At 66.3% G+C, this 56,238-nt stretch carries 54 protein-coding genes and 3 pseudogenes (2 of these 57 only partly in view); 25 read left to right on the top strand and 32 right to left on the bottom strand.

The window, feature by feature from the left end; genetic code table 11:
* The 10 genes from QM693_RS01885 to QM693_RS01840 form a co-directional block, all read right to left on the bottom strand.
* Window positions 1-587 carry the start of a GNAT family N-acetyltransferase gene (locus tag QM693_RS01885; protein WP_283351171.1) on the bottom strand. It extends 904 nt beyond the left edge of the window, so 587 of the gene's 1,491 nt are visible here — the first part of the coding sequence; the start codon lies at window positions 585-587; the stop codon falls past the left edge of the window.
* Entirely contained in the window at window positions 584-1,156 is a 573-nt protein-coding gene (locus QM693_RS01880) for a hypothetical protein (RefSeq protein ID WP_283351170.1), read from the bottom strand. Before QM693_RS01880 ends, QM693_RS01885 begins: the two co-directional genes overlap by 4 nt.
* A complete protein-coding gene (locus QM693_RS01875) occupies window positions 1,135-1,905 on the bottom strand; it encodes a hypothetical protein (RefSeq protein WP_283351169.1) in 771 nt (256 codons plus the stop codon). Before QM693_RS01875 ends, QM693_RS01880 begins: the two co-directional genes overlap by 22 nt.
* Window positions 1,902-2,912, bottom strand: coding sequence for an AurF N-oxygenase family protein (locus QM693_RS01870; RefSeq protein ID WP_283351168.1), 1,011 nt, complete (start codon window positions 2,910-2,912; stop codon window positions 1,902-1,904). Before QM693_RS01870 ends, QM693_RS01875 begins: the two co-directional genes overlap by 4 nt.
* Window positions 2,909-3,661: a TauD/TfdA family dioxygenase gene (locus QM693_RS01865; RefSeq protein WP_349307478.1), complete on the bottom strand. Its 753-nt coding sequence runs from the start codon at window positions 3,659-3,661 to the stop codon at window positions 2,909-2,911. Before QM693_RS01865 ends, QM693_RS01870 begins: the two co-directional genes overlap by 4 nt.
* A 137-nt stretch (window positions 3,662-3,798) precedes the next feature.
* A complete protein-coding gene (locus QM693_RS01860; RefSeq protein ID WP_283332263.1) occupies window positions 3,799-4,710 on the bottom strand; it encodes an acyl-CoA thioesterase domain-containing protein in 912 nt (303 codons plus the stop codon).
* Between the two features lies 1 nt (window position 4,711).
* Window positions 4,712-5,806: a CaiB/BaiF CoA transferase family protein gene (locus QM693_RS01855; protein WP_283351167.1), complete on the bottom strand. Its 1,095-nt coding sequence runs from the start codon at window positions 5,804-5,806 to the stop codon at window positions 4,712-4,714.
* A gap of 50 nt (window positions 5,807-5,856) precedes the next feature.
* Window positions 5,857-7,026 (bottom strand): acyl-CoA dehydrogenase family protein, encoded by a 1,170-nt coding sequence (locus QM693_RS01850; RefSeq protein WP_283351166.1) that lies wholly within the window; start codon window positions 7,024-7,026, stop codon window positions 5,857-5,859.
* 45 nt (window positions 7,027-7,071) lie between these two features.
* Window positions 7,072-8,229 (bottom strand): acyl-CoA dehydrogenase family protein, encoded by a 1,158-nt coding sequence (locus tag QM693_RS01845; RefSeq protein WP_283351165.1) that lies wholly within the window; start codon window positions 8,227-8,229, stop codon window positions 7,072-7,074.
* 55 nt (window positions 8,230-8,284) lie between these two features.
* Window positions 8,285-9,604: an MFS transporter gene (locus QM693_RS01840; RefSeq protein ID WP_502942574.1), complete on the bottom strand. Its 1,320-nt coding sequence runs from the start codon at window positions 9,602-9,604 to the stop codon at window positions 8,285-8,287.
* Window positions 9,605-9,873: 269 nt separating this feature from the next.
* Here QM693_RS01840 and QM693_RS01835 point away from each other — a divergent pair, with 269 nt between their 5' ends.
* Genes QM693_RS01835 through QM693_RS01810 form a run of 6 tightly spaced genes read left to right on the top strand, consistent with a single transcriptional unit; the run spans window position 9,874 to window position 15,516 of the window.
* The gene (locus QM693_RS01835; RefSeq protein WP_283332267.1) at window positions 9,874-11,061 is read left to right on the top strand and encodes a lipid-transfer protein; all 1,188 of its coding nucleotides are present in this window, start codon (window positions 9,874-9,876) and stop codon (window positions 11,059-11,061) included.
* A gap of 1 nt (window position 11,062) precedes the next feature.
* Window positions 11,063-11,518, top strand: coding sequence for a MaoC family dehydratase N-terminal domain-containing protein (locus QM693_RS01830; protein WP_283351164.1), 456 nt, complete (start codon window positions 11,063-11,065; stop codon window positions 11,516-11,518).
* On the top strand, window positions 11,515-11,895 hold the full coding sequence (locus QM693_RS01825) for a MaoC/PaaZ C-terminal domain-containing protein (protein WP_005254397.1): 381 nt from the start codon (window positions 11,515-11,517) through the stop codon (window positions 11,893-11,895). The genes QM693_RS01830 and QM693_RS01825 overlap by 4 nt, the downstream gene beginning before the upstream one ends.
* 33 nt (window positions 11,896-11,928) lie before the next feature.
* On the top strand, window positions 11,929-12,732 hold the full coding sequence (locus QM693_RS01820) for an SDR family NAD(P)-dependent oxidoreductase (RefSeq protein ID WP_283351163.1): 804 nt from the start codon (window positions 11,929-11,931) through the stop codon (window positions 12,730-12,732).
* A 24-nt stretch (window positions 12,733-12,756) separates the two neighbouring features.
* Complete coding sequence (locus QM693_RS01815) at window positions 12,757-14,304, top strand: acyl-CoA synthetase (protein WP_283351162.1); 1,548 nt, start codon at window positions 12,757-12,759, stop codon at window positions 14,302-14,304.
* Window positions 14,305-14,319: 15 nt separating this feature from the next.
* Window positions 14,320-15,516 (top strand): TetR/AcrR family transcriptional regulator, encoded by a 1,197-nt coding sequence (locus tag QM693_RS01810; protein ID WP_283351161.1) that lies wholly within the window; start codon window positions 14,320-14,322, stop codon window positions 15,514-15,516.
* Here the strand turns inward: QM693_RS01810 and QM693_RS01805 are convergent, their stop codons facing one another.
* The 9 genes from QM693_RS01805 to QM693_RS01765 form a co-directional block, all read right to left on the bottom strand.
* Window positions 15,517-17,124 (bottom strand): SLC13 family permease, encoded by a 1,608-nt coding sequence (locus QM693_RS01805; protein WP_283351160.1) that lies wholly within the window; start codon window positions 17,122-17,124, stop codon window positions 15,517-15,519.
* Window positions 17,125-17,226: 102 nt separating this feature from the next.
* A complete protein-coding gene (locus QM693_RS01800) occupies window positions 17,227-18,117 on the bottom strand; it encodes a universal stress protein (RefSeq protein ID WP_283351159.1) in 891 nt (296 codons plus the stop codon).
* Complete coding sequence (locus QM693_RS01795) at window positions 18,114-19,937, bottom strand: amino acid permease (protein ID WP_280779731.1); 1,824 nt, start codon at window positions 19,935-19,937, stop codon at window positions 18,114-18,116. The genes QM693_RS01800 and QM693_RS01795 overlap by 4 nt, the downstream gene beginning before the upstream one ends.
* A gap of 208 nt (window positions 19,938-20,145) precedes the next feature.
* Window positions 20,146-20,817 (bottom strand): GntR family transcriptional regulator, encoded by a 672-nt coding sequence (locus QM693_RS01790; protein ID WP_283351158.1) that lies wholly within the window; start codon window positions 20,815-20,817, stop codon window positions 20,146-20,148.
* A gap of 127 nt (window positions 20,818-20,944) precedes the next feature.
* Window positions 20,945-21,988: an LLM class flavin-dependent oxidoreductase gene (locus QM693_RS01785; RefSeq protein WP_242322573.1), complete on the bottom strand. Its 1,044-nt coding sequence runs from the start codon at window positions 21,986-21,988 to the stop codon at window positions 20,945-20,947.
* A gap of 88 nt (window positions 21,989-22,076) precedes the next feature.
* On the bottom strand, window positions 22,077-23,567 hold the full coding sequence (locus tag QM693_RS01780; RefSeq protein WP_283351157.1) for an aldehyde dehydrogenase: 1,491 nt from the start codon (window positions 23,565-23,567) through the stop codon (window positions 22,077-22,079).
* The gene (locus tag QM693_RS01775; RefSeq protein WP_265146496.1) at window positions 23,560-24,291 is read right to left on the bottom strand and encodes an alpha/beta fold hydrolase; all 732 of its coding nucleotides are present in this window, start codon (window positions 24,289-24,291) and stop codon (window positions 23,560-23,562) included. Before QM693_RS01775 ends, QM693_RS01780 begins: the two co-directional genes overlap by 8 nt.
* 12 nt (window positions 24,292-24,303) lie before the next feature.
* Window positions 24,304-24,855, bottom strand: a complete 552-nt coding sequence (locus QM693_RS01770; RefSeq protein ID WP_242322572.1) for an amino acid synthesis family protein — start codon at window positions 24,853-24,855, stop codon at window positions 24,304-24,306.
* A complete protein-coding gene (locus tag QM693_RS01765) occupies window positions 24,852-25,481 on the bottom strand; it encodes an amino acid synthesis family protein (protein WP_280779729.1) in 630 nt (209 codons plus the stop codon). The genes QM693_RS01770 and QM693_RS01765 overlap by 4 nt, the downstream gene beginning before the upstream one ends.
* Window positions 25,482-25,681: 200 nt before the next feature.
* On the opposite strand from QM693_RS01765, the gene QM693_RS01760 reads away from it, so the two are divergent.
* Genes QM693_RS01760 through QM693_RS01750 form a run of 3 tightly spaced genes read left to right on the top strand, consistent with a single transcriptional unit; the run spans window position 25,682 to window position 28,303 of the window.
* Entirely contained in the window at window positions 25,682-27,352 is a 1,671-nt protein-coding gene (locus QM693_RS01760) for a BCCT family transporter (protein WP_283351156.1), read from the top strand.
* On the top strand, window positions 27,349-27,774 hold the full coding sequence (locus QM693_RS01755; protein ID WP_283351155.1) for an ester cyclase: 426 nt from the start codon (window positions 27,349-27,351) through the stop codon (window positions 27,772-27,774). The genes QM693_RS01760 and QM693_RS01755 overlap by 4 nt, the downstream gene beginning before the upstream one ends.
* 25 nt (window positions 27,775-27,799) lie before the next feature.
* Window positions 27,800-28,303, top strand: a complete 504-nt coding sequence (locus QM693_RS01750) for a flavin reductase family protein (RefSeq protein ID WP_280779726.1) — start codon at window positions 27,800-27,802, stop codon at window positions 28,301-28,303.
* A gap of 89 nt (window positions 28,304-28,392) precedes the next feature.
* Here QM693_RS01750 and QM693_RS01745 read toward each other — a convergent pair whose 3' ends face one another.
* The gene (locus tag QM693_RS01745) at window positions 28,393-29,079 is read right to left on the bottom strand and encodes a GntR family transcriptional regulator (RefSeq protein WP_280779725.1); all 687 of its coding nucleotides are present in this window, start codon (window positions 29,077-29,079) and stop codon (window positions 28,393-28,395) included.
* 253 nt (window positions 29,080-29,332) lie between these two features.
* Here QM693_RS01745 and QM693_RS01740 point away from each other — a divergent pair, with 253 nt between their 5' ends.
* The 5 genes from QM693_RS01740 (at window position 29,333) to QM693_RS01720 (ending at window position 34,337) form a co-directional block, all read left to right on the top strand.
* Complete coding sequence (locus QM693_RS01740) at window positions 29,333-30,802, top strand: purine-cytosine permease family protein (RefSeq protein WP_283351154.1); 1,470 nt, start codon at window positions 29,333-29,335, stop codon at window positions 30,800-30,802.
* Window positions 30,802-32,067 carry a bifunctional 3,4-dihydroxy-2-butanone-4-phosphate synthase/GTP cyclohydrolase II gene (locus QM693_RS01735; RefSeq protein WP_283351153.1) on the top strand — a complete coding sequence of 422 codons (1,266 nt, stop codon included), beginning with the start codon at window positions 30,802-30,804 and terminating at the stop codon, window positions 32,065-32,067. The genes QM693_RS01740 and QM693_RS01735 overlap by 1 nt, the downstream gene beginning before the upstream one ends.
* A gap of 19 nt (window positions 32,068-32,086) precedes the next feature.
* Window positions 32,087-32,362: a hypothetical protein gene (locus tag QM693_RS01730; protein ID WP_280779723.1), complete on the top strand. Its 276-nt coding sequence runs from the start codon at window positions 32,087-32,089 to the stop codon at window positions 32,360-32,362.
* A 54-nt stretch (window positions 32,363-32,416) separates the two neighbouring features.
* Entirely contained in the window at window positions 32,417-33,871 is a 1,455-nt protein-coding gene (locus tag QM693_RS01725; RefSeq protein ID WP_283351152.1) for an NAD-dependent succinate-semialdehyde dehydrogenase, read from the top strand.
* Between the two features lie 208 nt (window positions 33,872-34,079).
* A complete protein-coding gene (locus QM693_RS01720) occupies window positions 34,080-34,337 on the top strand; it encodes a hypothetical protein (RefSeq protein WP_283351151.1) in 258 nt (85 codons plus the stop codon).
* Window positions 34,338-34,403: 66 nt separating this feature from the next.
* On the opposite strand, the pseudogene QM693_RS01715 reads toward QM693_RS01720, so the two are convergent.
* Window positions 34,404-35,651 (bottom strand): annotated as a pseudogene (locus tag QM693_RS01715) (tetratricopeptide repeat protein); the annotation flags it as partial.
* A 585-nt stretch (window positions 35,652-36,236) separates the two neighbouring features.
* Here QM693_RS01715 and QM693_RS01710 point away from each other — a divergent pair.
* Both QM693_RS01710 and QM693_RS01705 read left to right on the top strand, forming a co-directional pair.
* Window positions 36,237-36,665 (top strand): MarR family winged helix-turn-helix transcriptional regulator, encoded by a 429-nt coding sequence (locus QM693_RS01710; RefSeq protein ID WP_283351150.1) that lies wholly within the window; start codon window positions 36,237-36,239, stop codon window positions 36,663-36,665.
* Window positions 36,649-38,085, top strand: coding sequence for an MFS transporter (locus QM693_RS01705; RefSeq protein WP_283351149.1), 1,437 nt, complete (start codon window positions 36,649-36,651; stop codon window positions 38,083-38,085). Before QM693_RS01710 ends, QM693_RS01705 begins: the two co-directional genes overlap by 17 nt.
* A 160-nt stretch (window positions 38,086-38,245) precedes the next feature.
* Here the strand turns inward: QM693_RS01705 and QM693_RS01700 are convergent, their stop codons facing one another.
* Genes QM693_RS01700 through QM693_RS01685 form a run of 4 tightly spaced genes read right to left on the bottom strand, consistent with a single transcriptional unit; the run spans window position 38,246 to window position 42,352 of the window.
* A complete protein-coding gene (locus tag QM693_RS01700) occupies window positions 38,246-39,442 on the bottom strand; it encodes an acetyl-CoA C-acetyltransferase (protein WP_283351148.1) in 1,197 nt (398 codons plus the stop codon).
* Window positions 39,443-39,455: 13 nt separating this feature from the next.
* The gene (locus tag QM693_RS01695) at window positions 39,456-39,908 is read right to left on the bottom strand and encodes a MaoC family dehydratase (protein ID WP_283351147.1); all 453 of its coding nucleotides are present in this window, start codon (window positions 39,906-39,908) and stop codon (window positions 39,456-39,458) included.
* A 46-nt stretch (window positions 39,909-39,954) separates the two neighbouring features.
* A complete protein-coding gene (locus tag QM693_RS01690) occupies window positions 39,955-41,178 on the bottom strand; it encodes an acetyl-CoA C-acetyltransferase (RefSeq protein ID WP_283351146.1) in 1,224 nt (407 codons plus the stop codon).
* Window positions 41,179-41,182: 4 nt separating this feature from the next.
* Window positions 41,183-42,352 (bottom strand): acyl-CoA dehydrogenase family protein, encoded by a 1,170-nt coding sequence (locus QM693_RS01685; protein ID WP_133985448.1) that lies wholly within the window; start codon window positions 42,350-42,352, stop codon window positions 41,183-41,185.
* A gap of 231 nt (window positions 42,353-42,583) precedes the next feature.
* Here QM693_RS01685 and QM693_RS01680 point away from each other — a divergent pair, with 231 nt between their 5' ends.
* From QM693_RS01680 to QM693_RS01665, 4 genes are read left to right on the top strand one after another with little or no spacing between them, the layout of a single operon-like run.
* On the top strand, window positions 42,584-42,934 hold the full coding sequence (locus QM693_RS01680; RefSeq protein ID WP_054245945.1) for an AMP-binding enzyme: 351 nt from the start codon (window positions 42,584-42,586) through the stop codon (window positions 42,932-42,934).
* A 22-nt stretch (window positions 42,935-42,956) separates the two neighbouring features.
* Window positions 42,957-44,147, top strand: a complete 1,191-nt coding sequence (locus QM693_RS01675) for an acyl-CoA dehydrogenase family protein (protein WP_133985452.1) — start codon at window positions 42,957-42,959, stop codon at window positions 44,145-44,147.
* A gap of 14 nt (window positions 44,148-44,161) precedes the next feature.
* Window positions 44,162-44,905, top strand: a complete 744-nt coding sequence (fabG, locus tag QM693_RS01670) for a 3-oxoacyl-ACP reductase FabG (protein WP_009475780.1) — start codon at window positions 44,162-44,164, stop codon at window positions 44,903-44,905.
* Window positions 44,906-44,946: 41 nt separating this feature from the next.
* Window positions 44,947-45,816: a LysR family transcriptional regulator gene (locus tag QM693_RS01665; RefSeq protein WP_283351145.1), complete on the top strand. Its 870-nt coding sequence runs from the start codon at window positions 44,947-44,949 to the stop codon at window positions 45,814-45,816.
* On the opposite strand, the gene QM693_RS01660 is transcribed toward QM693_RS01665, so the two are convergent.
* Complete coding sequence (locus QM693_RS01660; RefSeq protein WP_005265006.1) at window positions 45,756-46,649, bottom strand: LysR family transcriptional regulator; 894 nt, start codon at window positions 46,647-46,649, stop codon at window positions 45,756-45,758. The two genes, QM693_RS01665 and QM693_RS01660, sit on opposite strands and share 61 nt — an antisense overlap.
* A gap of 161 nt (window positions 46,650-46,810) precedes the next feature.
* On the opposite strand from QM693_RS01660, the pseudogene QM693_RS01655 reads away from it, so the two are divergent.
* Window positions 46,811-47,035: pseudogene (locus QM693_RS01655) on the top strand (GntR family transcriptional regulator); the annotation flags it as partial.
* 165 nt (window positions 47,036-47,200) lie between these two features.
* Here QM693_RS01655 and QM693_RS01650 read toward each other — a convergent pair.
* A complete protein-coding gene (locus QM693_RS01650; protein ID WP_283351144.1) occupies window positions 47,201-47,911 on the bottom strand; it encodes a TetR/AcrR family transcriptional regulator in 711 nt (236 codons plus the stop codon).
* A 146-nt stretch (window positions 47,912-48,057) separates the two neighbouring features.
* Here QM693_RS01650 and QM693_RS01645 point away from each other — a divergent pair, with 146 nt between their 5' ends.
* From QM693_RS01645 to QM693_RS01635, 3 genes and pseudogenes are all read left to right on the top strand, one after another.
* A complete protein-coding gene (locus QM693_RS01645) occupies window positions 48,058-49,449 on the top strand; it encodes an APC family permease (protein WP_283351143.1) in 1,392 nt (463 codons plus the stop codon).
* Complete coding sequence (locus QM693_RS01640) at window positions 49,446-50,591, top strand: serine hydrolase domain-containing protein (RefSeq protein WP_283351142.1); 1,146 nt, start codon at window positions 49,446-49,448, stop codon at window positions 50,589-50,591. The genes QM693_RS01645 and QM693_RS01640 overlap by 4 nt, the downstream gene beginning before the upstream one ends.
* A gap of 97 nt (window positions 50,592-50,688) precedes the next feature.
* A pseudogene (locus QM693_RS01635) lies at window positions 50,689-50,901 on the top strand (aldehyde dehydrogenase family protein); the annotation flags it as partial.
* 268 nt (window positions 50,902-51,169) lie between these two features.
* Here the strand turns inward: QM693_RS01635 and QM693_RS01630 are convergent.
* Window positions 51,170-51,478 (bottom strand): antibiotic biosynthesis monooxygenase family protein, encoded by a 309-nt coding sequence (locus QM693_RS01630; protein WP_005250101.1) that lies wholly within the window; start codon window positions 51,476-51,478, stop codon window positions 51,170-51,172.
* 120 nt (window positions 51,479-51,598) lie between these two features.
* Window positions 51,599-51,841: a sigma factor-like helix-turn-helix DNA-binding protein gene (locus QM693_RS01625; protein WP_283351141.1), complete on the bottom strand. Its 243-nt coding sequence runs from the start codon at window positions 51,839-51,841 to the stop codon at window positions 51,599-51,601.
* A gap of 132 nt (window positions 51,842-51,973) precedes the next feature.
* Between QM693_RS01625 and QM693_RS01620 the strand changes: the two genes are divergently transcribed.
* Window positions 51,974-52,741, top strand: a complete 768-nt coding sequence (locus QM693_RS01620; RefSeq protein ID WP_283351140.1) for a hypothetical protein — start codon at window positions 51,974-51,976, stop codon at window positions 52,739-52,741.
* Here QM693_RS01620 and QM693_RS01615 read toward each other — a convergent pair.
* The 3 genes in view from QM693_RS01615 to QM693_RS01605 are tightly spaced (at most 59 nt apart) and all read right to left on the bottom strand, a layout consistent with a single transcriptional unit that may run on beyond the window.
* Window positions 52,714-53,118 carry a DMT family transporter gene (locus QM693_RS01615; RefSeq protein ID WP_283351139.1) on the bottom strand — a complete coding sequence of 135 codons (405 nt, stop codon included), beginning with the start codon at window positions 53,116-53,118 and terminating at the stop codon, window positions 52,714-52,716. The genes QM693_RS01620 and QM693_RS01615 overlap by 28 nt on opposite strands.
* Before the next feature lie 59 nt (window positions 53,119-53,177).
* On the bottom strand, window positions 53,178-55,553 hold the full coding sequence (locus tag QM693_RS01610; RefSeq protein WP_283351138.1) for an FdhF/YdeP family oxidoreductase: 2,376 nt from the start codon (window positions 55,551-55,553) through the stop codon (window positions 53,178-53,180).
* A 14-nt stretch (window positions 55,554-55,567) separates the two neighbouring features.
* Window positions 55,568-56,238 carry the 3' portion of an FAD-dependent oxidoreductase gene (locus QM693_RS01605; RefSeq protein ID WP_283334392.1) on the bottom strand. 880 nt of this gene lie beyond the right edge of the window, so 671 of the gene's 1,551 nt are visible here — the last part of the coding sequence; the start codon falls outside the window, past its right edge; it ends in the stop codon at window positions 55,568-55,570.

Genomic DNA, 56,238 nt, shown 5'->3' with positions numbered 1-56,238 from the left:
GGCAGGACGGGGAGCAGCCGGGACAGCTCCCACCCGCAGTTGCCGTCCACGGAGAACGGCGCGGTCGTATGGCAGCGGAGTTCCTTGACGACGGTGAGGTCGCCCGGATCGGCGAGCTTGATCTTGTACGCCGACCACCCGGGTCGCTCGCGGAGTTTGCGGACCATCACCTCGGTCTCGTCGAGCCCGATGCTGAAGCTGGAGCGCAACTCCTGCGGGCGTCCCAGCCCGAGGGACTGCCACAGCGGCACACCGAGCAGCCGTGCCCGCAGGTCGTGCACCGCGGTGTCGAGGGCGGCCAGGACGAACGGCGAATCGGGAAGCTCCGCGGACAGGGCTCGCCACACGGCGAACGGGTCGTCGGGACCGAGGTCGATCAGTAACGCCGCAATCCGCCGCAGATCCGCGTGCATCCGGTCCAGGCCCGAGTTGTAGTGGTCGGTCATGAACGCGGATGCCTCGCCGAACCCGGCGACACCGTCCTGCTCCACCTCCACCACCAGGCCCCGCTGCACCGGAATCGCTTCTCGGGCAGAGCGCCACAGATGCCGTTGCGTCAAGCTGATCTCGTGCGCGGTGACCTTCACGCGGTGCCTCCGACGCCGAAGAACTCGCGGTCGCGCGGGCCGTGCGGGCGGAGGTCGTCCCACCACTGCGCGTGCTCGTCGTATTTCGCGAAGAACGGTTTGCCGACCAGGTCGGGCCGGCGTGCCTGCAGGAACCGCAGCGCGAACGCACGTCCGCCGTCGAGATCGACGACGCCGTCGACCACGACCTTCCCCGGTGACGCCGACATCACCGGACCCCGCGCGGTCCGCCCGAGTCCGGAGACCCGTTGCAGCGCTTCGCGGTAGATGTCGACCGCTCGCGCCAGTGGCAGACCGAAATACGGTCGCGCACCGGTGTCCCGCTCGACGAACATGTAGTACGGCACGACCCGGTTGCGGACCTGCGCCTGCCAGAGGTCGGCCCACGTGCGCGGGTCGTCGTTGACGTGACGCACCACCGGCGCCTGAGCGCGGAGCACCGCGCCGGTCGACGCCAGCCGGGCCAGCGCCGTCCGGGCGGCATCGGTCTGCAGTTCCGCGACGTGCGACAGGTACAGCATCATCGCGACGTGCTTGCCGGCGGCGGTCAGCCGCTCGAGCAACCGCAACAGGTCGTCGGCTTCCGGCCGGCCAACAGCCGGTACGGCCAGAACGAGACGGCCTTCGTGCCGATCCGGATCGTCTCGACGTGTTCCCGCCCCGGTTCGAGTAGCGGCTGCAGATACGAGGCCAGCAACTCGGTCCGCATGACCAGTGGGTCGCCGCCGGTCAACAGCACGTCGGTGATACCGGGGTGCAGGTCGAGGTACCGGGTCATCGCCTCCGGCCCGGACATGGCCATCTTCAGGTCCGGGGTGTCCACGAACTGGGCCCAGCGGAAGCAGTAGCCGCAATAGCTGTGGCACGTCTGCCCCTGGCGGGGGAACACCAGCAGGGTCTCGGCGTACTTGTGCTGCATGCCCGAACCGTCGATGTCGTCGTGCTGCGGAACGTTCATGCTCAGCTGGTCGCCGGGATGCGGGTTCAGCGCGGCCCGGACCGTGTCGACGGCCTGCCGGACGGTGCCCCGATCTCCCTGCGCCACAGCCCGTTCGATGATGGCGAAGTGCTCGGGCTCGAGCATGTCGCGGTGCGGGAAGGTCAGCCGGTAGATCGGGTCGTCCGGCGCACGGCCCCAGTCGATCAGTTCGTCGACGACGTAGCTGCTGACCTTGAACGGCAGCACCTGGGAGACCACGTGGGCCTCGTGCCCCAGGGTCGGATCGCCGGTTCGTTCGGCGACGAGCTTGCGGAGCCGGTCGCCGCTGATCGATCGCGGAGCGAGGGCTGTGCGGGTGTCGATATCGAGCACGGTCATTTGTCCGTCACCGCCAGACCCCAGTCGAAGTCGACTTCGCCCAGAACATTCATGTCCGACATCAGCGAATACAGACCGCTGTAGTCGCGCACGAGCCGCGAACCGGACTTCTCGGCCCGCACGTCGGCGAGCATCTTCTCCCATCCGGTGACCTTCTCGATCCGGAAGATCGCCTCCCACGTCGAGTAGTCCGTGGCGACGAACGCGTCCAGTCCGGCGACCAGCATGTCCAGGAAGAATCGGCGTTTGACGGGGTCCAGCATGTCGTACACCAGCTTCGCCATCTCGTCGGAAATGGATGCGTGGCAGTACTCGTCCCGGTTGTGCAGCTTTGCGGTGGTGGAGTTGACCACCTGGATGTCATGATCGTCGGCGAGCAGATCGAGATACGCGTTGATCGAGATCTCGGACACCGTGGCGAAGGCCAGCGTGGTCAGGCTGCGCTGCCAGCGTTCGGCGGCACGGGCCCGCAGCCGACGGTGTGCCCGTGAGGTGTGGGATTCGGGTAACGCGCTGTCGGGGAACGGGTTCCCTCGTTTACGTCTGGTCAGCGCACTCGCGTTGATGTGCATCAGGGTGTGGTACTGCTCGTCGACCATGGCCTGGGCGAGGGCGATATCCATGTCCTGGCCGCCGAGACCGGGAAACTCCCCGTCCATGACGAGTGCGAACGCCGGGTTGGCGACGCGTTGCTCGGCGAGCACCGTGTGCCGGTTGTACGCGATCCAGGCCCAGCTCAGCAGCCGCGACCGCAGCGCGTCGGGCATCGCCTGCCATGTCGGATGGTCGCGGAACGGCACGATGCCCTCGGGGTAGTCGGCCCGGCCGGCGTCGAACAACTCGTCGAGGTCGGGCTCGTCGCGCTTCACCGTCGACCGTCGGTGCCAGTTGCCGGCGAGGCGGCTGATGACGGCGTTCTCGGCTTCGTCGGCGGGGTCGAACGACGGCAGTCCGGGGAGGTGGACCAGGCCGTCGGCGTCGGAGCACTGCAGGTCGTCGATGATCATGCGCGGGTCCGGTCGCCGGCCCAGAAACGGGTGAGGTGACGGGCGCGGTCGGCGTACTCCGAGCGCGCGTGCAGCATGCGCTGGTTGTCCCAGATGAGCAGCGCATTCTCGGGAATCAGCACGCGGGTGCGCAGTTCGTGGAACAGGTCGCTGACGCGATGCGCCAACCTGCGACCGGCCAGGCCGAGCGGCAGCCGAGTGTCGTCGACGTCGGAGTCGTGGTGTGGGTCGTAGTCGGCCGCGGTGAGCAGGTTGTAGCTGAAGCGCAGGGCGGTGCGGCCGGTGTCGTCCGCGCCCAGCATCGCGGTGCGTACACCCCCGTCCGGGCCCGGGAAGGTCAGTTCGGCGTCCGTCATCAAGGTGAGCTCGGCCGGTTCCAGGGCGTCGACGAGCCGCCGGATGTCGAGCAGATCGGTGTGGCCGCCGCCGCAGCGCGCCTGCCGGTGGCAGAACAGCGCCAGGTACGCCGGGCTGGGATTCCAGCCCGGGGCCTCGGTATGCGCCAGAATCGTGTTCGCGCTCTGCGAGTACGCCCGATGATCGTTGCCGGGACGGTACGTCACCTCGTGGGTGAGCAGACCGTTGTATTGCGGGACCAGATCACCCAGGGAGCCAACCACTTCCGCTGCAGCGGTGCGGTCGGGCACGTCGTGGACGACGACGTAGCCGTCCTCCCCCAGCCGGGACCGGTCGAGACGGCCTTCCACCGTTTCCACACCCGCAGAAACGACATGACAATTCGGCGACATCCATTCCTCCATTCCGAAAACCCGACTGGGATACGTACCCCGTGATGCCGGTCGTTCGAGACCGGGATCGTCGTGATCGGTTTCAAGAATGTGGTCGTGCCGCCACGCACACCAGGCACCCTAGGGGAGCCAAAACGTCACCCGGAACGAACTGCCGGGGCTGTAACAACGGGGTGCGGGTGAGATTGCGCGGCCGGAACGAGCGGTGGTCGCTGTAGCGTTCTGCGGTCGTTCTCGATTGCGGAAACGGTGCAGATCCCCAGAGGGCCGTCGCGGTCGAACATGGTTGCCGAGCCCACCGCGACTCCGTCGCACGCGCGGTGGCTGTCGGCTTCCAGTCCGAGTTCGATCCCCTCCGGCAGTCTGGTCAGCGCCAGCGTGACGTCACCGTTGATGTATCCGATGCCCTCGGTGCCCATGTTGGTTACCAAATTGGTCAAGTCGGCGATCATTGCTGCACGCACGAAGGGGGTGGTCGCTTCTCCTGCGATCACCGACCACCCTGTCGTCCAGATCCGTTTCCGATCAGAGGTTCGCCAAGCCGGTCCTCCGTGCGGCAACGGCCCCCAGTCGGAATTCTCCCCACTGGTGCCGATCAACCGCTCGCCGACATGCTCGGCCGGCGAGGGAGGCTGAGGGACGCGGGAGTCGACCCAATGCGCTCCTGCTGCGTTCCTCGACTTCCGGTAGAAAGCAACCGTGGCCCTGGCCACGGCTTCATCCGACTGAATCAATTCCGCTTCGACAAGTCGAATTCGGTTTCCCCACCGGATGATCCGTGATCGAACATCGATCCGACCCATCCTCACCGGACGAAAGAGATCCGCGGTCACTCGGGTGGCGAAGAATTCATCCTGCTTGTACTCACCCTCGATGGCGTGGGCAAGCAAACCCAGCACCGCCGGACCGGACACCATGTCCGCCGCCCATCCGCTGATGGCGGCCGCCCTCGGCTCGTACCCCGAACCTGCACGAGCGAAGAACGGTTGAGCGGTGTGTGCCGATCTGGCTGTCGCCTGTTCCGCGTCGAGCTGCGCGTCGGCTGTCACTTCAGTTCCACAGCGTGGCGGCGTCGACCGCTTCGGTGGCCGGGGGGCCGGGTAGCCCGGGCTCGCTGCGGGAGAATCGCGGCGCGGGCCGGTGCTGGGTGACCCGGTCCAGTTCGACGAGGGATCCGCGCGCGGCGATGTGCGGGTTCTGGGGTGCCTCGGCGAAGGTCAGCACCGGTGTGGTGCAGGCGTCGGTGCCGTCGAAGATCGCCGCCCATTCGTCGCGGGTCTTGGTGAGGAACACCTCGGCGAACTGTTTCTGCAGCTGCGGCCAGCCGGTCCGATCGTTCTGGGCCGGTAGATCGACCGGGTCCAGTCCCAGACCCTCCACCAGCAGTGCGTAGAACTGTGGTTCGACCGCACCGACGGCCATGTATCGGCCGTCCGCGGTTTCGTAGGTGTCGTAGTACGGCGCGCCGGTGTCGAGCATGTTCACCCCGCGCTCGTCCGACCACCGGCCCATACCGCGGAAGCTCCAGATCATGTGCGACAACGCCAGGGTGCCGTCCACCATGGCCGCGTCGACGACCTGACCCTTGCCCGACGTGTGGCGCTCGATCAGCGCGGCGAGGATGCCGAACACGAGGAACATCGAGCCGCCGCCGAAGTCGCCGACCATGTTCAGCGGCGGCACCGGGCGCTCGCCCTTCCTGCCGATCGCGTGCAGCACACCGGTCAGCGAGATGTAGTTGATGTCGTGGCCGGCCGTCTGGGCGAGTGGACCTTCCTGCCCCCAGCCGGTCATCCGGCCGTAGATCAGGCGCGGGTTGTGCGCCAGTGCGACGTCCGGGCCCAGACCCAGGCGCTCGGTGACGCCGGGGCGGAAGCCTTCGATGAGCACGTCTGCCCGCTCGACGAGGCCGAGGACGAGTTCGATGTCGGCGGGGTCTTTGAGATTCGCTTCCACGACGCGGCGGCCGCGGTGGGTCTGGTCGCGGGGCTGCCCGGCTGTCGGCAGCAGGCCGGCGCGCTGTACACGGACCACGTCGGCGCCGAGGTCGGTGAGCAACGTCGCAGCGTGCGGGCCGGGACCGATGCCGGCGAGTTCGACAATGCGGACACCGGTGAGTGGTCCGGTGCAGGGGGTGGTCGCCATGAATTCTCCCTCTACTTCTGGGCGATGGAACATGTTGTGACGCTGAATGTTCAGCCGACTCGAGCGGGTTGCGTGGTGGACAGCAGGGTGGGCAGTGCCCGAGCGAGGTTGCGCTCGTGGATCTGCGAGGCACCCTCGTAGATGCGCAGCGCCCGCACGTCACGCCACATGCGCGGCACCGGGTGTTCGCCCACGATGCCGGCTCCGCCGAGCACCTGGACCGCCCGGTCGGCCACGACGGATGCCATCTCGGTGCAATAGAGTTTCGCCGCCGAAATGCGATGCCGCGGCGGGGTGCCGGCGTCGAATTCGCGGGCGCAATCCAGGATCATCGACCGTCCCGCCTCGAGCTCTGCGTAGCTGCGACCGAGCATGGCCTGGACGGCGCCGAACTCGGCCAGGGGTTGCCCGAATTGCTCCCGCTCACCGGCGTGCCGCACGGCCTCGGTGAGCAAGCGCGTGGCCTGACCGACGGCGGTGGCCGCGACGTGGGTGCGGGCCTGGTTGATCCCGCGCATGGCGTGCGTCATTCCCAGGCCTTCCACCCCTCCGATCAGCCGGTCTGCGTCTACTCGCACCCCACGCAGACTGACCTCGGCGACGGGCCCCTCGGCGTGACCGTTCATCAACTCGGGCAACCGGGTCTGCACGCCGGGAGTGTCCCGATCCACCAGGAACGACGAGACACCGCCGTCCTCGGTGCGGGCGAACACCACCAGCACGTCCGCCCACCCGCCGTTGGTGATGTAGCGCTTCTCCCCGTCGATGACGTAGCCGCCACGCGTCCGGGTCGCGGTGGTCCGTACCGCGGACGCGTCGCTCCCGGCGTACTCCTCGGTGAGCGCGAAGGCCATCACGCACTCCCCGGCCGCCATCGCGGGGAGGTACCTCTCGCGCTGCGCGTCGGTGCCGTATTCGAGCAGGATCTGCGCGGCCAGCCCGATGCTCGTCGAGAACCGCGACCGGTACACCGCCGAGGATCGGGTGAACTCGAACGTCAGAAGCACCTGCTGCTCGACGGTCCACCCCAGACCCCCGACGCTGGTGGGCAGGGTGATGCCGAACAGACCGAGCTCGCTCATCCGTCGGACGAGGTCCGGGGGCACCGCACCGGCGGCGACCATCTCATGCTCCCGCGGGATCAGTTCGTCGTCGGTGAAGTCGCGAATCACCTGCCGGTACGTCTCGAAGTCGAGGGTGCGGACCCGGGGATCGATCACGTGAATGCTCCTGTTCGTGAGGGCGAAAGCTCCTGCGGGACTGGGTCAGAAACCCGCCGACTTGGCGATGATCGTCTTCATGACCTCGTTGGTGCCGCCGTAGATCCGCGAGACGCGGGTGTCCGCGTACAGCCGGGCGATGGGGTATTCGAGCATGTAGCCGTATCCGCCGTGCAGCTGCAGGCACTTGTCGATGATCTCGCCGGCGTTCTCGGTGCAGAACAGCTTCGCCTTGGCGGCATCGGCGACGCTCAGGTCGCCGGTCTCGTGCAGCTCGATGGCCCGGTCCACCATGGCCTGCGCGGCCTCCACCTTGGCGATGCATTCGGCGATGACGAATTTGGTGTTCTGGAAGTCGGCGACGGGCTTGCCGAACACCTTGCGGTCACGCACGTAGTCGGAGGCGAAGGTGATGGCGCCGGTGGCGGCGGCGGTCGTGGTGACCGCGATCATCAGGCGCTCCTGCGGAAGGTTGTTGGCCAGGTAGCCGAACGCTGCGCCCTCTTCGCCGAGCAGATCCTCGACAGGCACCCGCACGTCAGTGAAGGAAAGCTCGGCGGTGTCGGAGGTGCGCATGCCGATCTTCTCGAGCTTGCGACCCACCTCGTAGCCCTCGCTCGTGGTGTCCACGGCGAGGATGCTGAGGCCGGCGCGGCGGTTCTCCTCGGTAGCCGGGGAGGTGCGGCAGACGACGAGGACGCGGTCGGCTTGAACGCCTCCGGTGATGAAGGTCTTGGCGCCGTTGAGGATGTAGTGGGTGCGGTCCTCCGACAGCCGGGCGGTGGTCTTGATGCCGGCGAGGTCCGAGCCGGTGCTCGGCTCGGTCATCGCGATGGCGGTCATCATGTCCCCGCTGACGAACCCGGGCAGCCAGCGCTGCTTCTGCTCCTCGGTGCCGTAGGTGAGCAAGTAGGGCAGCACCAGGCCGGTGTGCACGCCGAATGCACCGAAACTGACTGCGGCGCGGGCGGTCTCCTCGGAGAGCACCGCCTGGTACTTGAAGCTGGTCTCACCGGCTCCACCGTAGGACTCGGGTACGGTCATTCCGAGCACGCCCAGCTTGCCGAGCTGACGGTAGAAGTCGCGCGGCACCATGCCCTCGCGCTCCCAGTCGGCGAAGTTCGGCGTGACCTGCGACTCGATGAAGTCACGGATGACTTTGCGGAAGTCTTCATGTTCCTGGTTGAACACGATGCGCTGCATGTCTTTTCCTTCTTTCTGCGAACAAACGTGGACGGGTTTGGGGAATGCGGCCGCGTCAGCCGAGGATTCGGGCGCGGTCGCGGTCGGAGTTGACGGTGAGGAGGGCGATCATCGCGCCGATGACGGCGGCGATGCCGAAGATCTGGAAGGCCGAGGCGTAGCCGCCGGCGGGGGTGGCGGCATTGTCGACGATGACGCCGGTGAGGTACGGGGCGATCAGGCCGCCGGTGGCCATCATCGCCATGAACACGCCCAGCACGCCTGCCATCTGTTGCGGCGGGCAGATCTCCGAAATCGCGGCATTGAACAGCGGGATGATGACGGTGCCGACACCGTAGCCGATCGAGACAACCATCACCGCGACGATGGGCGTCTGGATGTACGGCATGGTGATCAGTGCGACGCCGCACAGCAGCAGTGCGATTCCCGGCACGATGCCGCGCAGCACCCGGGAACTGGCGCCGCGCACCAACAGCCGGTCACTGACCGAGGTGCACAGGAACATGAAGAACAGTCCGGCGATGCTGGGGATCCCGAACATGGTGCCGGCCTGCACCCGCGAATAGCCCAGGCCGACCTCGAAGTAGGACGGCAACCACGTCAGCACGACGGTGACGAGAGCGTACATGGTGAAGACTGCGGCGAGCGCGCCGAGAAATGTCGGTGTCCGGAGGATCCGGGACCATGGCACCTTGGGGTCGGCGGTCGGCGCAGCGGTGTCGAAGTTCGCGGCGGCCTTCTTGACGGGGCGCTTGCCGTAGGGCCCTCCTTGCCAGGTCACGAGCCACACGACGGACCAGACCACGCTGACCATGGCGAGGATGAGGAACGTGGATCGCCACCCCCAGTTCGCGACGGCCAGGGCCATCAGTGGGGCGATCAGAATCTTGGCGATCGACGCACCGGAAGCCAGGAAAGCGCCGGGCAGCCCACGCTTCTCTACGGGATGCCAGGAGTAGGCGCCGGTATGGATCAGCGCCCCCGACGGCCCCTCGAAGAATCCCAGCGCCATCCGGCTGATCAACAGCATCGTGAAGCCGGCAACGACCACCAGCGGCACCATCGACGCCGCCCAGGCCAGGCACAACAGCAGTAGCAGCCAGCGCAACGACATCCACTTGTGCAACACCCCGGCAAAGAAGCCGCCAACGGTGAATGCCAGGAAAAATGCACTGCCTACGAGCCCGATCTGGGCGGAGGTCAGACCGAACTCTGTGGCCAGCGGCTGGGCAACCAGCCCGAAGACGGCCTTGTCGGCCCAGTTGACGACGACCAACAGCACCAGAATTCCGGTGAGGCCCCAGGCCCGCACGCGGGACTCCCCTCCTACTTCGGGTGACACAACGGGGGGAACGTCCTGCTTGCTCGATGTCATTCTCATCGATCCTTTCGGGCAATGGCGACGGCTGCGCGGCGCGGAGACGCGGGGACTCGGAGCGAACTGTGACGCGAACCACCCCGGTTCGAAAAAGTAAATCATCATCCGGCCTCAAAGGGCAATAGTTCACTGAAAGACGTCGAACACTTCTCGCGATCACGCCTTTGAGCTAGGAAATTAGCTGCAAGACGGCGGGGAGAGCGTGGTGGACAGAATCCGCCCGGTCGTGTTAAGTAAATATTGATTCGATCAGAGAGGGGTCAGATATGACTCGCAAGGTCCACGTCGCCGGAGTCGGGATGATCCCGTTCACCAAGCCCGGCAAGAGCGAGAACTACAACGTCATGGGCGAGACGGCTGCCCGCGCAGCATTGCGTGATGCCGGGATCGAGTACTCCCTCGTTCAGCAGGCCTACGCGGGGTACGTGTACGGCGACTCCACGGCCGGTCAGGCCGCGCTGTACGGACTCGGGCTGACCGGAATCCCCGTCTTCAACGTCAACAACAACTGCGCCACCGGCTCGTCGGCGCTGTACCTGGCCCGCCAGGCCGTCGCCAGTGGTGCCGTCGAGTGCGCTCTGGCCGTCGGGTTCGAGCAGATGAAACCCGGTGCGCTCAAGCGGGTCTGGGACGACCGCCCGGCGCCGATGTTCCGATTCGACGACCTGATGACGGAGATTCAGGGCGTCGACGAGACGTCCCCGCACGCGGCCCAGCTGTTCGGCGGCGCGGGCGTTTCCCACATGCAGAAGTACGGCACGAAGCCGGAGACGTTCGCGAAGATCTCGGTCAAGGCCCGCAAGCACGCGGCCAACAACCCCAATGCCGTCTTCCGCGACCTGCTCACGGAGGAGCAGGTGCTCGAGTCGCCGCACATCTTCGGCCCCTTGACCAGATACCAGTGCTGCCCACCGACCTGCGGCGCCGCAGCGGCAGTGGTGTGCAGCGAAGAGTTCGCCCGCAAGCACGGGCTGGCGGCGGACGTGGTGATCGAGGCGCAGGCCCTCACGACCGACACCGCCAGCACGTTCGAGGACCGGGACATGATGAAGGTGGTCGGCTACGACATGACCGCAGCGGCCGCCGCCCAGGTCTACGAGGCCGCGGGCATCGGCCCCGAGGACGTACAGGTCGTCGAACTGCACGACTGCTTCTCCGCCAACGAGCTCATCACCTACGAGGGACTGGGTCTGACCCCCGAGGGCACCGCCGAGAAGTTCATCCTCGACGGCGACAACACCTACGGCGGCCGCGTGGTCACCAACCCGTCGGGTGGTCTGCTCTCCAAGGGGCACCCGCTCGGCGCCACCGGACTGGCCCAGTGCGCCGAACTCGTGTGGCAACTTCGCGGTCAGGCGGGGGCGCGTCAGGTGGAGGGCGCGCGGATCGCCCTGCAGCACAACCTCGGGCTCGGCGGCGCGTGTGTGGTCAGCATCTTCAAGAAGGTGGGCTGACGTGGCACTCGATCCGGCCGTCATCGGCAAGGTGATCCCCGGTCACGAAGTGGTCGTCGAGCGCGGACGTCTGCGCTTCTTCGCGCAGGCCATCGGCGAGACCAACCCGATCTACTTCGACACCGAGGCCGCCAAGGCGGCCGGGCACCGCGATGTACTCGTGCCGCCGACCTTCCTGTTCTGCCTGGACATGGAGAAGCCGGACCCGTTCGCCCTCATCTGCGAACTCGGGATCGACATGCGGTACGTGCTGCACGGCGAGCAGGCGTTCAAATACCACTCGCCGGCCTACGCCGGCGACACGCTGGCCTACAACGGCACCGTTACCGACGTGTACTCGAAGAAGAACGGAGCGTTGGACTTCCTCGTCCGAACGGTCGACGTCACCCGCGACGGTGAGCCGATCGCCCGCCTCACCAACACCCTCGTCGTCCGAAACCCGAAGGCGGAAAAATGAAAACAGGCGACTCCCTCCCGGAATTGCAGCTCGCCGGCATCAGCCGCACCACGCTCGCGCTCTACGCCGGCGCCTCCGGTGACCACAATCCGATGCACATCGATCTCGACGTCGCGCGCTCCGGTGGCATGGACGACGTGTTCGCCCACGGCATGCTGTCGATGGCCTACCTCGGCCGACTGCTGACCAATTACGTTCCCCAGGAACGACTCTGCTCCTACGGCGTACGATTCGCCGCCATCACCCCGCTGCACGCGAAGCCGACGTGCACCGGAACCGTGACCAAGGTCGAGGACGGCCTGGCCCATCTGGACCTCACCGTCACCCTCGCCGACGGAACGGTCACCCTCCGCGGCGACGCCGTCGTCGCCGCCTGACCTTCGCCACACCACCGAAAGGAAGTCCCGCTCATGGGCAAGCTCGACAACAGGACAGCCATCGTCACCGGATCCGGCCGCGGCATCGGCCGTGCCATCGCCATGAAGTTTGCGGCCGAGGGCGCCAGCGTCGTCGTCAACGACCTCGACCCGGGCCCGGCCAAGGAGACGGTCGAGGAGATTGTCGCAGCCGGCGGTAAGGCCGTCGCCAGTGTCGGTTCCGTCACCGAGGAAGGCTTCGCGGACCGCTTCGTCGCCACCGCCGTCGACACCTTCGGCGGCCTCGACATCATCGTCAACAACGCCGGCTTCACCTGGGACAACGTCATCCAGAAGATGACCGACGAGCAATGGGACACCATCCTGGATCTGCACCTGAAGGCACCGTTCCAGATTCTGCGTGCGGCGCAGCCGTACATCAAGGCGAACCCTACCGACTACCACCGCAAGGTCGTCAACATCTCCTCCAACGCCGGTGTCGTCGGCAACGCCGGCCAGTCCAACTACGCCGCCGCCAAGGCCGGCATCATCGGACTGACCAAGACCCTCGCCCGCGAGTGGGGCCGCTACCGGGTGAATGTCAACGCGGTCGCCTACGGCCTGATCAACACCCGCCTGACGGAGGCGTCGGCGGACGGCAACGCCACCATCGACGTCGAAGGCCGGGAGATCAAGGTCGGCGTCAACCCGCAGCTGCTCGCTGCAGCCGAGCGGTCCATCCCGCTGGGCCGGGCCGGCCGTCCCGACGAGGCAGCGGGCGCAGTGTTCGCCCTGTGCCTGCCCGAGACCGACTACGTCAGCGGCCAGTGCCTGGTTTGCGACGGCGGCAGCCGCTAACCATCCCCGACAGGAGGGGTCCCCATGTACTTGACTCAGTCACTGCATCGCGCGGTGCAGCAACGCCCGAACCAGCCCATGACCGTGTGCGGGGACCGCATCCACACCAGCAGCGAGACCGGAGACAGGGTCGCCCGCCTCGCGGGCGCTCTGCTCGGTCTCGGTGTGGGGGTCGGCGACCGCGTCGGCATGCTGTCGCTCAATTCCGACCGGTACCACGAGTACTTCTTCGCCACCTGGTGGATAGGAGGCGTGGTCAACCCGCTCAACACTCGCTGGAGCGCCGCCGAGATCGCGTTCGCCCTCGAAGACTCACAGACGGCGGTACTGCTGGTCGACGACACCTTCGTACCGCTGCTGGACGAGATTCGCACATTCTTCCCGTCGCTGCGAGCAGTGGTGCACTGCGGCGACCAACCGACACCGGACGGGCTTCTCCGTTACGAAGACCTGGTCGCCACCGCGGAACCCGTCGAAGACCTGCGCGTGGGCGGAGACACCCTGGCAGGGATTTTCTATACCGGTGGTACCAGCGGCCGCCCCAAAGGCGTCATGCTCACCCACCTCAACCTGATGACCGCGAGCCTCGGGTCGCTGGCCGCCAACCACACCGCCGTCGCAGGCGGCCGCGCCCTGCTGTCCGCACCCATGTTCCACCTCGCTGCACTGGCCAGCTGGAACGGCCAGAACATCGCCGGTGGCATCCTGGTGATGTTGCCGTCGTTCGAACCGGCCGCGGCGCTGCGACTGATCGAAGAGCAGCGGATCAACTCGATGCTGTTGGTACCGACCATGATCCAGATGTTGCTGCGCCACCCGGAGCGCGAGATCCGCGACCTGTCCAGCATCACCGCAATTCAGTACGGCGCGTCCCCGATCTCCGAGACCCTGCTACGCCAGGCCCAGCGCGCCTTCCCGAAAGCTGATTTCGTGCAGGGTTACGGGATGACCGAGGCCGGCCCCGGACTCACCTCGCTCAGCGCCGACGACCACCACGCGGCCACCCGGCTCAATTCGGCCGGTCGGCCGATGGGTCACGTCGAGGTGCGGGTTGTCGACGACCGTGGCAACGAACTCCCCCGCGGCGACGTCGGCGAGATCATTGCCCGCGGCGGCAACATCATGACCGGTTACTGGAATCGACCGGAAGAGACCGCGGCGGCGCTGCGCGACGGCTGGCTGTACACCGGCGACGGCGGCTACATGGACGAGGACGGCTACCTGTTCGTGGTGGACCGACTGAAGGACATGATCATTTCCGGGGGAGAGAACGTGTACTCGACCGAAGTCGAGAATGCTCTCGCCTCTCATCCCGATGTGGTGCAGTGTGCGGTGATCGGTGTTCCCGACGATCGGTTCGGCGAGCGGGTGCACGCGTTTCTGGTGATGAAACCTGGCACGTCACTGACCTGCGACGACGTGCGAGCCCACTCCAAGAAACTGATCGCCGGGTACAAGTCGCCACGGAGCATCACGATCGTGGAGCAGATGCCGGTCTCGCCGGCTGGCAAGATACTCAAGAGAGAACTCCGCCGGCGGTTCTCCGACCTGGCCGACCGCACCGCGCACTGACACCCCGAGGCTGCAATGACGATCGACACATCGGACGACACACCTGCTGTCGAGCCGTCCGCCAAGAAGACACCGCGGCCGCGCAACCGTAAAGCGCAGATCATCACGGTGGCCCGAGAGCAATTCGGGCGACGCGGCTACCACGGGGTGAACATGGAGGACATCGCCTCCGCGGTGGGAATCACCGCGGGGGCGCTGTACCGCCATTTCCCGAACAAGCAGGACCTTCTGGCACAGGCGATACTCAATGCCGTCTCGTCGATCACGGCCACCCTCGACGACGTCGACCCCGAGGACTCGGCCTCGAACTGTCTGGCCCTGTTCCGCTACTGCCTCGACAACGACTTCCGCGCGGTCCTCTTCGACCAGGAAGCCCGCCACCTCGCTCCCGAACGCCGGGCCGAGGTGCGGACGGCCGTTCAGTCGGTCCCGGCACGCATCGCCGACGCCCTCCGCTCCGAACGCCCCGACCTCACCACTGCGGACGCCGACTTGCTGGCCTGGGCCATGTCGAGCGTCGCCCTCAGTCCCGCCCGGCACCGAACGACCTTGCCGCGCAAACGCTTGGAGAGCCTGCTGCTGGAGCTGTGCGAACGGCTGCGGAGCGCTCCGATCCGGCACGCCGAGGAGATACCTGCCGAGGAGGCATACGTCTCCGGCTTCGCTCACGCTTCCCGTCGTGAAACCCTGTTGACCGCCGCCATCTCCCTGTTCAGGCGGCGCGGCTACCAGTCGGTGACGATGGACGACATCGGCGCCGCCGCGGGGATGGCGAGTTCGAGCATCTACACCTACTTCTCCGGCAAGGCCGAGGTGCTCCAGGCGATCCTCGTCCGAGGCACCGAGTCCCTGCGGATGGGGTTGGTCCAGGCGCTTGCCGGTGCGCGCTCCCGCGAGGACGCGCTCGCTCTGGTGGTGCACTCGTACGCCTCGGCCGTGTCGGCACCCGACAGTGCCATCGGCATCCTCATCGAGGAGTCGACGAATTTACCCGAAGAGGCACAGTCGCAGTCACGCACGGCTCAACGCGAGTACATCGACGAGTGGGTACATCTCCTCGGCACCGACACCCACGAAACCCGGACTACGGTGCTCGCCGCGATCGGGTTGGTCAACGACCTTTCGCGGTTGCGGCACCTGCACACCCGACCGCGGTACCGAGACGAAATCGAGGAACTGGCCCTTCGGGTACTGGGAGTCCGTACCGGCTGATCACCCACCGCCGAGGCCGACCACTCCGATCATCAAGGGCAGGAAGACGATGATCAGAATTGCACCGACGATGTCGAAGGTGATTCCGCTTCGGATCATCGTGGTGATCCGGACTGCTCCGGAGCCGTAGACCACGGCGTTCTGCGGCGTCGAGACCGGCAGCATGAAGCCGAACGATGCGGCGAACGTGGCCGCGAGCGCAGGCACGAAGGGGTTGACCCCGGCCGCCAACGCCACCGGGATCACGATCGGCACCACGACCGCCGCCGACGCCGTGTTACTCGTCGTCTCCGACACGGCGATGGCCAGCAGCACCGCGAAGACGGTGATGGCGACGACGCTCGTCAGGCCCAGCGAGTCCGCGACGGAGGTGCCGATCGTCTCGGCGAGTCCGGTGTCGGCGAGCAGTGCGCCGAAGATGATGCCGCTGCCGAACAGCACGATCGTGCCCCAGTCGATCTTCGCTGCGTCCCGCCAGGTCAGCGTGAACTCCCGATTCTCCCAATCGGTCGGCAGAAGGTAGAGCAACGCCGCCCCGAAGACCGCGACCATGCCCTCGTCGAGTCGGTCGCTGATCGTGCCGTAGAGGTCCGAGTCGTTGCCGGCGATCACCGCGACGACACCGGGCAGAATCCACAGCGTCACCGTGACTCCGAACGCGATGAGGGTGTTCTTCTCGGCACGCGACAGCGGACCCATTTCCGCGCGCTGTTCCGCCAGGTAATCGGCGACGCCCTCGATCCGCCGAATCTCCGGCTTGTTGAGGCGCAGCAGGATGATGGCGAGCGCGATGAACATCAGCAGGCAGATCGGGATGGCCATCACCATCCACTGCCCGAAGCTGATCCGCTCCCCCGTGGCCTCCTCGATGAGCCCGCGTCCGATGAGATTGGGTGGGCTCCCGACCGGTGTCAGCAGGCCGCCCACGCTTGCGCTGTACGCGAGCATCAGCATGATCGCGGCACCCACCCGGAGACGCAACGGGTCGAAGTCCGCGGCGACGACGCCGCGGCGCTGCATGAGTTTCGCGATGACGCCGAGGATGCCCAGGGCGGTGGGCAGCAGCATGGCCACGGTCGCGGTGTTGGATACGAACGCCGAGAGCCCGCACGTGATCGCGCCGAACGCGACGATCACTCCGGTGGTGGACTGGCCGACACGCGGCAGGGTCAGGATCCGAAACGCGAACCGCCGTGCGACGCCGTGTTTGAGCATCGCCTGGGCGAGGATGAACGCTCCGATGAACGTGAAGATCGTCGACGACCCGAACGCGGCGAGGACCTCGTCGGCCGGCGCCACGCCCAGAAACACCACGATCGCCACCCCGAGCAGCCCGCCGATCGGGATCGGCACCGCCTCGGTCACCCACAGCACGATGACGCCGAGCAGCACGCCGGCCAACGTCTGCTGGTTGGGCGGTATGTCGATCGGCAGGGCGAGGAACGCGATCGTGATCAGTGGTGCGAGAAACAGCCCTATCGTGCGGCGGCCCTTCTCGAATCGCTCCTCGGCGGGTGAGAGATGCTGTTCGCCGAGGCTGCGATAGGTGGTGTGCCCGAGCAACGCCTTGTCGACGTCGGTGCGGTCGCCCTGGTTCTCGGCTGTCATGGTCCCTCCCCTGCGACACGGATTGGTACGGAAGTAATACCCATGAACGAGCGGGATAGTCGTTTCACGGCATGTTTTCTCCCGGATGGGCACGAACGACGCCTAGGCCGTCACCTTGTTTCTGGGAACGATCAGCACGGGCACCGGAGCGTGACGCAGGATCTTCGAGGCGGCCGAGCCGAGGAATACGTGGGCCGCGGGTCCGGCCGCGCCCGAACCCAGCGCCAGCATGTCGCCGGCTTCCCAGGAGACGGCCTCCACCGCTTCGCGCCAGTCGTGGCCGCTGCCGACCACGACGTCCACGTCGGGAACCGGAATTCGGGCGCGAACTGCGTTGAGCTGCTTGATGATATCGGCGCGCGTCCGGCGAGCCCACTGTTGTACGACGAGGTCCTCCGTCGATCGCTCGATCGCGCCGCCGAACATCGTCATCGGCCGCACCGTGAACGACACGATTCGCAACTGCACCGGCCACTGCCTCGCCAGTTCGGCGGTGGCGGCAACGAGGCCGTTCACGTCGGCCTCGCCTCCGTACGCGACGGTGATCCGGCGGATCGACTCCGGCACCGGCGGGTAGCCGCGCGGAGCGATCGCGACGGGCACCGCCGCGGTGTGGACCAGCCGTTCGGTGACGCTGCCCAGCGTCACCCTGCCCAGCAGCCCGGACGACGACGACCCGACAACCACGAGACGCGCGTCGTGGGCGGTGACGAGTTCGATCAACCCTGTTGGAATGGAATCGGATTGGTGGACGACGCGGGGAATGTCCGGGCCCCCGGGCAGCTGGCCGACCACCCTGTCCAGGGCGTGCGAAGCCTGCTCGGTGACGTAGCCCAGATATTCGCGTTCGATGGGGTCGTCCTTCGCCGGCCACGGCCGTTCCACGATCGCCGCGGCCACAACCTTGTCGCCGGTCCAGCGTGATATCTGCACTGCCAGGTTGAGGGGTGCGGTGCCCTGACGGCTCGAGCTGAAGCCGGCGATGATCGTCATCGGGGGGCTCTCCCTGCGGCGACCGGGGTGACGACGACGTGCGTCACCGGCACGCTGTGCTCGGCGCGGGCGCGGTCCACGACGTCGAAGCGGTGCCACACCGACTCTTCGGGTGGCAGTGTCGAGATGACGATCTGATCCGGACGGAACGAGTCGACGGCGGCGGCCAGGGCCCGCAGCGGCCGGTAGTCGCCCAACTCGCCGTCGGCTTCGAGGTTCTCCGCGCGGAGTGTCGCCAGCGTGTCGTCCAACCGCCGCTGTGCGACCTCTCGGGTCGCTTCCGCGACGTCGAGTGGACCGTGGGTGGCGGCGGTTCCGGTCTCGATCGGGCTGGCAGGCACGACCACGAAGTAGGTGGCATCCCGATCCGCGTCGATGCGACGAAGCTCGTCGAGCATTTCCTTGGACTGGACGGTCTGGTTCGCGAGCACCAGCACGCGGTGCGGACGTGTCGTCGCCGCGACCCCTTCCACGACGGGCCGCCGGCCCACGAACCACTTGTTGGCGAGGAACAGCACGATGACGACGGCCCACGACAACAGGCTCAGCACCAGTTGCGACCGCACATCGTCTTGCAGATACATCTGCACCAGGATCGCCACGATCGCGGCCGCGGTGATGATCGACAACACCGGGAACAGCCACATCTTGACCCGAAGCTCCGAGTCCGGGGTGCGGTACCGCAGGACGATCTGGGAGACGGCAATGAGCAGGTAGACGAACAGGATGACCGCACCGCTGGAGTTCAGCAGGAAGACGAAGACGGTGTCCGGTGAGACTGCCGCGGCGATGACGCACAGAAAACCGACGACCGAGGACGCGAGTATCGCGATGGCAGGAACCCCGCGCCGGGTCACCCTGACCAGCTGCGCGGGCGCCTCCCGGCGCGCAGCGAGCACGAACAACATGCGTGAGGCGGTGTACATGCCCGAGTTGAGACAGCTCAGCACCGCCGTCAACACCACGGCGTTCATGATGTGGTCGGCGTACGGGATCCCCATTTCGGTGAACGCGGCGACGAAGGGGGACGCGGCCGCCTCCTCGTCGTTCCACGGCAGGATCGTCGCCAGCAGGAACGTGGAGCCGACGAAGAACACGGCGATCCGCACGATCACCGAGTTCGCGGCCTTGGTCACCGCCCGCTCCGGATCCGCCGATTCCGCGGCCGCGATCGTCGCGATTTCGGCGCCGACCATGGAGAAGATCACCGTCACCACACCGACGGTGATGGCCATGGCGCCGAACGGCAGGAACCCGTCATGGCTCCACAGGTTCGAGAAATCGAGCGATTTGTTCGGCCACACCCCCAACACGAACAGTGTGCCCAGCCCGATGAACACCACGATCGCGGCCACCTTGATCCCGGCGAACCAGAATTCGAACTCACCGAACGACGACACCGAGAACAGATTCGTCGCCGTCATCAGAATCATCAGAACCAACGCCGACAACCACAACGGGATGTCGATCCAGTACTGGATGATCGTCGCGCCGGCGATCGCCTCGAAACCGACGACGATCACCCAGAAGTACCAGTACAACCAGCCGACGGAGAAGCCGGCCCAGTTGCCCAACGCGGCGCGGGCATAATCGGCGAACGATCCGGTCGACGGGTTGGCCACCGCCATCTCGGCCAGCATCCGCATGACCATGATGATCAGGACCCCGGCAAGCGCATAGGTAATGAACGCCCCCGGCCCGGTGTCGCCGATGACGACACCCGAGCCGACGAACAGGCCTGCGCCGATCACCCCGCCGATCGCAATCATCGTCAGCTGCCGCTGGCTCAGCGCCTTCTTCAAAGTGGGTGTTGCACTCATTGCATCCCTCCGATACTCGACGCACCGGCTACTCGCTCTCTTGGCGAGACCGGCTGTCGGATTCCGTGGGATGTACTCGGCTGGGCACGCGATCAGAGGGAATGAGCCGCAGGGCTTGAATCTCAATCGTAAGCCGCAGCGTCCGTCCGGCGAGCGGGATCGGACAGGTGGATCGTTCTCACAATCGGATCCGGGGGAAGGCCTTCGATCAGCTGTCGAGTTGCGACATGAGCGCTTGCTGACTGGCCTGGACGTGACGTCGCATGTAGTTCTCGGCTCCGATGCCGTCCTTGGCGATGATCAATTCGAGGACGGTGTGGTGTTCGCGTTCGGACTCGAGTGACCGGCCGGGTTGCGAGAGTGAGGTCTTCACGAGTCGCCCGTAGGCGAGTTGGTTCATCAGGAGCCGGTAGTGGGTGGCGAGCTTCCCGTTGTCCGCACCGGCGATGAGGATCTCGTGGAAGTCGTGGACCAGTTGGGCGTAGCGCTCGGTGTCGCCCGCCTCCACTGCGGCGTCGGCCTCGCGGACATTCGCCTTCATGGCGGTGAGTTCGGGCACTTCCCCGCGGGCGGCCATCAAGCGTGCGGCACCGCCCTCGAGGAGTTGCTTCATCTCGAAGAGTTCGTTGATCTCACGCCGGGAAGGCACAGCGACGAACGTGCCGACCCGAGGGCGGATCTCGACCAACCCCTCGATCTGCAGTTGCTTGAGGGCCTCGCGGATCGGTGTGCGACTGATCCCGAAGGTTTCGGCGAGGGAGACTTCGGACAGCGATTGCCCGGGTGCCAACTCGCCCGAGATGATCATCTGCCGCAGTCCGTCGGCCGCGCGTTCCTGGAAGTTGCTCGTGTCGAGTCTTCGCGACGTCGCGACGTCCATCGGTCCCCTCCAGCACTGTGTCATGTATCTTGCATGTCAACCGTACATCGCCGACGCACCCTGCTCGTCGAGACCGATGGTCCCGCCCGCCCGCGGTGCACACGGTCGGGCAGGACCCAGGCCGGCATCAGCGGAAGGCGGGGATCACTTCGTTGATGAACAGTTCGAGGGACTTGCGCTTCTCCTCGTGGGAGAGGGTGTTGTCGGTCCAGAAGCTGAATTCGGTGATGCCGAGCTCCTCGTAGTACCGCAGACGGTCGATGACTTCTTCCGGCGTTCCAATCATCGCGGTCTTGTGCAGAGACTCCGGGGAGAACTCGGGCCGTTCCGCGAACTTCGACTCGGGGCTGGGTTCGTGGAAGCCGTTGACCGGATCGGTCTTGTTCCCGAACCAGGCGTCGAACGTCCGATAGAACTTCTGGATGCCTTCGGCAGCGGGCCGCCAGCCCTCCGGATCGTCGGCCGGATGCACGTAGGTGTGGCGAAGAACCATGATCTCCGGCTGCGGCACCTCGGGGTGGTTCGCGACGGCGGTGTCGAACTTGCCCTTCAGGTCGGCGACTTCCTCGTCACCCTTCATCAGCGGGGTCACCATGACGTTGCATCCCTGTGCCACCGCGAAGTCGTGTGAGGCCGGATCACGAGCGGCCACCCACATCGGCGGCATCGGCTTCTGCACGGGCTTGGGCACACTCGTCGACGTCGGGAACTGCCAGATCTCGCCGTCGTGCGCGTAGTCCCCCTTCCACAGTTCGCGGACCGCGGGCACGAGTTCGCGCAGGTGCTTGCCCCCGTCGCCGGCAGGCAGTCCGCCGGCGAGGCGGTCGAACTCGAACTGGTAGGCGCCGCGGGCCAGCCCGACCTCCATGCGCCCGTTGCTGATGACGTCGAGCAGCGCGCACTCGCCCGCGACGCGGATCGGGTGCCAGAACGGGGCTATGATCGTGCCCGCGCCGAGCCGGATCGTCGACGTCTGGCCGGCCAGATACGCGAGCAGCGGCATGGGGCTGGGCGCGATCGTGTACTCCATCGCGTGGTGCTCACCGATCCACACTGTTTCGAATCCGCCGGCCTCGGCCATCACCGTCAGCTCGGTCAGGTTCTCGAACAGTTGGCGGTGGGTGACGCTCTCGTCCCAACGCTCCATGTGCACGAACAGCGAAAACCTCATAGCTGTTCCTCCTCTGCAAATCGTGTGGTCAATGTGCGGATCCAGCGGTGTGCGGACCCGGCCGATCGTGATGCTGGAGTGCGCACGGTCAGCTCCGCATGGTGAACGGATCCGCGACGGGATCTTCGCTCGTGTTGATCCAGACGCTCTTGAGCCGGGTGTACTCCTTGATCGTCTCGGTGCCGTGCTCGATGCCGACACCACTGCTCTTGAAACCCTGGCGCGGCGACATCGGCGACATCGCCCGGTAGGTGTTCACCCAGACCGTGCCGGCTTCGAGCCGCGAGGCCATGCGATGGGCCCGCGACAGATTCGTCGTCCACACACCGGCGGCGAGGCCGTACTCGGTGTCGTTGGCGAGCCGAATCACTTCCTCCTCGGTCTCGAACGGCATGATCGCCGCAACCGGACCGAAGATCTCCTCACGGACGACGCGCATGTCGTTGTCGACGTCGACGAGGACTGTCGGTTCGTAGAAGTAGCCGCCGAGCCCGCCTCCGTCGCAGGCGTTTCCGCCGGTGACGACCCGGGCTCCCTCGCTGCGGCCGAGATCGACGTAACCCGCCACCTTGTCGCGCTGGTCCGCGAAGGCGAGCGGTCCGAGTTCGGTCGCGTCGTCGAGCGGGTCGCCGATCCGAATCGTCCTGGCGCGCTCGGCGACGCGTTCGAGCAGCTCGTCGTAGACGGCACGGTGGGCGAACACCCGGCTTCCCGCGATACAGGTCTGCCCGGCGGCCGCAAAGATGCCCGCAACCACACCCATCGACGCGTTCGCCACGTCGGCATCGTCGAAGACGATGTTCGGCGACTTCCCACCGAGCTCGAGCGTCGAGCCGATGAAACGACTCGCGGTCGCCGCGGCGATTCGGGCGCCTGTTGCCGTGCTCCCGGTGAACGAGATCTTCGCCAGATCCGGGTGGTCGACCAGGGCCTGGCCGGCCTCGGCTCCGAACCCGGTGACGACGTTGACGGCGCCCGCGGGAAAGCCCGCCTCCACAGTCAGTTCCGCGAGTCGCAGTGCAGACCGCGACGTGTATTCCGACGGCTTGATGACGACGGTGTTCCCGACGCACAGTGCGGGCGCCAGCTTGCTGGTCGTCAGTGTCAGCGGAGAGTTCCACGGGGTGATCGCCCCGACCACACCGAGCGGCTCACGCGAGGTGTAGTTGAGCACCTTGCGGTCGGACGTCGGGACGACGTCACCCTGGATCTTGTCCGCCAATCCGGCGTAGTAGTAGTAATACTCGGGCAACGAGGCCAGCTGCCCGCGCATCTCACGCAGAAGCTTGCCGTTGTCCAGAACCTCCATCCGGGCAAGTTCTTCGGCGTTCTCACCGATAAGGTCGCCGAGACGGCGGAGCAGATGCCCGCGGCGCGTCTGACTGAGATCGCGCCATCGCGAATCCTCGAACGCCGCCTTCGCTGCCGCCACGGCGCGGTCGATGTCCGCAGCGTTGCCGCGGGCCGCCCGGTACAGCGGCTGCCGAGTGGCCGGGTTCGTGCTCTCGAAGTACTCGCCGGATTTCGGCGTGACCCGCTCTCCACCGATGAAGTGTTGTAGCTGTTCGAGATCAGACATGTGCGTGCTCTCCGATGAAAGTGGTGATGCAGTCGACGAGCGCTTCGGGACGCTCGATGGGAAGCATGTGCCGCGCACGGGGAATGATCACCGACCGGCAGTCGGGCAACGCCGCTGCGAGTCGATGTGTCATCTCCGGGGTGGACCCGGGATCGTCACTGCCCGTCACGGCCAACGCCGGAACGGTGATCGTGGACAGGGCGGGGCCGAGTTCGGCGTCCCCGGTCGCGAAGACGCGATAGCAGTTGACGAAGGATGCGACATCGTTCGCCGACAACGTCTCCCGCGTTCGGCGAACCCAGTCCTCCCCGACCTGCGTGCCCTCGTACCAGCGCGTGAGCGATGCCGCGGCGCTGGCCGCGAAGTCCGCCTCGGCGGTCGTCAATCGGGCGAGGACGGCCGCCCGTTCGTCGTCGGTGCGGCGGCAGACCGAACTCACCGATGTCAGGGTCGCCACCAGTTCGGGGCGGTGCAGTGCCAGGTACTGGGCGACGAGGGCGCCGAGCGAGAAGCCCACCAGGTGCGAGCCCGGCGGGATCTCGCCGGCCACACCCTCGGCGAGGTCTGCCAGCGTGGTGCCCGCACCCGCCGGAGGCCGCGAGCCGTGCCCGGGGAGGTCGGGAGTGATCAGCGTGTACCGGTCCGCGAGCAACGCGGCGGCAGGCTCCCACATCGTGTGATCGAGCCCGACGCCGTGCAGCAGCACCATGGTTGGCTTGCTCATGGGAGGTGCCGACTACTGCTCGGTCGTCAGCGGTGCCAGGCGCTGCTGGGGGCGTCCCTGCGCAGCGGCCGCCAGCGCGATCACGATCTCGTTCGGGTGCGGCGCATCGGCGATCCGGACCTCCACCGTCTGGTGGTGGGAGCGGATCGTCGCGTCGGTGATGTGCTTGAGCGGGATGTCGAACACGATGCCCGCCGGCCCGCGCTTCTCGACGGCGGGAAGCAGGGTCGTCGCGTTCGCAGCCTTGCGGAAGTGGTCACCGAACTTCAGCGTGTGAATCAGACCCGAGCCGTGCTCGATCTCCCCGTTCAATCCCACGATCGCGGCCTTCCCGTATGCCTCGGCGGGCGCGCCGAGCGCCTCGAGCACCTTCGGCGCCAGCAGTGCACCCGCCGCCGACGCGGTCTGGTCGATGCCCGGACCGAGGTCCTCGACGTAACCTTGCCCCGACCACGGGTTTTCGATGACGGCAGCCACGATGGCCACGCGGGCGGCGGGCGACACCGGTCGACCGCCTTCGGTCAGGATCTCTTCGACGATCGTGATGATCTTGCGAACGTTCATGAAAGGACTGCCTCCAGAGTCTGAGCGGTGATAGCGGGGTCGGTTGCGCGGTCTCCGATGCGCGGATGCGGGCGGGGGCCGGTCGATGCGGCAGCAATGACGACGATCTCGTCGGCGCGTGGTGCGTCCGGCACTCGCGCACTCACGGTCTGGTAGTGGCTTCGGGTGGCGGCGTGCTCCTTGTGCCACATCGGGACGATCAGTTCTTCGCCTGCCTCGGCCCTGGTGTCCGCGAAGCAGATGATCGACTCCCCCTGCAGGAACTCGCGCATGAGATTCCCGAAGTACGGCGTGTGGATCAGCGCGCCACCGTGTTCGATCTCGCCGGCGGTACCGACGATCGCAGCCTTGCCGAAGGCCTCGATCCGATCGGCGCCACCGAGCGCATCGATGAGCCGATCGGTCAGCAGTTTCGCCAGCAGAGGCGCGACTTCACCGACTTCCGCCGACAAATCGGTGGTGACACCGGTGCCCACCCACGGGTTCGCGACCACAGCTGCGACGCTGGCGCGAGAAACCGGGCTGGCGGGGGCCTTCCCCAACTCGAGCACCGTCTCCTCGCGATAGAGCGACAACTTGCGGATGCCGATGCCCGCCTCGATACGTTTCCGATTCCGCTGTTGCATACAACGTACAGTAATCACCGGTCGCACAACGGTCAAGAGCAACCGGTCCTCTATAGTCGTTTTCATCGCCCGTTCGTCGACCAGGCGAGGCCATAGCCGCAGCTGAAAGCCACTTTTTCCAGCAGAGTTCCATACGGCCGACTTGCCGCGAAGCTGCCCAGCCGTTGACACGGGATGTGACGCGCCTAATACTCTGTTGCATGGCAGAGCAGCCGAGTAGCGGCCCGTCGTCACAGACGACCCCCATATCCAGCCACCGTCCCGCCGCACCGGAACTGAACGCGGGCAACCCGACCATCGAATCGACACACGTCGCCCTCCTCAGCGCAGGAGGTCCGGGCCACGCCCGCGAAGTGCCGCGCAGGAATCGGCTCCGCGACAACGGGCTCGGCAGCGTCTTCTGGATGTCTGTCGGTGTCTCGACACTGTTCGTCGTGTGGGCCGTCGCATTCACCGACAACCTGAACGAGGTCACGTCCGACTCGCTCAACTGGATGACGTCCACCTTCGGCTGGACGTATCTGGTGGTGACGCTGTGCATCCTGGTCTTCCTGGTGTTTCTCGCATTCAGCCCCGCCGGCGATCTACGGCTCGGCCGGGACGACGAAAAACCGGAATTCTCCACGCCGAGTTGGCTGGCGATGATCCTGAGCGCGGTCATGGGTATCGGGCTGATCTCCTACGGTGTCGCCGAACCGATCTCGCACTTCACATCGCCGCCGCACGGTCTCGCCGAGCCGAATACCACCTCGGCTGCCGTGCGCGCCATGCAGTACTCCTATTTCGACTGGGGCGTGCACGCGTGGGCCATCTTCGCGGTGTTCGGCCTGGCCATCGCGTACTCCACGCACCGGAAGGGACGGCGGACACTGGTGAGCCAGCTGTTCTATCCCCTGCTCGGTGAGCGCGTGAACGGTCCCCTCGGCAAGACGATCGACGTGCTCGCGGTGTTCGCCACGCTGTTCGGCACCACAACCTCGCTCGGACTCGGCGCGCTGCAGGTCAACAATGGACTGGCCAGCCTGTTCGGAACGCCGGTGGACTCGGTCTCACAGGTGATGATCATCGCCGTCGTCACCGCGCTGTTCACGCTGTCCGCCGTCACCGGTGTCAACAAGGGCATCAAGTTTCTCAGCCAGTGCAGCACCGCCCTGGCGATCGCCCTGTTCGTCTTCATCCTGATCGTCGGCCCGGCGGTGTTCGTCGCGAACCTGTACATCGAGTCCCTCGGTACGTGGGCGAGCGACTTCTTCCGGATGAGTTTGCAGGGCACGGCCTTCGGCGATCTCGAGTGGATGCAGTGGTGGACGTACTTCATGCTCGCCTGGTGGGTGTCCTGGGGCGCGTTCGTCGGTGTCTTCCTCGCCCGTATCTCACGCGGGCGCACCATCCGAGGCTTCATCATGGGAGTCCTCGTCGTGCCCAGCGCCGTCTTCTTCACCTGGTTCACGGTGTTCGGCGGCACCGCCATCCACATCGACATGTACGAGGGCGGCGACATCGCCGAGCGCACCGCGGCAGACATCAACAGCGCATTCTTCGCGACGCTGGAGCACTATCCGTTCGCCACAGCGACATCGGTGATCGCTGTCATTCTCGTCGTCGTGTTCTTCGTATCCGGCGCCGATGCGAACACCTACGTGCTGAGCATGATGACCTCGAACGGTTCCCTGACCCCGGCCCGCTGGGTCCTCGTCCTGTGGGGCATACTCACCGGCGTCACCGCGATCGTGCTCATGCTTGCAGGCGGACTGAATGCCTTGCAGAACACCGTGATCGTGACTTCCCTTCCCTTCCTCGTGATCGTCGCCGGCTTGACGGTGTCGTTCTGGAAAGAACTCGTTTCCGACCGTAAGGAGCGCATGAAATGACCGACAACACCGCCCGGCGCGAGCTGATCGTGAAGGTGTGGGACGCAGCCTGGGACCGCGGTGAGGTGGACGCCTTCGATACCCTCCTTGGCCCGCACTACCAACGCCACGGCACCCACGGACCCACTCAGGACTGCGAGACGTTCAAGGCCTCCATACTGTCGACGCGTGCCGCCTTCCCCGATCTGAAGACCACGATCGACGACATCATTCTCGAAGACGACCGAGCCGCGATCCGCTGGCACAGCGCCGGAACGCATACCGGCGCATTCCTGGGCATTCCCACGACCGGCAAGCGTGTCCAGGTCAGCGGGGCCACCTTCGCCCGCTTCGACGGCGACGGCATCGTCGAAGAATTCGTGACCTGGGATCCCCGGGCACTTCTGTCCGCGCTCGGCATCATCACCGTCGGCCAAGACTGACCACGACATCTACCCGGAGCACACCATGTCACAGCTTCAGCACACCGTTGACCTCGATCTGATGAAGCAGGTCAACCGCCAGTTCGTCACCGGCGTCACCGTCATCACCACGATGGACGGCGACACCCCGAAGGGGCTGGCGGTCAACGCCTTTGCCAGCATCTCGCTCGACCCGCCGACCGTGATGGTCTGCGTGCAGCGCACGTCCAACACCCACGACTGCCTCTTCCGCGCCGATCATCTCGCGATCAACATCCTGTCCACGGCCCAGATGGACGTCGTCGCCAAGTTCGCATCGAAGTCCGACGACAAGTTCGCGGGCCTGAACTGGCGGACCGGCCCCTCCGGGAGTCCGTTGATCGACCTCAGTAGCGCACAGATGGAGGTCGAGATCCGGGAGCGGCTTCAGGCGAGCACCCACACAGTGTTCATCTGCCGCGTCCTGCACGCCGCAGTCAGCGAACAGACTCCGATGATCTACAGCGCCGGAAAGTTCTTCGACGGAGGTTCTCTCGACCCCCTGGGATGATCCCGCCTCCGCCCCGGAGGCGAGGACACAGACGAACGCGGGCCCACCTGTCGATCAGGTGGGCCCGCGGCGTTCTCGGGACGTGTCGGTCAGCGCGCCGGTCCGGCGGCGTTCAACCCGGCCATCACAGCGTGGTGACTTGCCTGGACGTGGTGACGCATGAGCTGCTCGGCGCCCGCACCGTCCTTGGCGATGATGAGGTCGAGCACGCGATGGTGTTCGCGCTCGGAGTCCAGGGAACGTCCGGGCTGTGCGAGCGAGGTCTTCACCAGCCGCCCGTAAGCCAACTGATTCATCAGAATTCGATAGTGGGTGGCGAGTTTCCCGTTGTCGGCGCCGACGATGAGGATCTCGTGGAACTCACGGACCAGCTCGGCGTACCGTGCGGTGTCGCCTGCGAGGACAGCTGCGTCGGCGTCGGCGACGTTGGATCTCATCGCCTCCAGTTCAGGGATGTTTCCGCGGGCGGCCATCAACCTGGCGGCGGCGCCCTCGAGGAGCTGTTTCATCTCGAACAGCTCGTTGATCTCGCGCCGGGACGGGGCGGCGACGAACGTTCCGACCCTTGACCGGATCTCCACGAGCCCCTCGATCTGCAGTTGCTTGAGTGCCTCGCGCACGGGGGTTCGGCTGATACCGAAGGTCTCGGCCAGATTCACCTCGGACAGCGCGTCACCCGGCCCGAGCTCGCCGCTGATGATCATCTGACGGAGCCCGTCGGCCACCTGCTCCTGAAAATTGGCGGTCACAAGCTTTCGGGTCGACGCGACGACCATCCTCACTCCTCCGTGCTGGACTGCCATCTTGCATGGCAATTATTGCCAATCTACAGTCCCCGCGCGCAACCGGGCAAGGCGCGGACCACGGTCGAGACTGGGCGTTTCCGTCGTTCACCGGCTTTGTCAGATGATTACGGCGAGATGACCCGCATGAAGGGTTGATGACGGGGGTTGACTTCGTCGCAACGGTTCTGCACAGTGATCTGCACAACGTTCTCTGCCATACATCATGGCAATCAGAGAGGTCATTATGTCTCAGACTCCCTCGGCAGACACCGAAGACCGCCGATACCGCAGCAAGGTCGCCGCGGTCGAGCCGTACGGCGTCGACCACATTCCCGACGTCGAACGGCACGGCACCGCCCGCTCCCAGTTCTCCATCTGGTTCGCCGCCGGCATGAACTTTCCGATCATGGTGCTGGGCTTCTCCGCCGTCAGCTTCGGACTCTCGCTGACGTCGGCGGTGACCGCGATCGTGCTCGGCTCCCTCGTCGGCGCGGCCGTCATGGGCATTCTGTCGCAGATGGGCGCCCGACTCGGTGTTCCGCAGCAGATCCAGTCGCGAGGCCCCCTCGGCTTCTTCGGGAACTTCGTCCCCGTCGCCTACATCAACGTCTTCGCCGGCATCGGATGGGCCGCCGTGACGATCATCCTCGGCGCCCAGGCCCTCCATGAGCTCGCGCCCGGCATCCCCTTCTGGCTCTCCGCCCTGGTGCTCGTCAGCATTCAGCTGGTGGTAGCCGTCTTCGGGTACAACATGATCCACTTCCTGCAGAAGATCCTGTCGTTCGTGCTGTTCTTCGGGTTCGTCCTCATCACCGTCGTGTCGGTGACCAACAGCGACGCAGTCGGCTTCGACGCCAACCCCGATGCGCCGTACTACATCGGCGGCACCGGTGGGTGGATCACCTTCGCCGGGTTCTTCATGTCGTTCCTCATCGCCTGGTGGCCGTTCGCGTCCGACTACTCGCGCTACCTTCCCGACGACGACGGCACCGCCAAGCGTGCGGGCACCTACACCCTCGCCGGCAACTTCATCACGCTGACCTGGTTGGGCATCGCCGGCGCACTGCTCGGAGGATCGGCCGTCTCGGGCGAAGAACCCATCGAGGCCCTGGCACGCCTGACCGGTTCGTGGGCGCCCGTGGCGCTGATCGTCGTCCTGTTGTCCTCCTTCTCCCAGAACTTCCTCAATGTCTACGGCGGCGCAATTTCGGTGCAGACGTTGCGGATTCCGGTCAGCCGTCGCACGGCAGTCATCGTCATCTGCGTCCTCGCCTACGTCATCAGTCTCTGGGCGGGTGCGGGCTTCGAGGCCAAGTTCAAGAACTTCCTGTTCCTCGGCGCCTACCTGATCGCCCCGTTTGGGGCGGCACTGCTCCTCGACTACTTCGTCGGTGGGCGGAAGGACAAGTCCCGAGTCGACGAACTGTACGACGAGACGCGCGTATTGAATTGGGGATTCTTCGCCTGGGTCGCGGGCGTCGTAGCCTCCGTCCCCTTCTGGAACCTGTCCTTCTACCAGGGCTGGGTCCCCGTTCACCATCCCGGATGGGGCGACCTGACCTATGTCGTCGGCTTCGTGGTGGCTGCGGGCGTGTACATGCTCACCTACCACCTCCCCGGCGTTCGTCGCCAGCCGAAGTTCGCTGCCGAGGTCGGCACCGAGGGTTCGGCGATCGCCGACCCGACACCCGCCACCACGGGCGGTGAGCGGTGATGACCGAGCAGATATTCGAGACAGTCCCGGCCTCGGCCCCGGCGTTCGTCGCGGACGTCGAACGCGCCCTCGGCGAGATCGCTGCCGGACGCGCCGTAGTCGTGGTCGACGATCACGATCGCGAGAACGAAGGCGACCTGATCTTCGCCGCCGAGTGTGCAACACCGGAACTCGTCGCCTTCACAATCCGGTACGGCTCCGGGGTGTTGTGCGTGCCGATGGCAGCTGACCGGCTCGACGCACTGCGACTGCCCCCGATGTGCACGGACAACGAGGATCCCAAAGGCACCGCCTACGCGGTGAGCGTCGACGCCCGCGACGGGGTCAGCACCGGGATTTCGGCCGCGGACAGGGCCCGGACCATCCGGCTCCTCGCCGCCGCCGACACCCGCCCCGAACAGCTGACCCGTCCCGGACACGTGTTCCCGCTGCGGGCTCGCCCAGGCGGCGTACTCGAACGCCCCGGGCACACCGAAGCTGCGGTCGACCTGACCGCGCTGGCCGGGATGCGCCCGGCCGGAGCCATCTGCGAGATTGTCAACGACGACGGCACCATGGCCCGTGGCGCCGCCCTCGACGAGTTCTGTGCCGAGCACGGCCTGCACAAGCTCGCCATCGCCGACCTTGTCCGCTACCGCCGGTGGCAGGCACCTGTCGTCAGCAGCTCCGCGACACGCATGCCCACCCCGCACGGGACCTTCGAGGCCGTAGCCGTCGCCGGCGCGGACGGTCCGGAACACCTCGTCCTGACCCTCGGCGTCGTCGCGGACCAGGACGACGTCCTGGTCAGGGTGCATTCGGAATGCCTGACCGGCGACGTGTTCGGCTCCAGGCGCTGCGACTGCGGTCCGCAACTCGACCAGGCACTCGCCGAGATCGCCGGCGTCGGCGCAGGCGTGGTGATCTATCTACGCGGCCACGAAGGGCGCGGCATCGGGCTGGTCCAGAAATTGCGTGCCTACGGTCTCCAGGAACGCGGATACGACACCGTCGACGCCAACACCGCCCTCGGACTGCCCGTCGATGCGCGTGACTTCGGCATGGCGGCGAAGATTCTGGCCGACCTACGGATCCGCTCGGTGAATCTGATGTCGAACAATCCGCACAAGGAGTCGGCACTGGCGTCCTACGGCACCCGCATCCTGCGGACCACGCCGCTGCACATCGCGCCGACCACCGACAACGTGCGCTACCTGCAGACGAAGACCGAACGCCTGGGGCACCGGCCCCCGGTCGGGCTCCCGACAACCGTCCGACACGCGTGAACACCACGGAGCAGCAGACATGACAACCCTCATCACCCGGCACCGGGTTCGCGACTTCGACACCTGGCGCACGGTGTTCGGCGGGCATCAGGAGAACCGGCGTGCTCACGGAGCCACCGGCCACCGGATCTACCGCTTCGGGAACGACGTGACCGTGATGACCGAGTTCCCGGACCGTGCCTCGGCCGAGAAGTTCCTCACCGATCCCGCGCTCCGCGACGTCGTCGCCCGCGCCGGTTTCGTCGACCCACCCACCACGAGCATCTGCGAACTCGTCGACACCGAACAGTACTGACCAGGCATGACCGCGGCGCACGTCGCCATGTCTTTCACGCTCAGGAGAAACCGAATGATCGACTCGAAGACGCTACTGGCGTCGCTGCCCACCGATCTGTGGATCGGCGGTAAGCAAGTACCGGCGTCGGGCGGCCGCACCCTCACCGTGCACAACCCGGCAGACGGCCAGGCTCTCGCCGAGATCGCCGATGCGCAGCCGGAGGACGGTCGCACCGCACTCGACGCGGCTGCGGCAGTTCAACCCGACTGGGCCGCGACGCCTGCGCGTGAGCGTTCCGACATCTTGCGCCGGGCATGGGATCTGATCAACCAGCGCCGCGACGAGTTCGCGTTGTTGATGACGTTGGAGATGGGCAAACCCCTGGCGGAAAGCTACGGAGAGGTGACGTACGGCGGCGAGTTCCTGCGCTGGTTTTCCGAGGAGGCGGTCCGGATCAACGGTCGCTACACCCAGTCTCCGTCGGGCAACGGGCGGATCCTGGTCACCAAGGAGCCGGTCGGTCCGACGGTGGCGATCACTCCGTGGAACTTCCCATTGGCGATGGGCACGCGCAAGATTGCTCCGGCGTTCGCCGCCGGGTGCACCATGGTGGTCAAACCGGCCGCGGAAACCCCGTTGACCATGCTGCTGCTCGGCGAGGTCTTCCGCGACGCGGGTCTTCCCGACGGCGTCCTGTCGATCGTGCCGACATCGAACGCGTCCGCACTGACCACACCGCTCTTCGAGGACCACCGACTACGTAAGGTGACGTTCACCGGCTCGACCGGCGTAGGGAAGGTGCTGTTGCGTCAGGCCGCCGACCGCGTCCTGCGGACGTCGATGGAGCTCGGCGGCAACGCCCCGTTCGTGGTCTTCGACGACGCCGACATCGACGCCGCCGTCGAGGGGGCAATGGCCGCGAAGATGCGGAACGGTGGTGAGGCGTGCACGGCCGCCAACCGCATCCACGTCGACAACGCAGTGCTCGCGGAGTTCAGCGAGAAGCTCACTGCCCGAATGCGAGATTTGAAAGTCGGACCCGGTGATCTCGATGGCACGCAGGTCGGGCCGCTGGTCAGTGAGAAGCAGCGCGCGAGCGTCGCCGAACTGGTCGATGACGCCGTCGGCAAGGGTGCCGTCGTCACCACCGGCGGAAGTCAGGCAGAAGGCGACGGGTACTTCTACGAACCCACCGTCCTCACCGACGTCCCAGCGCAGGCCCGGATCCTGAAGGAAGAGGTGTTCGGACCGGTCGCCGCGGTCATCGGATTCGACGGCGAAGAGGCCGGCATCGCCGCCGCCAACGACACCGAATACGGTCTGGCCGCCTACATCTACACCGAAGGACTCGAACGGGCACTGCGGGTATCCAACGCTCTCGAAGCCGGGATGGTGGGAGTCAACCGCGGCATCATCTCCGACGTCGCCGCCCCGTTCGGTGGTGTGAAGGAGTCCGGGCTCGGCCGGGAAAGCGGCAGCGAAGGCATCGAGGAGTATCTCGAACCGAAGTACATCGCCTTCCGGTGACACCGGCGGCCGAGCAACTGCCGAATCCGATCGGCTCCGCCTCGTACTGGAGCGCGCCGACGCGGCTGATCACACCGCCGGGCGCCGCGATGGTACGCAGGCCGGGTCACGGCAGGCGACAGCGCCCTCAGAAGTGCGCACAATAGAGGGGTGCAACCGGCGCGCCCCTCCACAGCATGAGGTAGAGCAGCCGCAGAAGGAGTTCACGATGAATTCGAAGAAGACCGTGGCGGGAGCCGTGATCGCCGGTGCGCTGGGCTTCAGCGCACTGGGGCTCGGCGCTGGCACGGCAAATGCTGATCCATGGCCACAATCGATTCCCGGTATCTCGGCACCCGACGTGGTTCCACCGCCCGGACAGCTGGGGCAGCTGCCGTTCATCCCACCGCCGGGCCAGTTGGGACAGCTACCGTTCGTACCGCCACCCGGCCACTGGGACAAGCCGTGGAAGTGGCTTCCTCAATGACCCCCGACGGGAACTGGTAACCAACATCAGTCGGACCGCGCCGAATCTTCCCGCTCGCCCGTGCAGCTAATCGTGCGCCCGCTCCACGACCCAGGCCGCGACCTGGGTCCGGGAGGTGAAACCCAGTTTCGCCAGGATGTGCTCCACATGTCCTTGTGCGGTGCGCGGTGAGATCACCAGGCGGTCGGCGATGGCCTGATTGGTCAGGCCTTCGGCGATCAGGTCGGCGACTTGGCGTTCCCTCTTGGTCAGTCGCGTCGACGTGTCGGCGTCTCGTGTGGCGGTGTCGGCCTGTTGCTCGTGGAGGGCGTAGGCGATCGCCGCGTCGAAGCCGAGTTGTTCACCCTTCCGGTGCGCCACTCCGAATGTTTTGTGCCCGAGCTCGTGCCGAACCTCCTGTTCGCAGTTCTGATGGTAAACAACCAAATTGGAATGTATGACCACAGCGCTACGCACCGACCGCGCCAGTCCTTCTGCGGCTCCCATCAGCGTTGCAGCTCGAACTGCGTCATGCCGCTCGCATGCGATCCAGGCCAACGCCTCGAGGGCGGCTGCAACGACGCGAGGACTGCGCACCTGCCTGGTCAGCTCCAGCGATTGCTCGAGGAGCCCGACCGCGCGATCGGCGTCACCCTGCCGCCACACGGCAATTCCCAGGGCCCACAGCGAGTGTGACCGGTACATCTTCTCGCCGTATCGTTCCGTAATCGAGAGCGCACGTTCGTGGCATTCGATCGCCTGGTCCGTCCGGCCGGACAGTCCGTAGGCCACACCCAACGGATACAGGATGCTGACTTCGAGTGTGCGATCCTTTCGTGCCGTGAACACGGCAAGGGCGGTTTCCAGTCGCGAACACGCTCGCGCGAGATCACCGCTGTAGAGGGCCAGCATGCCGTCGGCGCAGTCGACGTAGGCGCGCAGGAGGAGATCACTCGTGTCGGCGGTGAGAGTCCGCGCCTCATCGACGAGCGCTGTCGCGGCCTGAAGGTCGCCTTGAGCGAAAGCCATTATGCTGTGGTTGTAGAGCGCCTTGATCGAATCCAGGGTGGGCGGGCCGCTCTGGCGGACGAGCAGCTGGTCGTACCACCGTCGCCCCTCGTTGTAGAGGCCCTGGGAGCTCCAGAACAGGAACAGTGCCACCGCGATGCGCAGGCCGGCGGCGGGGTCGTCGTCGACGCTGAATTCGAGGGCCTCCCGCAGATTCGCGTGTTCCCGTTTCAGGCGGGCGATCCAGTCGAGTTGGCGGGCGCTGATCCACTCGGTCTCAGCGTCCAGCGCCAACGCCTCGTACCAATCCCGATGGCGGCGGCGCAGCACCTGATCCAACGGCAGCGGGCCGCCCGTCCGGACCCTGGCCTCCAGCGAATCCTGCGGGTGATACGGCATCACGATGTAGGGAAGGCCACTGTCGGTGGCACCGACCTGCAGGATGTTGACGATGTTCGGGTGTCCGGTCAGCCGGCCCATCGCTCGCTGCTCCCGGAAGAATCGGGCCCGGTTCTCCTCGTCGAGTTCGACGGTGAGGACCCTTCACGGCGACAGTGCGATCCAGGTCTTCCTGGGTGCAGCGGTAGACGACGCCGAAGCCGCCGCGGCCGATCTCCTGAACATCGTCGAAGCCCGTGCCGGCCAGCTCCACAGCCGGGGACGGCGGGTACCGCTGCGTGTCGAGCGGATCACCTTCACCCATCGGACGGTCTACTCACTCCGTCGGCTCATTGGTTTCGCGCACTGGTCCCGGCGGCACGACCAGCGCGGATACCACCGTGGACTCACGTCACGATGGCGTCCTCTCGAGGGTATCGCTGACGGTGACCGGCGCGGGCGATCCTTGCCGTGCCGGTGTGAGCCTCCCCATTTAGTCAATTAAATTGATCAATTTGGTTGTACGCTTTGCTCATGATCACCGAACAGGCCACCGCGCAGGTCCTGCGGGAAGCACTGCGCCCGATCTGGCGCCAGCTCACCACCGGCAGGACGATCTCCGTCGGCAAGATCGGTGTGCTCGCCTACCTGTCGAAGCACGGACAAACGTCTGCCTCGACACTCGCGGCTGCCGAGAAGATCAGCCCACAGGCAATCGCCAATGCGGTGCGCGAACTCGAGAGTCTCGGCCTGGTAGCGCGCACACCCGACGAGCAGGATCGACGCCGAATCTGGATCGAGCTCACCGATGCCGGCCGGGAGAGGCTGGCACAAGAGCGGTCGAATGGCCTGGACTGGCTGGAACACGCCATCGCGGAACGGCTGACGAACGAGGAGAAGGAGACGCTCGACTCCGTCGTCCCGATTCTGCGCAAGTTGGTGGACGATGCCCCAGTCGACTGAGTCCACCACAAGTCCCCGATTACTGCCGGCCCTGGCGTATGCCGCCCTGACGACCGCGATCGTCAGTTCACTCGGCATGCTCCTGGTGCCCACGATCTCCCACGACATGCACGTCGAGGTGAGCACCGGCCAATGGATGCTCACTGTCAACCTCCTGGTCGGCGCGGTCGCAACACCGATCATGGGCCGGCTGAGCGACGGCCCCCACAAGAAGCGCCTGCTCCTGTTCTCCCTGACCACGATCCTCGTCGGTTCGATCGTCGCGGCCGCCGCTCCCAACTTCACTGTCTTCCTGATCGGGCGCGCATTGCAGGGACTCACCTACGGGATCGTTCCGGTGACTATCGCCCTGGCCCGCCGCTATCTCCCCGAGAACCAGGCCCGGCTCGGCATCTCCAGCCTGTCGGTGACGGTGACGACAGGCCTGGGACTCGGATACCCCCTGACCGGCATCCTCGCCGACCTTCTCGGGTTCCGTTTCGCTTTCTGGTTCGCGGCGCTGTTCCTGATCACCACCATCCTCGTCGTCTGGCGTGTCGTTCCCGCCGGCCCCGACGAGCAGGCACCACGCAACACCCTCGACGTCCCGGGCGCACTGCTGGTCGGTACCGGACTCGCATCGCTCCTCGTCGCTGTCAGCGAAGGCTCGAGGTGGGGCTGGGGCTCGCCGTGGACACTCGGATTCTTCGCCGGGGCGGCGACACTGCTGACAGCGTGGTCGCTCGTCGAACTGCGCACCCCATACCCGCTGATCAACCTGCGGGTACTGCGCAACAGTGACGTCCTGGTCGCGAACAGCACCGCGATCGGCCTTGGCGCCGCGATGTACATCGGACTCTCGATCGGCAGCCTCATCGCCCAGGCGCCCACCTCCACCGGATACGGCATCGCGCTGCCCCTGTTCTGGGCCGGATTCGTGATGCTTCCCCTGTCGGTGGCAAGTTTCGGCGCGAACCGACTCGTCCGCGCGGTCTCGCACCGGATCCGCATGAGGACTCTGCTGCTCGTCGGTGCAGGCCTCGTGACGGCCTCGAGCGTGCTCCTCTGGGTCGCCCACAACGCGCTGTGGGAAATCCTGATCGGGATGTTGGGGTTCGGGGCCGGAATGGGCATGACCTACGCGGCGATGCCGGCTCTGATCGCCCGCAGCGTCGCCGACACCGAACTCGGCAGCGCCGTGAGCTTCAACCAGGTGCTGCGCACCGTCGGCGGTTCGTTCGGCAGCGCCCTCGCAGGTGCGGTGCTCGCCGCGAACCTGGCACCGGACCTACTTCCCACCGAAAACGGAATCCGGCTCGCTCTCGCCGTGGGTGCCATCGGGTGCGCGGTCGTCTTCGTCGCGCTCCTCGTCAACAATGTGACGTCGCGTCCGCCGGCTCCGACGTCGGAGCCGGCGGACGCGCGTATCAGTCGGCTATAGGGCGTGTTTCCCGATCCCTCTCGGATGCACCTGGCGAAACAATCGTCGTCCGGCAAGGCGGAGGAGAAGCCGATACCGCGGTTGTATCGGCGCCGACGACAACGCAGCAGGACGGCGATTGGGCGCCAGGAGCGCCGAAATGGGGATCGGGAGACACGACCTACGCACCTTCGACGATGGCGGCCATTCCCTGCCCGCCACCGATGCACATCGTGAGAAGCGCCTTGCCTCCGCCCCGTCGCCGCAATTCATGCAGCGCGGTGGTCGTCATTCGTGCTCCGGTCGCGCCGATCGGGTGTCCGAGCGAGATCCCGGACCCGTTGACGTTGAGGCGGTCCCGATCCTCGAAACCCCACTCCTTCAGGACGCCGAGCACCTGGCACGCGAAAGCCTCGTTCAGCTCGATCAGCGTGAAGTCGTCGAAGCTCGCGCCCGTCCTCTGGAACAGCTTCGACGCCGCCGCGACCGGTCCGAGGCCCATCAGTGCGGGTTCGCACCCGGCTGCGGCCCACCCGGTGAGGAAGCCCAACGGCTCGAGCCCGAGTTCGTCGAGTTGATCCTCGGCGACGACGAGCATCGACGACGCCGCATCGTTCTGCTGACTCGCGTTGCCCGCGGTGACGACGCCGTCTTTGAGAGCACTCCGCAGGCGTGCCAGGGTCTCGGGCGTGGTTTCGGGGCGGATGCCCTCGTCCCGGGAGACGACGGAGACGTTGCCCTTCCGGTCGGTGATCTTCACCTCGATCACCTCGTCGTCGAACTTGCCTGCCTCCCAGGCTGCGTGGGCCTTCGCGTGGCTCTCGGCTGCGAACGCGTCCGACTCCTCACGGCCGATTCCGCACCGTGCCGCGACGTTCTCGGCGGTCTCGATCATTCCGCTGATCTTCCCGAACCGCCATTCCGGCTGGGAGCGTTCCCGCCCGCGGTCGAGGCGGTCGTACAGGTTCAGCGATCCGGCGCGGGTGCCCCAGCGGGCACCGGTGGTGTAGTGCTCGATGTTGCTCATCGACTCGACGCCGCCGGCGAGCACGACGTCGGCCGCGCCGGTCTGCACCATCATCGACGCGGTCACGAGGGCCTGCAGGCCCGTGCCGCAGCGGCGGTCGGTCTGCAGTCCGGCGACGCGGATCGGCAGTCCCGCCTCGAGGGCCGCCCACCGTCCGATGCACGGGGCCTCGGAGTTGGCGTACGACTGGCCCATCACGACGTCTTCGATGAGGATCGGGTCGATCCCAGACCGTGCCACGGTCTCTTTGATCACGGTGGCGGCCAACGTCTCTGCCGGGACGTCGCGCAGTGCTCCGCCGAAACGGCCGACCGCGGTGCGGACGGGGGCGACCAGTGCTGCTCTACGCATGTTGTTCCTCGTTTCAGGAGACCAGGACGCGGACGGTCTCGGCGACGCACGCCGGCTTGTCCTCACCCTGGATCTCGATGGTGTATTTGACGACCAGTTGCGCGCCCTGGTTGGTGCGCTCGAACGACACGATCTCACCGCCGGCCCGCACCTTCGCCCCGACCTTCACCGGCTGGGGGAAGCGAACCTTGTTGAGGCCGTAGTTGATCACCAGCTTCACGCCGTCGATGCGCATGAGTTCGGCGCCAAGTTTCGGCAGCAACGACAGCGTGAGGTAACCGTGGGCGATGGGGGCCCCGAACGGGCCCTGGGCGGCACGCTCGGGATCGACGTGGATCCACTGGTGGTCTTCGGTGGCATCGGCGAACCCGTTCACGCGTTCCTGCGTGATCTCGAGCCAGTCGCTGTGGCCGAGATGTTCACCGACTGCGGATTCGACGTCGTCGATTCCCTGGAATACGCGCATGACACTCTTTTCGGGTCGGCCCGATACCGGGCGGAAGTGGAAACGGCTAGATGTTGACGTTCTCGAACACGGCCGCGATGCCCTGCCCGCCGCCGATGCACATCGTCTCGATGCCGTAGCGGGCCTGGCGGCGATCCAGTTCACGAAGCAGATTGGCCAGGATACGACCGCCGGTGGCGCCGACGGGGTGGCCGAGGGAGATTCCGGATCCGTTGACGTTGAATCGGTCTCGCATGTCGGACTCGTCGAACTTCCACTCCCGCGCGCACGCCAGCACCTGCGCCGCGAACGCCTCGTTGATCTCGAGGAGATCGATGTCGTTGAGGGTGAGCTTCGCCCGGGTGAGGGCCTTGTCGACGGCGGGGACCGGGCCGATGCCCATCCGGTTCGGCTCCACTCCGGCGACACCCCAGCTGACGAGCCGGGCGAACGGGCGCAGGCCAAGACGTTCCGCGTTCTCGGGGGTGGTCACGATCGCGGCGGCGGCCGCGTCGTTCTGACCACAGGCGTTGCCGGCGGTCACGGTCGCCTCCGGGTCGACGCGTGACCGGATGGGCCGCAACGCCGACAACGACTCGGCCGTGACATCGCGGCGCGGGTGCTCGTCGGTGGTGACGACGACGTCGGGCTTCCCGCGCTTGCCCGGCACCGTCACCGGGATCGTCTCGGCGTCGAACAGGCCACCGTCCTGGGCGCGGATCGCACGCGCGTGGGACTCCGCGGCGTACGCGTCCTGCTCCTCGCGGCTGATCGAGTACTCGCGGCGCAGGTTCTCCGCGGTTTCGATCATGCCGCCCTCGACGGGGAAGTTGACGCCGCCGGAGTTGGTGCGGGGCTTGGCCAAGCGATCGTGGAATTCCACCGACGCACCCTTGACGCCCCAGCGCATTCCGGTGCTGTAGAACTCGGTCTGGCTCATCGACTCGGCGCCGCCCGCGATCACCAGATCGCTCATTCCGGTCTGCACCTGCATGGCCGCGTAGATCACGGCCTGCAGCCCGGAGCCACAGCGGCGGTCGAGCTGGATGCCGGGCACGGTGACGTCGAGGCCGGCGTCGAGCGCAGCGATCCGGCCGATGGCCGCAGCCTCGCCGTTGGCGTAGCCCTGACCGAAGATGACGTCGTCGATGTCGTCGGACGTGATCGACGTCCGTTCGATCAGGCCCTTCAACACCGTCGATGCGAGGGTGGTGACGGGGATGTCGCGGTACATGCCGCCGAATCCCCCGACTGGGGTGCGGACGGGTTCACAGATCACTGCTTCGTACATGGGCTCAGAGCGCTTTCTTCGCTTCGCGGACGAGGCCACCGCCGATGATCAGACGCTGGATCTCGCTGGTGCCCTCGTACAGGCGCAGCAGGCGGACCTCACGGTAGATCCGTTCCACCGGAACGTCTCTCATGTATCCGGTGCCGCCGTGGACCTGCACCGCGAGGTCGGCGACCTTGCCGGCCATCTCCGTGCAGTACAGCTTCGCCACGGACGGGGAGATACGACGATCCTCACCGCTGACGTACTTCTGCGCCGCGTCCCGCACCAGCGCGCGGCCCGCGGACACGCCGACCTGCTGGTCGGCGAGCATGGCCTGCACCAACTGGAAGTCACCGATCGGGGTGCCGCCCTGCTTCGTGACCGCCGCGAAGGCGACGGACTCGTCCAGCGCACGCTGAGCGCTGCCGACGGCGAGTGCGGCGATGTGCACGCGGCCCCGGGCGAGCGACGTCATGGCGGCGCGGTAGCCGGCCTCCTCGCTGCCGCCGACCAGGGCGGTTTCGGGGACGGTGACGTCGTCGAACGCGACCTCCGCGGTCCAGGCACCCTCCTGGCCCATCTTCTTGTCCTTCGGCCCGACCACGACGCCGGCGGTGTCGGCGGGGACGAGGAACACCGCGATGCCGGTGCCGGTCTCGTCGGCGGGACGGGTGCGGGCGAAGACCACGAACAGATCGGCCAACGGCGCGTTGGTGATGAACCGCTTGGTGCCGTTGATCGTCCACTTGCCGTCCTTCAGGACGGCGCGGGTGGTCAGGCCCGCCGGGTTCGACCCGGCCTCCGGCTCGGTCAGCGCGAACGACGCGACCACGTCACCGGACGCGATGCGCTCGAGCCATTCCGACTTCTGTTCGTCCGTACCGAAATTCACCAGCACCTGGCCCGCGATCCCGTTGTTGGTGCCGAACATCGACCGCAACGCCAGGCTCGTGTACCCGAACTCCATGGCCAGTTCCACGTCCTGAGTGAGGTCGAGTCCGAGCCCGCCCCACTGCTGCGGGATGGCGTACCCGAACAGACCCATCTCCGCCGCCTTGCGGCGAATGTCGTCCGGAATCAGGTCCTTTTCCGCGATTTCATTTTCCCTGGGAATTACTTCCTTCTGAATAAAGGTTCTCGTCTGCGCGAGAATGTCCTTGAAGTCTTCGTCACTCACTTCGCGTTCAGCCATGAAGGTGAATATCCAGCAACCCGGCCTCGCTGTCAAGCGAGTGCCACGAACGAGAACGCGCAGCGCAGACGGCATTTACGACCCATAGGAAGAGGGAAACTGTCGGTTTCCTACAGCGTCTTTGACCACGGCGGTCCGAGGCACTTCAATAGGTGTCAGTGTCCGGAGGAATTGTCCGGGCATATTCACGAACAATGAAATTTCCCGGCGAGATGGAACTCGATATTCGACATGGTTGGCAGACCCGAGGACGCACTCCTCTACAAGGGCTACACCGTCGATCCGCACGAATTGGAACAGCTGTTGCTGTCACGACGAGGCATTCTCGACGTCGTGGTGGTCGGCCGCTCCGTTCTCGGGGTCGGGGAGATGCCCGTCGCATTCGTGGTGGCAGAAACCACGGCGCGCATCACCGCCGAGGAACTGATCGAGTTCGTGGCGGCCACGGTGCCGCCGTACAAGAAGGTGCGTGAGGTGGTCTTCGTCGACGAGTTGCCCCTGTCCCCACGGGGTGCGGTCCTGCGGTCCGCATTGCGCGACCGCCTGAACGACGTGCACGCCGAGCAGAGTACGGAGAAATGATGAACACGGGACAGGTGGAACAATGACACGACTGGCGCAGACCGCCGGGCTCACGGACACCCAGGGCGAGATCGTCTCGGCAGTGCGAGAGTTCGTGGACAAGGCGATCATTCCGCAGGCGCAGGAGCTCGAACATTCCGACACGTACCCGACGGCGATCGTCGAGCAGATGAAGGAGATGGGCCTGTTCGGGCTCACGATCCCCGAGGAGTACGGCGGCATCGGGGAATCCCTCCTCACCTACGCACTGTGCGTCGAGGAGATCGCGCGGGGCTGGATGAGCGTGTCCGGGGTGATCAACACCCATTTCATCGTGGCGCACATGATCGCGAGTCACGGCACACCCGAACAGAAGGCCCACTACCTGCCACGCATGGCGACGGGTGAACTGCGCGGCGCGTTCTCGATGTCCGAGCCCGAACTGGGTTCCGACGTCGCCGCCATCCGGACCAAGGCGGCCCGGGCAGCGGACGGCAACTACGTGATCGACGGCCAGAAGATGTGGCTGACCAACGGCGGGTCGTCGACGCTGGTGGCAGTGCTGGTCCGCACCGAGGAGGGCGCGGCGAAGCCCCACGACAACCTCACCGCGTTCCTCATCGAGAAGCCCGCCGGGTTCGGCGAGGTGCTACCCGGGCTCACGATCCCCGGGAAGATCGACAAGATGGGCTACAAGGGCATCGACACCACCGAGATGGTGTTCAGCGGCTACCAGGCCGCGGCAGACACGATCCTCGGCGGCGACCCGGGCCGCGGCTTCCGGCAGATGATGGACGGCGTCGAGGTCGGCCGCGTCAACGTCGCCGCCCGCGCGTGCGGGATCGCCCAGCGCGCATTCGAACTCGGCGTGAAATATGCGAAGACGCGGGAGACGTTCGGTTCGCCGATCGCCGAACACCAGGCGATCGCCTTCCGGATCGCGGAGATGGCGACCAAGGTCGAGGCAGCACACCTGATGATGGTGAATGCGGCGCGGCTCAAGGACTCCGGGGAACGCAACGACGTCGCGGCCGGGATGGCCAAGTACCTCGCGAGCGAGTTCTGCTCCGAGGTGACGCAGGACAGCTTCCGGATCCACGGCGGCTACGGCTATTCCAAGGAATACGAGATCGAACGCCTCATGCGGGAGGCACCGTTCCTCCTCATCGGCGAGGGCACCAGCGACATTCAGAAGCAGATCATCAGCCGCGGGCTGCTGCGTTCGTACAACTGAGGAAGGAAGAATCAATGACACTTCTCGAGGGACGGGTCGCCGTCGTCACGGGCGCGGCCCAGGGCATCGGTTTCGAGATGGCCCGAAAGTTCGCGAGTGAGGGCGCGTCGGTCGTCCTCGGCGACATGCACGCCGAGAACGTCAAGGCCGCCGCCGGAAAGCTGGAGGCCGACGGCTTCCAGGCCGTCGCCGTCGCCTGCGACGTGACCGATCCGGATCAGATGCAGAACCTCGGAAAGACGGCGATCGACGCGTTCGGCGCGATGGACGTGTGGGTCAACAACGCCGGCATCACCCGCGACGCGACGCTGCGCAAGATGTCGCTCGCCGATTTCCGCTCCGTCATCGACGTGCACCTGCAGGGCGCGTGGCTGGGCACCCAGATCGCGTCGATCGCGATGCGGGAGGCCGGCAAGGGTTCGATCGTGAACATCTCGTCGATCTCGGGCAAGGTCGGCATGGTCGGGCAGACCAACTACAGCGCCGCGAAGGCCGGCATGGTGGGCCTGACCAAGGCGGCCGCGAAGGAGGTCGCCCACCTCGGGGTGCGGGTCAACGCGATCCAGCCCGGCGTGGTGAACACCGACATGATCCGCGCCCTGCGCGCCGACATCATCGAGGCGAAGCTCAAGGAGGTCCCGATGGGCCGCGGTGCCGAGCCCGAGGAGATCGCGAACGTCGCACTGTTCCTCGCGTCCGATCTGTCCAGCTACATGACGGGCACCGTTCTCGAAGTCACCGGCGGACGTCACATCTGACATCCGGCGGATCGACGGGTCGTACGCAGTAGTCTGCACTGGTGGAGTCGCGTCACGTCGAGTACTTTCTCGCCACCGTCGACAACGACGGCCTGGCGCTCGCGGCCGAGGCCCTGGGCGTCACCAAGCCGTCGTTGTCGAAGGGGCTGCGCAATCTCGAGCGTGACCTCGGTGTCGAACTGTTCCACCGCGTGGGCCGCGGCCTGGTGCTCAGTGCGGCGGGAAAGGCATTCGTCGGTCCGGCGCGGAAGATCGTGCGAGACCTGGTGGCCGCCGAGAGCTCGCTGGTCGACGTCTCGGGACTGCCGCGCGGCCGACTCGACATCTGCGCGTCCGCGCACGTCGCGGAAGGCCCCGTCACGGAACTGATCGGGTCCTTCCGCAAGCAGTATCCCGGCGTGGTCGTCCGGCTCGCCGACCTGCGGCCGGTCGACGTCATCGCCTCGCTGATCCGCGACGGACACTGCGAGATCGCCTTCAGTCATTTCCCCTTCGCTGCAGCTGGATTGACGACGCGCGTCCTCGGAATCCACGAGTACTGGCTGGTGGTTCCGCACGACGCCGAGATCGACTGGCGAGATCCGTTCCCCCTCGATGACCTTCCGAACATTCCCGTGGTGGGGTTGCCCAAGGAGTCGTCGTCGCGCACCGTCATCGAGAAGGCACTGCAGGCCGCTGGGAGCCGGACGATCATGTCGGCCGTCGTCGACCAGCGGGAAGCCGTCGGCGCGTTCGTCGTCGAGGGCGTGGGAATGTCGTTCATGGAACGCACCCTCGCGGAACGGGCCGCGGTCGGCGGCGCCCGGATCTGTACCCTCGACCCGCCGATCACCGTCCCGTACGGGGTGATCTACGACGAAGCCCGGCTGTCTCCGGCCGGACGCGCGTTCCTCGATACGCTCGCGCCCTGAGCCTCGTCGAGCGCGGCGATGAACGCCGCCGCCGCGGGCGGAAGCGGATCCGGTCGATGGACGAGACCGATGGTGCGCACCTCCGGCGGTGCGAGCGAGCGCACCACGACCCCCGGCAGTTCCTGCTCGGCGACGCGCCGCGGCAGCAGGGTCGCCCCCGCACCCTGGACAACCAGTTCCCACATCGACTGACGATGCGCACACTCGACGGCGATGTTGTTCACCGGCAGTCGTGGCCGCGACCCGATCTCGACGATCATCGGAATGTCGGCAAGCAGGTCGACGGGCACCGGATCGGGTAGTTCGATCGCCAGATCGGCGTGGAGTGCGAGCACGATCTCCTGTTCCCCCACCATCCGGAACTCGAGCCCCTGGTGGTCGACGAGCAGTTCGGTGAGCCCGAGGTCGCACTCACCCGACCGGACCGCGCGGCCGACGCCGTCCGGAACGTCCGCCGACACCGTGGCCAGGACCACGCGCGGGTACTGACGATGAAACCGGCCGACGATACGCGGAAGCGGATCGGCAGCAAGAGAATTGAGAACTGCGATCGTCAGGGTGCCGGACCGCAGTTCGGCGACGTCGTGCACGACGGCCCGCGCCCGCTCCACATCGGCGAGGACCTGCCGCGCCGCATGCGCGAACGACGTGCCCGCCGGGGTGATCCGCAGCTTCCGTCCTCCACGATCGAACAGTTCGACACCCAGATCGCGCTCGAGAGTCCGGATCGCCTGCGACAGCGACGGCTGCGCGATGAACAGTGCCCGCGCGGCCTCGGTGATGCTGCCGTGATCGGCCACGGCGACGAGGTACTCGGCGTCCCGGATGTCCACCGCCCGAGTCTAGCGACCACGAAGTGCGCCGAGGCCACGCCGGCCGACGACATGCGCAACCAAATTGAAGGCCTGCGACCGCCTCATTTCACAAGCTCGCAACCACATTAGAGGCCGATGGTATATCAATCAGTCTCATATCCGGGAAGGTGCGACCGCCGATGCCGCTGCATGACAGATCAAGGCGACAGCAACTTCCGGAGGAAGTTGCCTCGTATGTGCGCGAGATGATCATTTCCGGCGACGTGCGTGCAGGCGATTTCCTCCGCATCGAGCGGATTGCCGAAGCCGTGGGAGTCAGCACGAGGCCTGTCCGCGAGGGGCTTCTTACACTCCGGAGCGAAGGCTTCGTCGAGTTGGTCCCCCGTCGAGGCCTCGTCGTGGCGCTGGCAGAGAAAGCCGTCCGATACGAACTGGTCTGCTCGGTAACTGCACCCACAGATGCCGTCGACGTTCTCGCGGTCGTACACGGCTTCCGCGTCCCCGTCGCTCACTACCCCGTCGGTGTTGTGGCGGAACGAACGGTGTCGTTCGAGCCCGCTCGCGATTCGCTAGGCCGACTCGGCGCTCTCGCGCTCGGCGGCCGCCAGCACGGCCTCGACGACCAGATCGTAGATCGTCCGACGATCGATGCCGGTCAGCTCCGTGATGTGGGCGCGGGCCGTCGGATACTCGCCGTCGGGTAGATGCGCGTAGATGCGCGTCCATGACGCGGCGTCCTTCGCCTGGATCTCGGGGTCCAGGGTGGCAAGTACGGCGACCTGCCCGGCGAGCCCGAGCGTGGCGTCGGCAAATGCCCGGTAGTACCGGACCGTGGCTTCGCGAGACAGGCCCGACCGCGCGAACGTCTCGAGGATCAGCTCGACCATTCGGCGCTCTGCCGGACCGCCCGTCGTACGGGCGAACGTCAGCGCCGCGATGGCAGGCGAACGGACCGCGGTCGCCCAGATCCGATCGGCGATGCGGCGCAACGTGTCCTGCCAGTGCTCGCCTTCGGGCACCTCCCCGATCTCCTCGAGCTCGACCGCGGTCGCGTGGTCGTAGACGGCCAGCAGCAACTCGTCCTTGTCGCGGAACAGCCGGTACAGAGTCGTCGCATCGACCTTCAGTTCCTCGCCGAGGCGACGCATCGTCAGCCCGGCGGCGCCGTCGCGCTGAGCGAGTTCGAACGCAGCCTTCACCGCGGCTTCCTGCTGCAGCCCCTTGCGTTCACGCCGCGTCGTCCGCGCCGGCGTTGTGGCGCGAGCGGTGTCCTTCGCCATCGTGCTCCCCTCGATCCCTCGATCGATCCACCGTAGCAATACAGCACCCGCGCATCCTGCTGCCCACAAAGTTGTCAACAGCGTTGACAACACCGTCGCAGCGGAGTTTAGTGGTCGTCGCCACAGCACTACTTCAAGGAGTTCGCATGACGGAATCGCGGGTCGCGACAGCGACTGACGAACCACAGTTGACGCCGCGACTGACACTGCCGTCAGTAGTGGCATTCGGGTTGTCCTACATGGCTCCGAGCCTGGTCATGATCATTTTCGGCGTCATCGCAGTCGTCAGTGCCGGCACCGCGCCCACGGCGTTCCTGGTCGCGACCGGGGCGATGCTGCTCACCGCACTGAGCTACGCACGGCTGGCGCGCATCTACCCGGTCTCGGGTTCGGCGTACTTCTACGCCCGCCGCAACCTCGGCTCGGCGGCCGGGTTCCTGGTCGGATGGGCGATCCTGTTGGACTACCTGTTCCTGCCGATGGTCGCGTGGCTGGCGCAGTCGATCCTGCTCAACGCACAGTTCCCGGCGGTTCCGATCTGGCTGTGGATGTTGATCAACGCCGGCTTGACGACGGCGATCAATGTCATCGGGATCGCGCTCGCCGATCGTCTCAACCGGCTGCTGCTCGCCGTCTCCACCTTCTTGGTACTGCTCTTCTTCGCGTACTGCATCAAGTTCCTCGCCGGCAATCCGGTCGCCTCCTACGGCGAACCGTTCTGGAACTCCGACAGCACGGTCGCCGGCATCTCCGCGGCAGCGGCGATCGCGGCGTACTCGTTTCTCGGTTTCGACGCGGTGACCACACTCGCCGAAGAGACCAAGGACGCCGCGCGAAACATCCCCCGGGCCATCATCTGGATCGTCTCGATCGGCGGCGTCATCTTCTTCGTCGTGGCATATGTCATGCAGCTCGTCCACCCCGGCGACATCTTCGACGACGCGCAGGCCGCGTCGTACGCGATGTCGGTGCAGGTCGGTGGTCAGTTCTTCGCCGATTGGACCAACCTCGCGGGAATCATCGCAGGATCGGCATCCTGCCTGGCCGTCCAGCTCAGCTCGAGCCGTCTACTGTTCATCATGGGCCGCGACGGCGTGCTTCCCCGCCGATTGTTCGGAAAGCTCAACGGCCGTACCCGGACTCCGGTGTTCTGTGTGCTCGTCACGGGCAGCATGTGCTTCCTCGGTATGAACATGCCGCTCGAAACCGCGACGGGATTCATCAACTTCGGCGCGTTCACGGCCTTCACCGCGGTCAACCTCTGCGTCATCGTGTACTACCTGCGGAACTACGCCACACGGCAGTTGAGTGCCGTCCGCTTCGTGGTCATGCCGCTCGTCGGCGCCGCCGTGACGCTGTACATGATCACCCAGCTCAGCGAGCATGCACTGATCTCCGGAATCTCCTGGTTGGCAATCGGAATCGTCTACCTCGTCTGGCTCACACGCGGCTTCCGCCGGCCGACACCTGAAATGAGCTTCACCCACGAGCAGGCGGTCATCGTCGCCGCCGGACGGAGCAGCGAGGCCGTGAAATGATCGATACCAAGTCGTTTGTCAGCCTTGCGGATTGGCAGAGCCCACCGACCAACCGGTACACCTTCGGCCGAATGCGGCAAGTCGTGCCGACGGCACGGGTCGCTGCCGGATCGGCGCCACTGCCACTCACCGACGGCGACCCGCTCGATCTCGATCTCCCCGTCGGCACCGAAACGCTCCGTTCGATACTCGACCGCACCTACACCGACGGATTCATGGTCCTCCACAACGGCACCGTGCGCGCCGAGTTGTATCCCGGAGACCTCGAACCCGGCCGGACGCACATGCTGTTCTCGGTCAGCAAGTCAATCGTCGGAACCGTCGCGGCAAACTTGATCGCGACCGGTCTGCTGGACCCGGAAGCCGCACTCACCGAGTATATTCCGGAGCTTGCGAACTCCGGCTACGCGGGCGCCACTGTGCGCCATATCCTCGACATGCGTTCCGGCATCCGATTCTCCGAAGAATACCTGGAGCCCGGCGCCGAGGTGCGGTACCTCGATCAGGCCGTGGGCTGGATTCCGCACGTCGACGATTGGGTACCGCCGTCGCTCTACCAGTTCCTACCGATGCTGAAAGCGGATCGCCCCCACGGTGGCCCGTTCGAATACCGCTCGTGTGAAACGGATGTACTCGGCTGGGTATGCGAACGCGCCGCCGCCGACCGTATGCCGGCACTGCTGTCGCGGCTCGTGTGGTCGAAGTTCGCCGCCGACGACATGGACGCCGGGGTAGACCGTGCCGGAGCCGTTTTCGCGGACGGTGGCCTCGCCGCGACGCTCCGGGATGTTGCGCGATTCGGTGAGATCCTCCGCCGCGGCGGACGCATCGGCGCCGAACAGGTCGTGCCGCTGCACTGGATCGACGATTCCCTACGTGGCGCGCCCGATTCGTGTGAGGCATATTCTCAATCGCCGACCGGAACGCCGTTCCCGAGCGGAATGTACCGAAATCAGTTCTGGATTCCCCACCCCGATCGGCGTGTGCTGTTGTGTCTGGGCATCTACGGTCAGTCCATCTACATCGACGTCGACCGGGGCGTCGTCGTCGTGAAACTGTCGTCCTGCCCGACACCGGTGAACGACGAACTGGACAACGCCGGATTCGCCGCGGCCGAGGCCGTCGCCGCGGCGTTGGCCTGAACGGTCACAGCATCAGGGCGTGCGGAGGCCCCCGGTCCACGGCCGCGGGGGCCGCGCACGTCCGCCTGTCCAACGGACGGGATTCGGTAAACACGCCACCCAGGACCTCACCCGCACCCTCGACGCCATCGACGACATCGACGTCGGCATCGTGCACATCAACTCCGAATCCGCCGGCGCGGACCCCCACGTCCCGTTCGGCGGCGCAAAGAAGAGCGGATACGGTCCGAAGGAGCAGGGCCGCTCGGCGCGGGAGTTCTTCACCCACACCACCATGGTGAACCTGCGGGGCGGGCAGGCGACGATATGAGAATTGGCAGCCTTGGCGTCCATGCCGTTGCGCATGCCAACGCATGGATGGCGGTGTAGCAGCGTCACATTCCGGACACGAGTTCGTGAGGGACGGAACTCCTTTTCACTTCGTCGAACATTCAACGGAGCATGCTTCGACGAATCCGGATATGCACCGCCGAACCGAAAGTCCGGCACAACCGGATCCCTGGTGGTCCGGGCGCGGCTCGATCAGCACGCCCGGACCACACGTGCCCTGTTCCAGCCGGTAGCTACCGACACCTCGATCAGTCTTCTTCAGTCGCAGTGTTCTGGACCACCTCGAACCAGGTGGAATCCATCTGGCCGGCTTCAAGTCCCACGAGCTCGTCGCGAGTCGCGCGGAAGGCTTCGTCATGATGCCAGGCCGACCAGTCTTCTCTCGTTTCCCACACACCGACGATGGCGCGCTCGAGTGGCTCGTCGACCCCCTTGAGAAGCTGCGCTGATATCCACCCCGGCTTTTCACGCGCCGCAGCAACCCGCTCATGCATTGCGCCGTCCCATCGCTCGGCTCCCTCCTCGCGAAGCACAACTCTGGTGATGATTGTCATCATTGTGGCTCTCCTTTCCGACCCTCCTCAGAATGAACCTGTGGGTCGGCAAACTCCACGAATGCGGCGGCACGCCGCCGAGACGACGTGAAAGGGCAGCACCGCGGGATCTCGCAGCGGCGATCAGTGCCATCCGCCCGCCGGCCCCTCGCCGCGCACTGTCCCGGCGGCGAGGTGCCGCCGGAGGAGGTTGAGCGCCGCGTGCTGGAGGAGGAGCACGGCCTCAACGTTCGTCCCGAGAATGCGCGCCACCTCGACGGCCGGGAGGCGGTGCGCGAGCCGGAGTCGCAGCACCGTCCGGTGGCGGTCGGGGAGGGTGTCCATCAGGGTGACGGCCCCGGCTGCCTCCTCGTCGTCGATTGTCACGACAGGCCTTTCTCTCGGATCGCACCACTGTCGCCGACCCGATGTCCCAGGTGGAAGGGACCGGCGTCCCGATCGTCCGGGATCCTGCCGACACGGCTCCGACGGCCCGCCCGACGCTTTACGCTGAACGGCATGGGCGCTCTTCGCGCGGAGTGGATCAGAATCTGGCGCAACCCGGCAGACACCCTGGCGACCGTTGCGTTCAATGCCGTCCTGATGATCGGGGCCTGGTTCCTGCTGCCCCGGAACTGGTTGTTCGAGTGGACCGGACCGTCGGGTTTCGCTCTGGCCCTCGCCGGCTGGATGTACGCCGACGTCACCGCCACCAACGTGCTGGCACCGGACCGTGAGCGGGTTCTCGCCGCACTCGACGACGGGGCCGCGCTGGGTGCGTTGCTCGCCGCGAAGGCGGTGGCGCTGTGGATGCTGATCGCGCCGATCTGCGCGACCATCGCGGTCGCCGTGGGTTTCGTCGAGCAGGACTGGCTGTTCACGGCGGTGGTGGTCGTCGCGGTGGCGCTGTGTCCGTTCGGTGCACTCGCCGGGTCGAGTCTCGTCGGTGTGTTCTTCCCCTACCACCAGCGGTCGCTGCGGTGGCGGTGGGAGCAACGCGACCGCTGGCACACCGTCGTCGTCCGATGGCTGATCCTGCTGGTGGTGCCGTACGGGGTGTTCCCGGCGTTCTCCGTTGCGATCGCCGTCGTCCCGGTCGTGCTGTGGCGCCTCATGCGACCCGCCGATGTGCACACGCGGATCGGCACCGCGGACTTCGCGCTGTGCGTCGTCCTCGCCGTCGTCGTCTCCGCGCTGATGTGGGTGGTGGCGCGTCGAATCGCCGTGTCGCGCATACAACGCCACGAACCGTTGGTGGCCTACCTGCGCGATCGGGACAGGGGCTGAGCCGGATCCGTGCCCGCGTCCTCCACGACGGCGGCGCCGCGCGCCAGCGCCACCGCGGCCATGATGACCGCGATCAGGGCGACGACGAGGACGGCGGTCACCTTCCGGTCGGCGTCGAGGTATTCGCCGAGCAGCGACGCCACGAGTGGTTCCATCACAGTGGTCGCGGGCAGCGACGCCTGCAGCGCTCCGACCTGAAAGGCCGACTGCTGCAGCGCGACCGCGGCGGCTCCCACCACGACGAGCGCGTACAACTCGAGCGAGCTGAACAGCGGCCTCGGCCCCTCACCGGCGAGGTGCACCACACCCTTCGTGGTAAGTGCAGAATGTCCGGTTCGCCCGGCGACGTGAGTGCCGACGCGTAGCCCCGCACACATCGCCACTCACCTGCGCAGGTGAGTGGGAAAGCGTGCCGGGACACACGATGCCACTCACGTCAGGAGAGGTGCTTCGGCTGGGGGGTCGACTTGTGGAATCGGTCCGATCCGACCTCGTCCTGGCTCGCCTCCGGTGGGAATTCGGCGCTGTATTTGCCGGCGTGTTCCAGGGAGACGATGACGGACTTCGACGTGGGACAGTTGCTGCCGGCCGCCGTGGAATCGAGCGGGACGAGCGGGTTGGTCTCCGGGTAGTAGGCGGCGGCCGAACCCCGGGGCGTGTCGTATTCGACGATCCGGAAATCGTGGGCGCAGCGGACGCGGTCGTCTTCTGCCCAGTGAGTGAAGAGGTCGACCATGTCCCCGTCGTCGAATCCGAGGGCGGCGATGTCGTCGCGGTGCAGGAAGATCACGCGGCGTCCCCCTTCGATTCCGCGGTAGCGGTCGCTGAGCCCGTAGATCGTGGTGTTGAACTGGTCGTGGCTGCGGATCGTCTGCAGGATCACGTGCCGCGGGGGCACCTGCAGCACCTCGATCGGGGACACCGCGAATTCGGCGCGCCCCGAGTGGGTGGGGAACGTGCGGGAATCGCGCGGCGGGTGCGGCAGGACGAACCCGCCCGGCCGGCGGACGTTGACCTCGTACCCCTCACAGCCGGGCACCACCCGCGAGATGTGCAGGCGGATGTTCGCGTAGTCGTCCCGCATCTTCTTCCACTCGAGACCGTAGCGGTCGCCGATCGTGGCCTCCGCGATGCGGGTGACGATCCCCACCTCCGAATCGAGGTGCGGGCTGGCCGGTTTCAATGGACCACGGGAGGCGTGGACCGAACACGTCGAGTCCTCGACCGAGATGAATTGCGGCCCGCCGGCCTGGACGTCCTGCTCGGTGCGGCCTTTCGTCGGCAGGATCAGGGCGGTGTCACCGCACACGAGATGCGAGCGGTTGATCTTCGTCGAGATGTGGACGGTCATCCGGGTCTTGCGCAGTGCGGCGGCGGTGACGTCGGTGTCCGGGGCGGCCTGGACGAAGTTGCCGCCCAGCCCGAGGAAGAAGTGCGCCTTGCCGTCACGCATCGCCCGGATGGAATCGACGGTGTCGTACCCGTTCTCGCGGGGCGGATCGAAGTCGAACTCCTTCGCGAGCGCGTCCAGGAAGTGCCGCGGCGGACGCTCCCAGATCCCCATCGTGCGGTCGCCCTGCACGTTCGAGTGCCCGCGCACAGGCAGCAGCCCGGCACCGGGTTTGCCGATGTTTCCCTGAGCGAGAGCGATATTGGTGACTTCCTTGATGATCGCCACCGAGTTGTGGTGCTGGGTGAGTCCCATCGCCCAGCAGAACACGGTGGCGTCGGAATCCCGCAGGAGCCGGGCCGCGTCGGTGATCTGTTCCCGCGACAGCCCGGTCGTGCGGGTGACGACGTCCCAGTCGATGTCGGTGACGTGCTGCTTCCACAGCTCGAATCCGATCGTGTGCTGGTCGATGAACTCCTGATCGAGGGCATCCCATTCGACGAGCAGTGAGCCGAACGCCTGGAGCAGCGCGAGGTCGCCGTTCAGTGCGATAGGCAGGTGTATGTCGGACAAGTCGGTGCCCGGGCCCACCATGCCGCGGGGCGTCTGCGGATTCTTGAAGTTGACCAGGCCCGCCTCACGGAGCGGGTTGATCGAGAGGATCTGCGCACCGTTCTGCTTGGCCTTCTCCAGCGCCGACAACATCCGCGGATGATTGGTACCCGGATTCTGGCCCTGCAGCACAATGAGTTTCGCCTGATAGACGTCGTCCATCGTGACGCTGGCCTTGCCGATGCCGATCGACTCCTGCAGCGCGATGCTGGTCGATTCGTGACACATGTTGGAACAGTCGGGCAGATTGTTCGTCCCGAACGCGCGGACGAACAGCTGGTACGCGAACGCCGCCTCGTTGGACGCCCGGCCGGACGTGTAGAAGATCGCCTCGTCCGGACTGTCCAGGGCGTTCAGCTGATCCCCGATCAGGGTGAAGGCCTCGTCCCATTCGATGGGCTCGTAGTGCGTTCCGCCGGGCCGCTTCACCATCGGATGCGTGATCCGGCCCTGCTGACCCAGCCAGTGCTCGCTGTGACAGTCGAGCTCGGCGATACTGTGGCGGGCGAAGAATTCGGGTGTCGCGCGGTCGCGGGTGGCCTCTTCTGCCACCGCCTTGGCGCCGTTCTCACAGAACTCCGCGGCGTGCCGGTGGCCCGGCTCCGGATCGGGCCACGCACAGCTCATGCAATCGAACCCCTCGGCCTGGTTCAGTTGCAGCAACGTCTCGGCCGTACGGACCACGCCCATGTGCTCGAGCGCGCGCTTCATCGACACCGCGACAGCGGTCGGGCCTGCCGCGTGGTCCTTCGGGGGCCCGACCTCGAGATCGGCCTCGTCGTAGTCCCGTTCCTCGTCCTTGTGTCGCATCGTTCAGCCTTTCCTCAGGACGACCTCCCCACCAGTCGACCGAGATAGTCGATGACGTCGTCGGCCGCGGTGGCCGCGGCGGTGAGCGCGACGTACCCGTCGGGGCGCACCACCACCAGCGTGCCACCGTGTGCCCCGTATGCGCTGCGCGCCAAACCGCGGTCGTCGACGACGTCCACGCCGGGACCTCGGGAATCGCCCACCACCACGTACGTCACGTCGTCGGGCGCGTCTTCCGCCAGGGTCTGCAGGATGTGCCGGGAGCCGCCGCCGAACCCGAGGACCGTGAAGTGCGTCCCCCGGAACACGTCGAACAGCCGCAGCGGCGTGCCGTCGGGGCTCAGGCAGGGCGCGTCGGGTGCGCGATCTCCGGCGCGCAGACCCGTCGTCGCGTCCCCGTCCCGCGACAGCGAACTCCACGGGTAGCCCAGACCGAGTTGCTGACCGTCCTCGGTCACCGCGCCCGCAAACCCCTCGGAGTCCTCGCGCCCGAGGTTCGAGGCCACCTTCTGCAGTCCCGCGCTGCTCACCCCGAGCGTCCAGCGCGCGAGCGGCAAGCGTTCCTCCTGGTACGTGTCGAGGAGAGACGGGTCCGCGGAGCCGGCCAGGGCGAGAGCCAGCTTCCACCCGAGGTTGTAGGCGTCCTGGATTCCCGTGTTCATCCCGAGCCCACCGGACGGCGGAT

This window comes from Rhodococcus sp. IEGM 1305, assembly GCF_030058635.1.
GTDB lineage: Bacteria > Actinomycetota > Actinomycetes > Mycobacteriales > Mycobacteriaceae > Rhodococcus_F > Rhodococcus_F opacus_D.
Note: the sequence above shows the minus strand (reverse complement) of the source record. Positions and strands in the feature narration are given on the sequence as shown.

What these genes read in the sequence shown, in the direction of transcription:
- QM693_RS01610 (WP_283351138.1), bottom strand. Translation starts at nt 55,553, where the DNA reads ATGCGACACAAGGACGAGGAACGGGACTACGACGAGGCCGATCTCGAG.
- QM693_RS01755 (WP_283351155.1), top strand. Translation starts at nt 27,349, where the DNA reads ATGACCGACAACACCGCCCGGCGCGAGCTGATCGTGAAGGTGTGGGAC.
- QM693_RS01630 (WP_005250101.1), bottom strand. Translation starts at nt 51,478, where the DNA reads ATGATGACAATCATCACCAGAGTTGTGCTTCGCGAGGAGGGAGCCGAG.
- QM693_RS01845 (WP_283351165.1), bottom strand. Translation starts at nt 8,229, where the DNA reads ATGCAGCGCATCGTGTTCAACCAGGAACATGAAGACTTCCGCAAAGTC.
- QM693_RS01745 (WP_280779725.1), bottom strand. Translation starts at nt 29,079, where the DNA reads ATGGTCGTCGCGTCGACCCGAAAGCTTGTGACCGCCAATTTTCAGGAG.
- QM693_RS01725 (WP_283351152.1), top strand. Translation starts at nt 32,417, where the DNA reads ATGATCGACTCGAAGACGCTACTGGCGTCGCTGCCCACCGATCTGTGG.
- QM693_RS01815 (WP_283351162.1), top strand. Translation starts at nt 12,757, where the DNA reads ATGTACTTGACTCAGTCACTGCATCGCGCGGTGCAGCAACGCCCGAAC.
- QM693_RS01800 (WP_283351159.1), bottom strand. Translation starts at nt 18,117, where the DNA reads ATGACGATCATCGCCGGCTTCAGCTCGAGCCGTCAGGGCACCGCACCC.
- QM693_RS01825 (WP_005254397.1), top strand. Translation starts at nt 11,515, where the DNA reads ATGAAAACAGGCGACTCCCTCCCGGAATTGCAGCTCGCCGGCATCAGC.
- QM693_RS01705 (WP_283351149.1), top strand. Translation starts at nt 36,649, where the DNA reads ATGCCCCAGTCGACTGAGTCCACCACAAGTCCCCGATTACTGCCGGCC.
- QM693_RS01785 (WP_242322573.1), bottom strand. Translation starts at nt 21,988, where the DNA reads ATGAGGTTTTCGCTGTTCGTGCACATGGAGCGTTGGGACGAGAGCGTC.
- QM693_RS01840 (WP_502942574.1), bottom strand. Translation starts at nt 9,604, where the DNA reads ATGACATCGAGCAAGCAGGACGTTCCCCCCGTTGTGTCACCCGAAGTA.
- QM693_RS01695 (WP_283351147.1), bottom strand. Translation starts at nt 39,908, where the DNA reads ATGCGCGTATTCCAGGGAATCGACGACGTCGAATCCGCAGTCGGTGAA.
- QM693_RS01640 (WP_283351142.1), top strand. Translation starts at nt 49,446, where the DNA reads ATGATCGATACCAAGTCGTTTGTCAGCCTTGCGGATTGGCAGAGCCCA.
- QM693_RS01700 (WP_283351148.1), bottom strand. Translation starts at nt 39,442, where the DNA reads ATGCGTAGAGCAGCACTGGTCGCCCCCGTCCGCACCGCGGTCGGCCGT.
- QM693_RS01770 (WP_242322572.1), bottom strand. Translation starts at nt 24,855, where the DNA reads ATGAACGTTCGCAAGATCATCACGATCGTCGAAGAGATCCTGACCGAA.
- QM693_RS01620 (WP_283351140.1), top strand. Translation starts at nt 51,974, where the DNA reads ATGGGCGCTCTTCGCGCGGAGTGGATCAGAATCTGGCGCAACCCGGCA.
- QM693_RS01680 (WP_054245945.1), top strand. Translation starts at nt 42,584, where the DNA reads ATGGTTGGCAGACCCGAGGACGCACTCCTCTACAAGGGCTACACCGTC.
- QM693_RS01710 (WP_283351150.1), top strand. Translation starts at nt 36,237, where the DNA reads ATGATCACCGAACAGGCCACCGCGCAGGTCCTGCGGGAAGCACTGCGC.
- QM693_RS01805 (WP_283351160.1), bottom strand. Translation starts at nt 17,124, where the DNA reads ATGACAGCCGAGAACCAGGGCGACCGCACCGACGTCGACAAGGCGTTG.
- QM693_RS01690 (WP_283351146.1), bottom strand. Translation starts at nt 41,178, where the DNA reads ATGTACGAAGCAGTGATCTGTGAACCCGTCCGCACCCCAGTCGGGGGA.
- QM693_RS01720 (WP_283351151.1), top strand. Translation starts at nt 34,080, where the DNA reads ATGAATTCGAAGAAGACCGTGGCGGGAGCCGTGATCGCCGGTGCGCTG.
- QM693_RS01820 (WP_283351163.1), top strand. Translation starts at nt 11,929, where the DNA reads ATGGGCAAGCTCGACAACAGGACAGCCATCGTCACCGGATCCGGCCGC.
- QM693_RS01685 (WP_133985448.1), bottom strand. Translation starts at nt 42,352, where the DNA reads ATGGCTGAACGCGAAGTGAGTGACGAAGACTTCAAGGACATTCTCGCG.
- QM693_RS01790 (WP_283351158.1), bottom strand. Translation starts at nt 20,817, where the DNA reads ATGGACGTCGCGACGTCGCGAAGACTCGACACGAGCAACTTCCAGGAA.
- QM693_RS01645 (WP_283351143.1), top strand. Translation starts at nt 48,058, where the DNA reads ATGACGGAATCGCGGGTCGCGACAGCGACTGACGAACCACAGTTGACG.
- QM693_RS01875 (WP_283351169.1), bottom strand. Translation starts at nt 1,905, where the DNA reads ATGACCGTGCTCGATATCGACACCCGCACAGCCCTCGCTCCGCGATCG.
- QM693_RS01795 (WP_280779731.1), bottom strand. Translation starts at nt 19,937, where the DNA reads ATGAGTGCAACACCCACTTTGAAGAAGGCGCTGAGCCAGCGGCAGCTG.
- QM693_RS01760 (WP_283351156.1), top strand. Translation starts at nt 25,682, where the DNA reads ATGGCAGAGCAGCCGAGTAGCGGCCCGTCGTCACAGACGACCCCCATA.
- QM693_RS01735 (WP_283351153.1), top strand. Translation starts at nt 30,802, where the DNA reads ATGACCGAGCAGATATTCGAGACAGTCCCGGCCTCGGCCCCGGCGTTC.
- QM693_RS01870 (WP_283351168.1), bottom strand. Translation starts at nt 2,912, where the DNA reads ATGATCATCGACGACCTGCAGTGCTCCGACGCCGACGGCCTGGTCCAC.
- QM693_RS01615 (WP_283351139.1), bottom strand. Translation starts at nt 53,118, where the DNA reads ATGTGTGCGGGGCTACGCGTCGGCACTCACGTCGCCGGGCGAACCGGA.
- QM693_RS01855 (WP_283351167.1), bottom strand. Translation starts at nt 5,806, where the DNA reads ATGGCGACCACCCCCTGCACCGGACCACTCACCGGTGTCCGCATTGTC.
- QM693_RS01835 (WP_283332267.1), top strand. Translation starts at nt 9,874, where the DNA reads ATGACTCGCAAGGTCCACGTCGCCGGAGTCGGGATGATCCCGTTCACC.
- QM693_RS01810 (WP_283351161.1), top strand. Translation starts at nt 14,320, where the DNA reads ATGACGATCGACACATCGGACGACACACCTGCTGTCGAGCCGTCCGCC.
- QM693_RS01865 (WP_349307478.1), bottom strand. Translation starts at nt 3,661, where the DNA reads ATGTCGCCGAATTGTCATGTCGTTTCTGCGGGTGTGGAAACGGTGGAA.
- QM693_RS01750 (WP_280779726.1), top strand. Translation starts at nt 27,800, where the DNA reads ATGTCACAGCTTCAGCACACCGTTGACCTCGATCTGATGAAGCAGGTC.
- QM693_RS01740 (WP_283351154.1), top strand. Translation starts at nt 29,333, where the DNA reads ATGTCTCAGACTCCCTCGGCAGACACCGAAGACCGCCGATACCGCAGC.
- QM693_RS01650 (WP_283351144.1), bottom strand. Translation starts at nt 47,911, where the DNA reads ATGGCGAAGGACACCGCTCGCGCCACAACGCCGGCGCGGACGACGCGG.
- QM693_RS01730 (WP_280779723.1), top strand. Translation starts at nt 32,087, where the DNA reads ATGACAACCCTCATCACCCGGCACCGGGTTCGCGACTTCGACACCTGG.
- fabG (WP_009475780.1), top strand. Translation starts at nt 44,162, where the DNA reads ATGACACTTCTCGAGGGACGGGTCGCCGTCGTCACGGGCGCGGCCCAG.
- QM693_RS01780 (WP_283351157.1), bottom strand. Translation starts at nt 23,567, where the DNA reads ATGTCTGATCTCGAACAGCTACAACACTTCATCGGTGGAGAGCGGGTC.
- QM693_RS01775 (WP_265146496.1), bottom strand. Translation starts at nt 24,291, where the DNA reads ATGAGCAAGCCAACCATGGTGCTGCTGCACGGCGTCGGGCTCGATCAC.
- QM693_RS01675 (WP_133985452.1), top strand. Translation starts at nt 42,957, where the DNA reads ATGACACGACTGGCGCAGACCGCCGGGCTCACGGACACCCAGGGCGAG.
- QM693_RS01765 (WP_280779729.1), bottom strand. Translation starts at nt 25,481, where the DNA reads ATGCAACAGCGGAATCGGAAACGTATCGAGGCGGGCATCGGCATCCGC.